This is a genomic window from Prosthecomicrobium sp. N25, from assembly GCF_037203705.1.
In the GTDB taxonomy this organism is placed as follows: domain Bacteria; phylum Pseudomonadota; class Alphaproteobacteria; order Rhizobiales; family Ancalomicrobiaceae; genus Prosthecodimorpha.
Window position 1 is genome coordinate 57,672 of record NZ_JBBCAT010000001.1, and the last position, 56,654, is coordinate 114,325.

Consider the following 56,654-nt stretch of genomic DNA (forward strand, 5'->3'; position numbering starts at 1 on the left):
AGTACAAGCAGACGATCCATTATCAGAACCACTCCGGCGTCCGCGCGACCTGCCCGGATTGCCATGTCCCGCGCGAATGGCAGCACAAGATCGTCCGCAAGATCCAGGCCTCGAAGGAGCTTTACGGCCACTTCATCACCGGCTCGATCTGGACCAAGGAGAAGTTCGAGGCGAACCGCATCCATCTGGCGCAGAGCGAGTGGCGGCGCATGAAGGCCGCCGACAGCCGCGAGTGCCGCAACTGCCACGCCTTCGAGTACATGGACTTCACCAAGCAGGAGACCCGGGCCGGGCGGCGGCACCAGGAGGCCGTGGACACCGGCAAGACCTGCATCGACTGCCACCAGGGCATCGCCCATCGCCTGCCCCAGGGCGGGCGGGACGCCTACGAGGAGGCGGTCAAGGACCTGCAGCAGGGGGCGGCGGTCCAGGGCCTCGAACGCTACGCCGCCGGGCTCGGCCGGTAGCCCGCCCGGGTTCGACCTCTCGCGGGATCTTCGTTTCTGCCGGGCCCGGGCTTGCCCCAAGCATCCGACCCCGGCAACCACGGACCGGATCGGGATCCGGTTCGACCCGCTGCTCTACTGCTCTACTCGGGCAGCGCTTGCAGCGTGAAGGCCGCGTCGAGGAGCGGGCTGAGGGGCACGCCGACCGGATCGAACCAGCGGGCATGCAACCGGCGGATCTCGCCGGACCGGCTGAGGTCCGCCAGCGTGCGGTTCACCACCAGCCGGAACGACGAATCGTTGCGGGGCAGCATGATCCCATACGGGTCGTAGGTCAGGAGGCGGCCGACCACCGCCAGCTCGCCCTTCGCCGGCGACCGCGACAGGAGCCCGAACAGGATGACGTCGTCGGTCGCCACGGCGTCGACGCGGCCGCCCTCCAGGGCAGCACCGGCTTCGGCATAGCCCGGGAACGCCACCAGCCGAAGGTCCTTCAGCGTGCCCGCATCGATCATGGCTTTCACGGCCTTCTCGTTGGTGGAGCCGCCGACGACGCCGATCGACTTGCCCTGAAGATCCTCGATCTCGCGCGCCCCGGCCGCCTTGCGGACGAGCAGTCGCGTGCCGGTCGTGAAGGTGATGGCCGAGAAGTCCACCTGCTCCTGGCGCGCGAGGGTGTTGGTGGTCGATCCGCATTCCATGTCGACCTTGCCCTCGGCAACCATCGAGAGGCGGTTCTGGGGGGTCACGAGCACATAGGCCACCTGCAGGTCGGGCCGCTTCAGCGCCGACCGGATCCGCTCGGCGACGGCATTGCAGAGATCGATCGCATAGCCCACCGGGCGCTTGCCTTCGTCGTAGAAGGAGAACGGAACGGACGCGTCCCGGTGGCCGATCGTGATGGTGCCGCGCTCGTTGATCCTTTTCAGCGTACCCGAAAGCTCGTCCCCCCGGACCTCGCCGAAGCCACCGATCAATGCGGCGATCACAGCAACAGGATACGCGATCGCAGGCATGGTTCTGGTCTTGCAAGCTTCGTGCATGGACCTCTCCCCCAGACGCTTCATGTGGACCACGAGCCTTGCGACGATTCTAAGGTCGCCTGCTGTCTATATTAGTCTTTGAGAATGAACCAATGCTGGAATTCCAACAAGTGCTCCAGCTGCGGTCCGCATTTGCACGTAACAAACCACGAGAACGGACTTGTACTTACATCCGTAGCACCAGGATCTATGAAGAGCAGGATGTTGCGGCTCCCCCGCCATCCGGGCCCGATCCTGGCGCAATCATCGCAGGCACGGCGTCCCCCGAACGCCCGGGATCGGGCGCCCGGCCGGAGGACCCGTCCGTGAGGGGGTCGGGCCCCCCGTGATCGCCGGGGCCTCAGTGGCCTTTGAACACCAGGGTCTGCACCGGCAGCATGATCGCCTGAATCCGCAGGATCAGGGCATGCACGAGCGCGACCGTGTCGACGAGGTGCAGGAAGACCCAGCGGCCGGTCGAGATGTTCGGGTCCTGCAGGGCCTCGTGGTTGCTCGTATAGGCGTTCGCCACGCAGGCGCTGCCGGGCGGCAGGTCGTCCGTCCCGCCGGCGAAGAGCGGCTCCATGAAGACCGTGATGGTGCCGCCTAAGCCACCGATCTTGGACGGGTCGACCAGGACGTCCGTCGGCCGGACCTGGCCGGAGGCGATCACATCCTGCACCTCGGTCACGACCATCGGGATGATGGCCATGGGCTTCGCCGCGCAGGTGATCTCCGCGATCATGCCGGGCTTCATCACCTGCGCCTCGATCTGGCCGAAGCCGGCGACCACGGCACGCCGTCCGCTCGTGGCCGGAATGAGGATGCCGGCCGGGCGCATGAACGGGTTGACGATGTCGCCGACCTTCAGGGTGAACTGCTCCAGGCGGCCGTCGACGCCGGCCTTCACGACCGTCTTGGCCAGTTCCACCTGCGCCTGGGCGAGCGCCGCCTCCGCGCTCGCCTTCTGGGACGGAAGCAGCGTGGAGAGCTGGACTTCCAACGATTGCTTGTTGACCCGGGCCGTCTGCACGGCGGCCTGACGGCCGTCGACCTGCACCTTCAGGCGCTCCACCTCGCGCACCGAGACCGTCGCCGCGTTTCGGCGGAGCAGCTCGGCGCGGGTGTCGTATTCGTTCTGCGCCTGCTCGAGCGCCGCCTCCGCTTCGGCGATCCTCGAATCCGCCGCCCCGAGTTCGACCTGGGCGACCTTCATGGCCGCCTCCGTCTCCTCGATCTTGCGCCGCGCCGTGTCGACTGCCGCCCTCTGCGTCGAATCGTCGAGGCGGAAGATCGGATCGCCCGCTTTCACCTCGCCGCGGATGTCACGATAGACCTCCGCGACGCGGCCGGACCCGTCCGGCAGGATCGGGATCGAACGGAACAGCGTCGCCACGTTGGTGCTCGCCGGGTGGAAATAGAAGATGACGGTAATCAGCATGACCGTGAGGAACAGGCATCCGGTGATGCCGTAGCGGAGTTCGTACCACACGGAATAGATCGTGATCTCTCTGCCGAAGCGCTTGCCCTGGACGAAGCGCCGATAGAGCCAGTCCGGCAGGAGCGTGAACATGGAACAGAGCATCAGCTCGAGCATGGATCAGGCCTTCTTTGCCAGGGCTTCGACGCGGTCGTGGGCGACGGGGTGCGCGTCCTTCGCGGCCGGGGTCTCGGGAGCCGGAGCAGCCTCCTGCTCGGGCGGCGGCCCGGAGTTGTGCGCGATGCGGCTGAGCGAGGACGCCATGCTGTTGATGGGCGTCATGAAGTCCGGAAGGTCGATGAAGGCGAGCAGCAGCCCTGCGATCCAGAAGAGGTGGTTGTGCGTGAAGAGCGAGATGAGCGCGAGCACGCCCACGATCTCCAGCTGTGCCTTCTGGCTTCCGTGCAGCATGTGCTCCGGAAGGGCGTGGAGCTTGAAGTAGAACACGCCGATCCCGATCAGGCTGAGCACGAGCACGACGACCATGATGCTGAGCAGGGTGTCGCTCTGCCCGGGCCCCGTGATGAAGAAGGGGAGGTGCCCCGTGGCGGCAGGGTTGATGGCTTCCGACGTCATGTTGGGTACTCCGGAACCGTTGTCTTGTGCTTGGCCTGATTCGTGCCCGGGGACTCGGATGCGCCGCCGGCGCGCCCGACGATGGGGAAGCCCTCGCCGCCGACGATGCTGGCTTTCACGGATGGGATCACGGGAAGCTCCCTTGGAGGCGCGACCCGGAAAGGACCGGCCGGCGCTCGCATCGGTCGGGCGGCGGGACCGGTGTCCCCGCGGCGAATCGGTTCAGCGCCAGGGCGCATCGTCCCGGGTGAGGGAGAGGCCGGCGTCGCCCTCCTCCCGCAGGTCGGCCACCCGGCCGGAAACGGTCTGATGCGGCACGGCCATGACCCGGTCTCCTTCGAGCACCAAGACATCGAGCGCCCGCGCCGGTTTCCGGGGCAGCCCGCCCGAAAAGATATTGTGAATGCTCAAGGAAATGCACCGAGATCTCCTTGCGGGAGCAAAAATATCAGTGGCATCCCGTAAGCGAAAGTCCGCAAATCGACTGATACCCCGGCATGCGGGCAACGCGTCCCGTGCCCATCGCCTCGCCGGTCGTCGCAGCCGGCCCGCCCACGCCGACACGCAAGCGCGGGCCGTTCAGTAGACCTGTTCGACGACCTTCACCACGTAGCGGGACGGCTCGTAGTCTCCCCGCTTCTGGCGCTTCGGCAGCTCGATCTTGTCGCGCTTGGGTCGCTTGTAGGGGATCAGCTTGAGGATGTGGTTGATGACGTTCAGGCGTGCCTTGCGCTTGCTGTCGGAGGGGACCACGTACCAGGGCGCCCAGGGACTGTCGGATTTCTCGAACATTTCGTCGCGTGCGCGGGAGTAGTCGTACCAACGCTTGTAGGATTCGAGGTCCATGGGCGAGAGCTTCCAGATCTTGCGCGGATCGTTGATGCGCTCCTCCATGCGGCGCGTCTGTTCCTCTTCGCCGACCTCCATCCAGAACTTGATCAGGATGACGCCGGACTCGACGATCGCCTTCTCGACGGCCGGAACGGCGTCCAGGAACTTGCGCGCCTGCTCCTCCGTGCAAAAGCCCATCACGCGCTCCACGCCGGCGCGGTTGTACCAGGACCGGTCGAAGATCACGACCTCGCCGGCCGCCGGCAGGTGCGGCAGGTAGCGCTGGAGGTACATCTGCGAGCGTTCGCGGTCGCTCGGCGCAGGCAGGGCCACCACGCGGAAGGTGCGGGGGCTGACCCGCTCCATGATCGCCTTGATGGTGCCGCCCTTGCCGGCTCCGTCGCGGCCCTCGAACAGGATGCAGACCTTGAGGCCCTCCTGCTTGACCCATTCCTGCAGGGCGACCAGCTCGCCGTGCAGGCGGGCGAGTTCCTTGTCGTAGTCCGCGCGCTTCAGCTTGCCGCTTGCCGGTTCGGGCGAAGGCTCGGTCGCCTCGGCGACGGCCCGGTCGTTCTTCTTGGCCATGCTCGTCCTCTCTCCGGAGGACTTCTCCCCCGCCGAATGGGGCATGCTGACATGCTTTTCCGGCCCTGCTTGATCGCGTGGGCCTGCGGGGGCTCCTGAGGGAGGGCGGGCACCGGGGATGGAACGGAACGGACCTCTGACGATCTCCCGCCTACCCGCACGAGGGTGCCCTCGGTCCGGTCCGGGCGCGCTCGTGTCGACCGGGGGAGGTCCGAAGGTCCCGTGCGTGCCCTCGTGGGTCTTGCGGCGGCGCCCGATGCAGTATCCAGCCGATCTGCCGGCACTGGCAAGCATCGTCCCGCAGGGATGAAAGGCCCCTTGTGAGACGATCTGCAACTCATCGTGGAGACGTTCCCCTGCGATGACGGAATATCTACAATAAACGCAACAATAATTTCTTCCTAATCCGCCAGAGTTACCAATTCTGGGACGCCGCCGCCTAAGAGAACTTCCGGATGTCCCAAACAATCAAGCACGTTATGGCCACGGCGCCACATTCGGTTTTCCGTGAGAAGTGCCGATAGGCATTTCTACCGAGATCGTCGCACGAATACTTTGCCGGAGGGGCGCCATGAACCACAAGCCAGCCGACGACCACCGCATCGACCACTTCTTCTCCATGCCCTCCGCGCGGGCCGACGGCTGGCGCGCGCTCGCCGACGTGGCGGGCGCCTGGGCCGACGGCAGGGCCGCTGTGGGCGCCGTCGCGGAGGCCTTCGCGACGGCGACCGGCATGGAGGACTTCCACGCCTTCCCGGGCGCCCGGCTCCTCGCGGCGCTGAAGGAGCGGCTCGCCGCCGGCGAGGCCAAGGGCTTCGCGGCCCTGGCGCGGCGCCTCTCCGCCGCCATCGTCACCCGCGACTACAAGTACGACCCGGCCGAATGGGAGACCGGCGACGAGACCGGCGACACGCCGGCCGACATCCTGCCCCCGACCCTCGGCCGGGGCGAGGCGCGCCGGCCCTATTTCGAGATGCTGCTGGTCACGCCCGGCGCTGCGGTCAAGGGCGCCGAGCAGTCGGCCGAGCTGCGGCGGATGCGCCGGCCCGAGGACCAGTTCGTCTATGAGGCGGTCCCGGTCGGAAGCTTCGAGGACGCGGTCTGCGCCGCCATCGTGAACCCCGACATCGCGGCCGTCACCATCTACGAGGGCTTCGCCTACGCCTCGCGCCATGACGCGCCGGTGCTTCGCCGCGTCCTCGCCTCGGTCGGCCTCGACAAGCTGGCGGGGGACAGCCGTGACATGACGCTGGCGCTCGCCCGCGGCCTGAAGCGGGTCCGGCCCGACCTCGACATCTACGTCCTGTCGGACCGCCACGTGGAGGAGCTGGCCGGCGACCCGCGCGCCGCGTCCATCAGGCGCGTCCTCTACTCGATCGAGGAGATGCTCGAGCTGCACCTGTCGGTGCTCGAGGGCATCCAGGCGCGCTACGAGACGCCCTTCTTCGATAACCTGAAGAAGTACGCCCGGCGGCCGATCAGCACCTTCCACGCGCTCCCGATCGCGCGCGGCAAGTCGGTCTTCAAGTCCGGCTGGATCCGCGACATGGGCGAGTTCTACGGCCTCAACCTGTTCCTGGCGGAGAGCTCGGCCACCACCGGCGGCCTCGACAGCCTGCTGGAGCCGACCGGCAACATCAAGAAGGCGCAGGACATGGCGGCCCGGGCCTTCGGCGCCGAGCACGTCTTCTTCGTCACCAACGGCACCTCGACCTCCAACAAGATGGTCCACCAGGCGCTGGTGGCGCCCGGCGACATCGTCATCCTCGACCGCAACTGCCACAAGTCGCACCACTACGGGCTCGTGCTCGCGGGCGGCCAGCCGCTCTACGTCGAAGCCTTCCCGATGACCGAGTACTCCATGTACGGGGCGGTGCCGCTGGTCTCCATCAAGAAGGCCCTGCTCGACCTGAAGGCCGAGGGCCGGCTCGACCGGGTGAAGATCGTCGACCTCACCAACTGCACCTTCGACGGCCACATCTACAACACCCGTCGGGTGATGGAGGAGTGCCTGGCGATCAAGCCGGACCTCGTCTTCCTCTGGGACGAGGCCTGGTTCGGCTTCGCCCGCTGGTCGCCGTTCCTGCGTCCCCGCACGGCGATGGGCGCCGCGGAGGCGATCGAGGACTGGATGCACGATCCGGCCTCCGTGGAGGCCTACGAGCTCCAGCAGCAGGACCTGGGCCCGAACCCGACGACGGAGGTGCTCCTCGCCACGCGGCTCGTCCCCGACCCGCGCAAGATCCGGCTGCGCGTCTACCAGACCAACTCCACCCACAAGTCCATGTCGGCGATCCGGCAGGGCTCCATGGTGCTGGTCAAGGACGTGGACTTCCACACGGTCGAATCCCAGTTCCACGAGGCGGTCTTCACGCATGCCTCGACGAGCCCCAACCAGCAGCTCATCGCAAGCCTGGACGTGGCGCGGCGGCAGATGGAGCTCGAGGGCTACGGGCTGGTGATGAACGCCATCGAGATCGCGCTGGCGATCCGGCGGCAGGTGAACACCCACCCGCTGATCTCGAAATACTTCCGCATCGTCGGCGCCGACGGCATGGTCCCTGCGGCGTACCGGGAAAGCGGCTTCGTCGACTACCTGGCCCCCGGCACCACCTGGGCGGAGGCCCTGGAGACCATGCGGAACGACGAGTTCTGCCTGGATCCGACCCGCATGACGCTCGTCTGCGGAACGGCGGGCTTCGACGGCACGCAGTTCAAGGCGCTGCTCGCCAACCAGTACGGCATCCAGCTGAACAAGACCTCGCGCAACTCGGTGCTGCTGCAGTCGAACATCAACAACACGCGCAGCGACGTCGCCCAGCTGCTGCGCGTTCTCATCGAGATCTGCACCGACATCGACAGGCGCCTCGCCCACGGTGGGGCCGACGAGCAGGCCGCCTTCGACGCGCGCGTCAAGTCGCTCATGACCGACGTGCCGGACCTGCCGAACTTCAGCCGGTTCCACGACGTGTTCCGGGGCGATGCCGGGGACCGCACCCCCGAGGGGGACATGCGCACGGCCTTCTACGCGGCCTATGACGCGCCGGGCTGCGAATACGTGAAGCTGAACGGGGCCGAATGCGACCGGCGGCTGCGCGAGGGTCCCGAGATGGTCTCGGCCAACTTCGTGATCCCCTACCCGCCCGGCTTCCCGATCATGGTGCCCGGGCAGGTCATCACGCAGGAGACCATCGACTTCATGCGCAAGCTCGACGTGAAGGAGATCCACGGCTACGAGGCCGCCAAGGGCCTCAAGCTGATCAGGCCGGACGCCGTCCTGGCCAAGACGAAGCGCTGAGGAGCCGCCCCATGCAAGCCTTCTTCGCCTATCTGGGGGCCAACCCCTTCATCCTGCTCTTCCTCACCGTCGGCCTGTCCGTCTGGATCGGCCGGCAGACCATCGCCGGCTACGGCCTCGGCATGGTGGCGGCCGCCATCGTGGTGGGCTGCGGCCTCTCCGTGGCGGCCTCCGCCTACGGCGTGAAGCTCGAGCTCAACGCCTTCACCAAGAGCCTCTTCTACTACCTGTTCATGTACGGGGTCGGCCTTCGGGTCGGGCCGTCCTTCGTCAACAGCCTCGGCGGCGACGGCCTGAAGTTCACCTTCCTGGCGGTGGTCAGCAGTCTGATCGGCCTCGGCCTCGTGGTCGGCGGCACGATCCTGACCGGGCTGCCCACCGGTGCCGCCGGCGGCATCCTGGCCGGCTCGCAGACCATGTCGGCGGCGATCGGCTCGGCCGAGCAGGCGATCACGGCCGGTGTCGTGAAGCTGCCGGAGGGCATGACCCAGGAGCAGGCGACCGCCATGATCGCCCTCTCGTACGGCATCACCTACATCTGGGGCACGGTCGGCATCATCCTGATCACCAAGTACCTGCCGAAGTGGTGGGGCATCGACGCGAAGGCGGCGGCGCAGGCCTACGAGAAGGAGCACGGCGTGGCAAGCGGCGACACGCCCGCCCTGTCCGGCTGGACGGCCGGCGGGCTGCGCGCCTACCGGCTCGAGAACCCGCAGTGGGTCGGCAAGACCGTCGGCGACATCCTGAAGGCCAATCCTGAATACCGCGCCGTCAACGTGGTGCGCGGCGGCGAGTCCCTCGGCCTGCCCTACGACCTGCCCCTCAAGCTCGGCGACGTCGTCGCGCTGGGCGGCCGGCGCGAGGCGCTCACCGAGAAGATGGGCCTGATCGGTCCGGAGGTCGCCGAGCGCGCCGCCCTCGACATCCCGCTCGACCGTGCCGAAATCCTGGTCACGAACGGCGAGATCCTGAAGAAGACCCGCGAGGAGTGGCGCGCCCTGCCCGGGGCCGACCAGATCCAGGTCACCGGTCTGGAGCGCGGCGGCGTGCCGATCCCGATCGGCAACGACACCAAGCTGCAGCGCATGGACATCGTGACGGTGGTGGGCCTCCGGGACGCCGTCGGCAGGGTCGGCGCCGCCTTCGGCCGCGTCATCCGGCCGTCCGCCGCGACCGACCTCCTCACGCTCTCGGTCGGCATGATCCTGGGCTTCCTGATCGGCGCCATCGACTTCCCCGCCTTCGGGTCGCGCGTCGGCCTCGGCAACGCGGGCGGCCTCCTGGTCGCCGGCGTGATCGTGTCCTCGCTCTCCTCGCGGCTCCGCTTCTTCGGCAACACGCCGTCGGCGGCCCGCAACGTGCTCGAGGACCTCGGCCTCATCGTGTTCGTCGCGATCGTTGGCATCAACGCCGGCAACTCGCTGCTCACCCAGCTGACCGGCATGATCGCCCTCAAGATCTTCATCGTCGGCTTCATCGCCTGCTCGATCCCGCCGATCCTGGTCTGGGCCATCGGGTACCACGTCATGAAGATCAACCCGGCCATCCTGATGGGCGGCGTCGCCGGCGCGCGCAGCCATAGCGGCCCCTGCCGCGAGGCGGCGGTCGAGATCCAGTCGAACGTGCCGTGGATCGGCTTCCCCGTCGGCTACGCCGTGTCGGGCGTGCTGCTCACGGTGTTCGGCTACTTCGCGATGCTGCTGGCGCACTGACGGGCCTGCCCGTTCTCCGGAGGACGGCGGGGGTCGCGAGGCCCCCGCCGCCCTCCGTTCCCCAGAAAGCTCAGGCCCCGAGGTCCGGATCATCGCCATGCTGCAGACGGTCATCGCCAAGGCACCGGAAGTCTTCCTCCTCCTCTCGATCGCGCTCGGCACCGTGCTGGGCAAGGTCCGCATCAAGGGCTTCGCGATCGGAGGCACCGCCTCGATCCTGCTGGTCTCGGTGATCCTCGGCCAGTTCGGCGAGTTCGTGATCCCGGGCATCCTGAAGTCGATCCTGTTCGGCATGTTCGTTTTCACGATCGGCTATAGGTCGGGCCCGGAATTCTTCGCCTCGCTCAACGTCCGCACCCTCGGACAGGTGGCGCTCGCCGTCGTGATCGGCGGCACCGGCCTCATCGCGGTGCTCGCCACCGCCTACCTCCTGAAGCTCGACGCCGGCACGGCCTCCGGCCTTGCGGCCGGAGCCCTGACCCAGTCCTCGGTCATCGGCACCGCCTCGGGCGCGCTCCAGGAGCTCGGCCTCGACGCGGCGGCGCTGAAGACCGCGCAAGGCAACGTCGCGGCGGGCTACGCGGTCACCTACATCACCGGCTACATCCTCGTGCTGGTCTTCGTGCCCTACCTGGCGCCCCGGCTGATGGGCGTCGACCTCAAGGCGGCCGCCGAGAAGCTCGAGGAGACGCTCGCCTCCGGCGGCGAGAAGCAGTCGGGCGCCAACCTCCTCTACCGCAAGTTCCAGGCCCGGTCCCACCAGGCCACGAAGGGCGCCGGGCAGACCGTCGCCGAGATCGAGGCCCGGATCGGGCGCCGGTCGGTGGTCGAGCGCATCCTGCGCAAGGGCGAGGACGTGGAACCGCTGCCGGACACCGTCCTGCAGCTTGACGACGAGGTCCTGGTCGCCGGCCCCACCGCCGCCATCCTGCACGCCGACACCATCGTGGGCCCCGAGACGGACGGCGAGGAGATCATGCGCAAGGTGCCGGGCGAGGCCAAAGAGGTCCTGGTCGAGAACCCGGACCTGCACGGCCTCACCCTGCAGCAGATCGTCGACCGCTTCGGCTCCGAGCTGCGCGGGATCTTCCTGAGGTCGCTGTCGCGCCGGGGTCTCGACGTGCCCATCACCCCCGAGACCCGGATCTACGTGGGCGACGTCATGACGGTCGTCGGCCATGGCCGGGACATGAGCCGCATCGTGCCCATGGTCGGCGAGGCGCTCGCCTCCGGCGACCGGGCGGACATCGCCTATCTGGCCGGCGGGCTCGCCGTCGGTCTGGCGGTCGGCCTTCTCTCGATCGCGGTCGGCTCGGTGCCGCTGACGCTCGGCGGCGGCGGCGGCGCGCTGGTGGCCGGCCTCGTCTGCGGCTGGCTCCGCTCCCGCAAGCCGATCATCGGCAACATCCCGCCGGCGGCCCAGCAGACCCTGATCGACATCGGCCTCGGCGGCTTCATCGCGGCGATCGGTCTCGCCAACGGCCCCGCGGCCGTGCAGGCCATCCAGGCGAACGGCGTCGCCCTGGTGTTCGCCGGCTTCTTCGTGACTCTCGTCCCCATGGTGATCGGCACGCTCTTCGCCCATCGCGTCCTCAAGATGAACCCGGTGGTGATCTGCGGGGCGCTGGCGGGCGCCATGACGGTCGACGCGGCCGTGACCGGGGCTTGCGAGGTGGCCGAGAGCCAGACGCCGGTGCTCGGCGTGGCGGTCCCCTACGCCGTCGCCAACGTGTTCCTCACCATGCTCGGCCCCATCATCGTCGCGACCCTCTCCTGACGGCCGGGCAGCCTTCGCGCCGCGCGGCCCCCGGGCCGCGCCGCCTCCCGATGCAAGGGACGTCCTCATGTCCATCGCCACGCTCGAGCAGGTCGCGAGTGACTTCCTGTTCGGCTTCGGAACCCTCTTCGGGATCATCAATCCCTACGGTCTCGCCTTCATTTTCCTGGCGCGCACGATCAATCTGAGCGACCGCGAGCGGGCCGGGGTCGCGCTGCGGGTCGCGCTCTATGCCTTCGCGATCCTGATCGTCTCGCTCTTCGCCGGCGCCGCCATCCTCGGCCTCTTCGGCATCTCCCTGCCGGCGCTCAGGATCGCCGGGGGGCTGGTGGTGGCCGCGTCCGGGTGGACGATGCTGCACGAGCCCGGCGAGGAACAGTCCGGCACCCGCTCCAGCCTCGACGCCGCGGCGGTCTCCGGCATGGCCTTCTTCCCCCTGACCGTGCCGCTGACCACCGGCCCCGGCACGATCGCGGCCGCCATCGCGCTCGGCGCCACCGGGCGGGGGAGCCTGGTCGAAGGGATCCGGTCCTCGATCGTCTCGCTGGCCATCGCGGCGGCGGCGGCACTGGTCGTCTACCACGCCTACAGCCAGGCGGCCGTCATGGCCCGGCTCCTGGGCGTGGAGGGGACGCGGGTCGTCACGCGCCTGTCGGCGTTCCTGCTCCTGTGCGTCGGGGTCCAGATCATCGTGACGGGCGTCACCGATGCGCTGCAGCCGCTCGGGGCGCAGGTCCGGGGCCCCTGACGCGGGGCGGGCGCCGTGACGGCCGCGGGGATCTCACCCGAGCGTGCCCGTGCGCCAGACCTGCAGGAGCGAGTAGGCGATGGCGATCAGCGTCGGACCGATGAAGAGGCCCAGGAAGCCGAACGACAGGAAGCCGCCGAACACGCCGATGACGACCAGGATGATCGGCATGTGGATATGGGCCCCGATCAGCGCCGGCTTGATGATGCCGTCGGCGAAGCTGACGAAGATGCCGAGCAGGATCACGAACCAGAACGCCAGCGAGGAGGCGCCCGCCCCGTGCAGCCACCAGGCGGAGCCGATCCAGACGAGGTTGATGAGCGGCGCGCCGATCTGCGACAGGGCCATCAGCATGGTGATGAAGCCGAGCGCCACCGCCGCCGGCACGCCGGCGACGAGGAGCCCCAGGCCCATGAGCAGGCCCTGGATGGCGGCGGTGCCGACGACGCCGTAGAACACGCCCCGCACGGCGTGTCCCGCGATCTCCGTCATGGCCGCCAGCGGCTCGCCGCCGAGGCGGACGAGGATGTCGCGCAGCACCGCCAGGATGACGAAGCCGCGCCCCCAGATCGTGGCCGCCACCACCATCGCGACGATGAGCTGGAACAGGCTCGCCGCCAGGCCGACCGCGGCGTCGCGCAGGAAGTCCCTGATCGGCTGCCAGTAGACGGCCATCAGCTTGTCGGATCCCTCGGCGCCGGCCATGAGGCTCCGCCAGCGTTCGGCCAGCCGCTCCCCGACGACGGGCACGTCCGAGATCCATTGCGGCAGATCCGGCGAGGTCCGGATCCACTCGTGCACGCGGTCCGACAGGGTGCGCATCTCGTCGGCGAGGCCGGGGGCGGCCAGGATCGCCGGGACCACGATGCCGACGATCAGGAGGACCAGCAGGAGCGAGGCCAGGTTGCTGCTCTTCAGCCCATGGCTGTCGAGCCAGGGGCGCGCCGGCCAGGCCGCGATCGCGATGATCGAGCCGAACAGGATGCCCACGATGAAGGGCTTCAGCACGTAATACACGCCGACCAGGAGGGCGACGAAGAGCAGGACGACGAAGAAGCGCTCGATCATCCGGACATTGCTCGGGTCGCCCGGTTCGAGGGATGGAGTCTTCAACATGGCCCCTTGAAACTCCTTGCGGTCGACTGTCCCTGCGGCTTGCTTCCGTTAGGGCAGCTAAATGCCGGTCGTCTGCTCATCGAAGTGTATTCCGTAGGTCTTCCGAAGACAACATAGGGGAAAGCCGTGAGGAGTCGACTTGATCGATTGGGACACCTGAAATGTTACCAAACGGCAACAGATCTCCGTTAGTTGTGCCAAGACCACCCCACGGTCTTCTGCCTTCGCGAGGAGGGGGCTAGTCTGCTGAACGATAAAGGGCGGCTCGTGGATTCGGCGTGGCCCGGCCGACGATTGGAATTCAGGGGGAAACGAGATGGACGACGTGCGGGAGAGCTTTGTTGGTCCGGAAGGCCGCGCGGCCGGAGCCGTGCCGCGGGCGGTCGTCGCCCTGGCGGCCGTCGTCCTGGCGACCGGCATCGGGGCGACGGGCGCGCTGGCGGCCGATCTCGGCCGGCCTGCTCCGGCGGCGGTCGACTACGTGAAGGTCTGCGACGCCTACGGCACCGGCTTCTTCTACATTCCCGGCAGCGAAACCTGCCTCAGGATCGGCGGCTACGTCCGGGCCGAGTATCGCACCGGGGATTCGAACCCGACCTACCGTTTCCAGGGCTCGAAGACGAACTACTCGGGCCCCTACAGCTGGAGCAACGACCGCAACCGCAACGCCGTCTACACCCGCGGCCGCGCCCTGCTCGACATCGATGCCCGGACCAACACCGAGTTCGGCCTGCTGCGCTCGATGATCGAGGTCTACTGGACGGTCAACACGGGGTCGTCGTCGTCCGCCGTCAACACCGCTGTGGACTACGCCTACGTCCAATGGGGCGGGTTGACCGCCGGCCGCACCCAGACGGTGTTCGACTTCTTCACCGGCTTCGCCTACGGCGCGGTGTTCGGCTACGACACCTCCGCCCGGCGGGTGAACCTGCTCAGCTACACCTACAGCTTCGGCAACGGCATCGGCCTGACCGTGGCGCTGGAGGACAGCTCGACCAGCTCGAGCCGCCGCGAGAACGGCGCCTTCGAGGGCGCGGCGGCCGATTCGCCGCTCAACGGCGTCCAGTACGGCGGCAACCGGTACCCCGACGTGGTCGCGGCCCTCAAGATCCAGCAGGACTGGGGCTCGGCCCAGGTCATGGGGCAGGCGCACCATGTCCGTGGCCAGGCCGTCCCCGGCGTGACGCGCGGCAAGGACGAATGGGGCTACGCGGTCGGCGCGGGCGTCATCGTGAACCTGCCCATGATCGCTCCGGGCGACCAGGTCGCCCTCCAGGCCGCCTGGGGCTCGGGCGCGCCCGGCACCGTCTTCTCCCCGAGCGTGCTCTTCCAGGGCGAGAACGTGTCGGGGACGCTCCGCAACGGGACCGCGGTCTCCGGCTCCCTCGCCAATCTCGGCGCCGATGCGGTCTACAGCAACCGCGGAACCATGCACCTGACCGAGGCCTGGTCGGTCTACGGCGGCTACAAGCACAACTTCTCGCCCACCTGGCAGCACGACCTGAACATCGGCTACGCCGACGTCGACGGCTTCGGAGCCCGCGACTACCGCCAGTTCGAGGTGGTCGGCGACATCCGCTGGAAGATCGTGAGCGGGCTGACCCTCGGTGCCGAGCTCGAATACCGCACGGTCGACTTCTCGTCGAAGACGATCTCCTTCTATTCCGGCCAGGGCCGCAAGCTCCGCGATGATGATGCCTGGGTCGGCATGTTGCGCGTGCAGCGGGACTTCTGAGCCCCGCGCCGGCCGCGGCAAAGAGAGCGAAGCGGAGGCGCCGGGGAGATCGGCGCCCTCCGCAGTCGCCCGTAGGCGCCGCACGGGCCCGTCCCTGGTCCGACCACATGCGTGATCCGAAGGCTCGGCCCTGCAGCCGAGCCTTCGTCGTTCATCGCGCCACGAAGGACCCCGTCCGCGGCACCCCGCAATCCCACCCTTCGGACCCCGGCGCGGAGACGCACGGGAACGCGAATGTCGGGCTCCTGAGCCCCGGCGCGACCGGGCGCGCCTGCCTTTCTCCAGGCGACCGCGACCGGGCGTGCCAGCCTTCCTCTAGGCGACCGCGACCGGGCGTGCCCGCCTTCCTCTAGGCGACCGTAGTCATCCATAGTTGCGGAAGCTAAAATTTCAACATATCACTTATCTTCCATATACATGGGTTACGCGGGGTTCGCCCATGCATCCAGTATCGGAATCTGCCTTGAAGCAGGCCGGCGTCCGTGCGGTGCGCCCCGGCTACATGCACCTGGGTGTCGTCCGCGGCCTGATGGCCGTCGTCGAGAGCCTCGGGGCGAACCCCGCCGAGATGCTCGTCGCGGCAGGGCTCGATCCCGCCTCCTTGGCCTCCCCGACCGGCACCATCTCCCTGAAGGCCCTCGGCGAACTCCTCGAGGTCTGCCGCAGTCGCCTGCACTGTCCCCACATCGGCCTCCTGATCGGCGCCCGTGCCGGCGTCGCCTCGATGGGCATCGTGGGCGAGTACATGCGGTGCTGCGACACGATCGGCGAGGCCCTGCAGGGCATTGAGGACCATCTCTGGGTTCAGAACCGCGGTGCCATCTGCACCATCCAGCGGTCGAAGGACATCGCCCTTTTGAGCTTCACACCCTACGACCCGACCATGTCCGGGGTCGAGATGGTGGCCGAGGGCGGCCTGGCGGTGGCGGTCGGCGCGATCCGTGAGCTGATCGACCCGAACTGGTCACCCCTCGAGGTCCTGCTGCCCCGCCGCCCGCCCCGGGATCCGGCCCCCTACCTCGACGTCTTCCGCGCTCCGGTGCGCTACAACCAGGAGATCGCCGCCATCGTGTTTCCGGCGAGCATGATGACCCTTCCCTTGCGCAGCGCCGACCCGGCCGCGAAGGAGGAGGTCCTGCACAGGCTCGCCTGCCTGGCGCTCCACGGGCGGGAGATCATGCTGGACGACGTCCGCCGGATCATGCGCGCCCGGCTGCTCGACGGCGGCTGCGACGTCAACGCGGTCGCCCGGCGGTTCGGCATCAACCGCCGCACGCTCAACCGGCACCTCAACGGCACGGGCACCTGCTTCCGCGAGGTCTACGACGCCATCCGCTTCCAGGCCGCCCGTCATCTGGTCGGCGACACCGACATGCCCCTCGCGCAGATCTCCGACATCCTGCACTTCTCCGAGCCTCCGGCCTTCACGCGCGCCTTCCAGCGCTGGTCGGGCGGCATCTCGCCGCGCCACTGGCGCAGCACCATGCACTCGGACGCGGCCGAGTAGCCGCGGACGCCATCCGACGGCCCCGGCTGCCGGGGGCCCCGTCGGGCTTCCGCAAAGCGCCCGCCATGGCTCAGCCGATCAAGCGCAAGCGCGACCGGCCGCTATCCTGCATCCGCCGCGCTAGAGGCGACAGCAGCCCCGGGAGCCCGCCGTGACCCTGCAGACGACCGGACGGTCGCCCGTCGCACCGATCACCCAGTGGATGCGCGGCTACGATCGCAGCATGCTGGCCCGCGACGGCGTGGCGGGCCTGACCGCCGCCGCCGTCGTGATCCCCAAGGCCCTCGCCTATGCGACCATCGCGGGCCTGCCGATCCAGGTCGGCCTCTACACGGCCTCGCTCCCGATGGCGATCTACGGGGTGCTCGGCAGCTCGGCCGTCCTCAGCGTCAGCACCACCACCACCCTGGCGATCCTCGGCGCCGCCGCCCTCGACACCGCCCGGACCGCCGATCCCTCGGTCAGTCTCGCCGCGGCCTGCGCGACCCTGACCGTGCTGGTGGGCGCCATGCTCGTGCTGGCGCGCGTGCTGCGGCTGGGCTTCATCGCCAACTTCATCTCCGAGCCCGTGCTCACGGGCTTCAGGACCGGGGTGGGCATCGTCATCCTGGTCGACCAGGTGCCCAAGCTGCTCGGCATCCACATCGCCAAGCACGGCACGCTCCGGGACGCCTGGTCGATCGTCGGCGCGCTTCCCGAGACCTCGGTCGTCACCCTCCTCGTCGCGCTCGCCACCTTCGCGGTGATCCTCCTCATCGAAAGCCGCGCGGCGTGGCTCCCGGCCCCCCTCGTCGGCGTGGGCGGGGGCATTCTCGCCTCGGTCCTGCTCGGCCTGCCCTCCCACGGCGTCTCCGTGGTCGGCTCCGTGCCGGGCGGCTTCGCGCCCCTCACGCTGCCGGCCGTATCGCTCGTCGCGGTCCTGTGGCCGGCGGCCCTCGGCATCGCGGTGATGAGCTTCACCGAAACCATCGCGGCGGCCCGGTCCTTCACCAGGAAGACCGACCGCCGCCCGGACGCGGACCAGGAGCTCCTCGCCACCGGTGCCGCCAACTTGGTCGGCGGCCTGTTCGGCGCCATGCCGGGGGGCGGCGGCACGTCCCAGACCGCCGTGAACCGGGGCGCAGGAGCCGTCACCCAGCTCGCCGGCCTCGTGACGGCCGCGACTGCCCTCGCCGCCATGCTGTTCCTGGCGCCCCTCCTGGCGCCGATGCCTCAAGCCTCGCTCGCCGCCGTGGTGCTCTTCTATTCGGCCGGTCTCGTCAGCCCGGCCGACTTCGCCGCGATCCGGCGGGTGCGCTCGCGGGAGTTCCGGTGGGCGGTGGCCGCCGCCGCCGGAGTCGTGCTGCTCGGCACGCTGCAGGGCATCCTGGTGGCGGTCGTGCTCTCGATGGTGACGCTGCTCGTCCTCGCCAATCGCCCGCCGGTCTACGAACTCGGCCGCAAGCCCGGCACCGGCGTCTTCCGGCCGCGCACGGCCGAGCACCCGGAGGACGAGACCCTTCCGGGCCTGCTGATCCTGCGCACGGAAGGCCGCGTCTACTTCGCCAACGCGGCCGCCATCGGCGAGAAGATCCGCGCCGCGGTGGCGGAGCGGGCGCCGAGCGTCCTGCTGATCGACTGCTCGGCCATCCCGGACATCGAGTACACGGCCGCGAAGATGCTGGCCGAGGCCGAAGCCGAGTTCGGCGCGGCCGGCGTCGAACTCTGGCTGGCGGCGCTCAACCCGGAAGCCCTCGAGCTCCTGCGCAGCATCGGTCTCGCCGACAAGCTCGGCCGGTCACGCATGTTCTTCAACGTCGAGATGGCCGTGGCCGCCTACGCCGAGCGGTTCCGGCCCGCCGCATGACGGAGTCCGCCGGAAGACGCCCGAAGATCAAGGGGCGGCTCGGGCGGACGCGAGGGCGGCACGGAACGCGGCGCGCGCGTTGATGTTCCTCTGCGCGACCAGGGTCGCCACCGCCGGAGGGGCCCGATCCGGATGCCCCGTGTCGAAGGGCGGACTGGGGTCGTACTCCAGGCCGAGCTGAATCGCCTGTGCGACCGCCGCGCCGGCGATCTCGCTCACCATGTGCAGCCCGAAATCGATGCCCGACGTGACGCCGCCGGCCGTGGTGACGTTCCCGTCCTTGACCACGCGCGCCTTCTCGTGGGTCGCGCCGACGAGCGGCAGGAGGTCGGTGAAGGCCCAGTGCGTGGTGGCGCGCCGTCCCTCGAGGAGGCCTGCGACCCCGAGAATGAACGCCCCGGTACAGACGGACGTCACGTATCGGGCACCGGCGGCCTGTCCGCGAACAAACGCGACCAGGTCCGCGTCGTTCAGCGCCTGTACCACGCCGGAGCCGCCGCCCGGCACGCAGAGCAGATCGAGCTGCGGACAGGTCTGGAACGTGTGGGTCGGCACCAGGCCGAGGCCGCTGTCGCTGGGCACCGGCGAGGCCGACTTCGCCACGATGTGCATGGCCGAGTTCGGCAACCGGGCCAGCACCTGCTGGGGGCCGGTGAAATCGAGTTGCGTCAGATCGGGGAAGATGACGAAGCCGACGTTGATCTTGAGCATCCGAGATCTCCCTGTCCCGAAAAACTCTAGGGGGTCGCGTCGTGCGGAAGCGTCGGGCCATGCTGGCGCGACGGACCTGTTCGACAATGCGCGGTTGAGGCCCTGTCCCGGGCGGATCTGCGGTCCGGCTTCTCCCTGTCGCCGGACCCGCCCATCGTCCCGGCGCAGGATCCCCGCCGGCATGGCCTTGGATCGAGACTAGCACGACCGGAAGCTCGGCGGCGGGTCGAGCGATCGTCGACCGTCTTCGTCCGCCCCGTGCCGCGATCCCGGGCCGCTTTGCCGCCACCCGGACGAGGCGGGCTGGACTTCGGGCGTCTGGGCCGGGACGTGCCCCTTTCGACCCCCGGGCAGCGAGTTCGGCATCACCGCCCTGTGATGGAAGCATCCCGCGCGACCTCCGTTCGGAGGCGGTGGCCGCCACGGGCGCTCCGACCATCCCCCCGACGGATCGGCGAAGTCGCACCGGAAAGGCGTACGATGAAATGACGCTAGAAGCGGCCTCGACGGCATGAGACGCACAAAACCGGCCCAGAACGAACTCATTGGATAGTGCTGAGAATGTCTTATGGGCCGTCGCTGGACTGGTTGAACTTCCTTCTGGCCGATGTTCGCGGTGGGCTGGGACCGTATGTGAGCGTCTATCTGCTCACGGAGGCGAACTGGGACCAGGCCACGATCGGGGCCGTGCTGACCGCGAGCGGTCTCGTCGGCATCACCCTGCATACCCCGATGGGGATGATCATCGATGCCACCCGCTCGAAACGGGCGCTGATCGTGGCCGGCGTCGCGGCCCTTTCGGTTTGCGCCCTGGCGATTGCCTGGAGGCCCAGCGTCCCGGTCGTGCTTGCGGCCGACATCGTCATGGCCGCGCTGGGCGGCCTGTTCGCGCCGACGGTGGCGGCGATCACCCTCGGCCTTTCCGGCCCGGGAGAGCTGGCCGCGAGGATCGGGCGCAACGTCGCCTTCGATCGGCTCGGAAACCTGGCGGTCGCCGCCCTCGCGGCCGCGGTCGGGACGGCGGTCTCGCTGACGGCCGTGTTCTACCTCGTGCCCTTCTTCGCTGTCCTGACGACCGTCGCCATCCTGTCCATCCCCGCCTCCGCGATCGATCACGAAAGGGCGCGCGGGCTCGACTCCAAGGCGGCGGCGGAGCGGCCCGGGCCGCCGGCGGGCTGGTTCAAGCTTCTGACCTACAGGCCCTTCCTGCTCCTGGCCGCCGTCACGATCCTCTTTCACTTCGCGAACGCGCCCATGCTCGCCCTGGCCAGCCAGAAGCTCGCGCTGAGCCACCCCGGGCGGGAGGCGGCCCTGACCTCGAGTGCCATCATCGTGGCCCAGCTGGCGACCATTCCGATGGCCCTGCTGGTCGGGCAGGCGGATATCCTCGGGCGCAAGCCGCTCCTCGTCCTCGCCTTCCTGGCGCTGCCTGCGCGCGGGCTGCTGTTCAGCTATGCCGACGGCGCCGCCTGGATCATCGCCGGCCAGGTCCTGGACGGCATCGGAAGTGGGCTGTTCGACACGCTTCTTCCGCTCGTCCTCTCCGACATCATGCGCGGATCGGGCCGCTACAACGCGAGCCGCGGCATCATCGGCACCATCCAGGGCGTCGGGGGCTCCTCCAGCCATGTGTTCGCCGGGGCCATGGTGGTCGGGGTAGGATACGGCTGGGCCTTCATGGCCCTCGCCGGCATCGCTGCCTGCGCCCTCGTGCTGGTCGTTCTGGCCATGCCGGAGACGAAGCCGAAGGACGCCTGATCTCGGCGCGCCGGATGATCCGGGCCGCCGTCCGTCCGGCACCTCGGCCACTATCCCGGACGCCAGAGATCGGGAAAGCATAAGCGCGCGGTAAGGACCGCGGCTCCGGACCCGGGCTAAGCCTCTGGGGCACGCTCGTTGGGCCTGCCGCCGGCGGGTTCCCGGGCATCCAGAGGAGAAACGCGACATGCAACTCTACGTTATCCGGCGCCCGAGCGCCTGGGCGTCCATGCCCGAACTCGAGAAGGCCGGTGCCAAGTCCGCCCGCATCGGGAACGAGGAGATGCCGGACCGCGTCCGGTGGATCCGCAGCTACGTGGTGCGGGAACCGGACGGCCGCGTCGGCACCTTCTGCCTCTACGAAGCGGTGGACGGCGAGGCGATCCGCGAGCACGCGCGCCGCGTCGGCATGCCGGGCGAGGAGTTCTATCCGGTCGAGGCGACCGTCGTCGTCCGGCCCGACCCCGCGACCGCGAAAGCCGCCTGATCACGCCCGCCGGCGGGAGCGCGACGCTTCCGCCGGCGACCCAGACACCCCGGGCGCTCGACGGGAGGGTGCCGTTCGGGCGCGTCAACAGGCCGGAAGGGACTTGCGGGCGGCGTCCGGAGCCAGGCGGAGCGCGAGGAGCCTCGCGCGCTCGTGCAGCCGGAGCGCGCCGATCCGTTGCGCGCCGCGCGCGGCGAGATCCGCCTCCACGAGGGCGCCCGCCCCTTGGCCGGAGGCGGACAAGACCTCGGCCAGTTCGAGACGGACCCGGGCCACCTGATAGTCCGCGCCCATGCTCGTCCAGAGCTGCCGGGCCAGGACCAGGAGGCGGGTCGGCGAACGGTCGTCCTCGCAGGCGATCCGCGCCTGCGCCTCCAGGGTCATCGCCCGGATGGCCTGGCTGGGCCACGAATCGTAGCTGTCGGAAAGCTCCCGCACGCAGTCCCGCGCGGTGTCCAACCGACCCGCCAGGGCGGCGATCCGAGCCTTGTTGGCGACGATCCAGCCGCGCCTCTGCAGGCTGAACCAACCCGCCCCGGCCAGGACGCCGTCCAGCGCGGAAAGCGCCCCCTCCGTGTCGCCGGCCTCGAACAGCAGGATGGCGTGTCCGGGCTCGGCGTCCCAGCCGCGCTCGTACGCCACCCTATAGTCGCTCATCGCCGCGGCCGCGTCGCCTCGCATGGCCTGGATGTCTCCGCGGACCCGATACGCGTCGCCCAGCGCCCAGGGCTCTGTTGCCGCGAGCGCCTCGATGGCCCGGTCGATGCCCGCGAGGGCGTCGCCGAGGACGCCCCGGGCGCCCAGGATCTCGGCCCGGTGCAATTGGCACGCGCCGCTCAGTCGCGCGAAGTTCGCGTGGCACCACGTCTCGAATCCGCCGCTCCACTGGCTGCCGCGCGACCAGTCGGCGAAGCTCCGGCAGGACCACAGAATGTTGCAGTAGATCAGGCTCCCCATGATCGGGTCCACCTGCCCCGACAAGGCCATCGCGGCCGCGTGGTCCTGCTGCTCGAGTCCTTCCGCGGCGCGCCCGAGCGAGATGTTGAAGAAGCCGAGATAGGCCAGCGTCAGGGCCCGCACGCCGACCGGCGCCGCCCGGCCGGCGATCGCCTGCGCCTCGGCGGCGAGGTCGCGCGCCTCTTCCGGGCGGCCCTCGAAGGCGGCGAAGCGAGCCCGCATCCAGACCAGCAGCGCGTGCGCGTCGGTCTCCGGACCGTGGTCCAGGAAGCTCTGGGCCCGGACGAGCCATCCACGCGCCACCGCCGTTTCGGCCCGCTCAAGATGGAGCCGCGCGAGGTTGATGGCCGACCGCGCCGCCTCCACGGGACGCCCCGCGGCGGCATGTCGGGTGACGGCGTCGACGAGCAGCGGCAGGCCGTCCGACGGCCGTGCGAGGCACTCGAGGGTGACGGCCCAGAGATCCAGGTCCTCCGGCCCGAGAGGGTCCGTCGCGGCCGCCTGCGCGAAGGCGTCCGCGGCGGCCGCCCATCTTCGAGTCCGGCAGGCCTCGCGCGCCGAAGCCGTGCGTTCGTCCGGCTCGGCACCCGACGGAAGCAGTCCCGCCAGGTCGGGACGGTCCACGGCGAAGCGATAGCCCAGCCGGACATGGCTGCGGATCGCATCCCCCAGGCCGCCCCGGGCCAGAGCCGAACGGGCCAGACTGACGGCGCGCTGAAGGGATGCCTCGGTGACGTGGAGGCTCGGCCAGATCGCGTCCATCAGTTCGCTCTTGGGAACCACCCGGCCCGCGTTGCGCACCAGATAGGCGAGGACGTCGAAGACCTTGGGCTGGATGTCCAGGTGCAGGCCGTCGAAGGTCAGGACCCGTGCCTTTTCGTCAAGGATGAAGCGCCCGAAGCTGAACCTCCCATCCAACTCCAGTCCTCCCTCGGTCCCTCGGTTCGGCCGCAGGCCCCTGCGGGACGGCTGGTCCGTTCGGGTCCGGCGCCGCCCTGTCTCGCCGTCCATCTTCTCCGATTGCCGCCGCCTCACCTCTCAACAGTGAGTGAAGGCCCGTGAACGCCCATGAGGGCGGCGCCGCACGGCGCGACGGGGCTGGGGCGCGGGCGAGACTGGGCCAATGTCGACCGGAGGCTTCGCATTCTTGCCGACTCTCGGCCTTCCTCGGTTCGCGGTAGAACCCAACTGTCATTCCAGTCGGGAGGGTCGGTTTTGCGCAGCGTGCTTCTTGGTCTAGCCCTTTTCGTCGCCATGATCGGCGGGACCGCCGCGAAGGACCGATCCGAAACCATCGCGTTCAAGCCGGGCGCCACTTCGACCACCGTCAAGGGTCGGATCAAGGGCGACGCCGGCGTCGCCTACGCGCTCGCCACCGGGCAGGGCCAGACGCTCCAGACCCTGTTCGAACCCTCCAACCGGTCCTGCTACTACAACGTGACCGCCCCTTCGGCCACCACGGCGGACCACATCGGATCGACATCGGGCAACGAGTTCGGGGTCTCGCGGACGGTCGCGGGGACCTACACGATCCAGGTCTATCTGATGCGGAGCGCCGCCCGGCGCGGCGAGAGCTGCCGCTACAGCCTCTCGATCGAACTGACGGGGGCCCCGGGCGGCGTCAGCCCCGGGGTGTCGGACGCCATGATGGCCGACGTCTGTCGGGGCAAGGCCGCGACCATGTACGGCGTCGAGCCGCGCAGGATCTCGCCCGCCGCCATCGCCCCGGACGGCAAGGGATTCAAGATCGAGGCGACCGCCGACAAGGGCCCCGAGGGCATCAAGAAGCTCCGCTGCATCTTCAAGCCGGACCGTACGCTCGACCGGATCATGGCGCTGACCCCCGACGGCGAGTGACGGGCAGGGGCTCCCCGGAGGTCCGGACCGACCCCGGTCTGTGCCTGGGCTGATCAGCCCCGGGATGATGCGTAGGCCGTCGAGGGTCGCCGCCGCCCATGCGGCGGCTCGCCTGGGCGCCAATGGGCGGGCGCCAGGCCTCCGCCGCTCGCCAAGGCGGCCGGCAATTCTGCGCCCCCCCTGCATCGATCTCGTCGCCTCCTGCCCGCGGAAAATTTTTTATTTTCGATCTTGAAGCGAGGGTCGGTCGGGGTAAGCTCGCCGCATGATCCTCGTCAACAAGGCCACCCTCGCCGACCAGGCCTACCGGGAGCTCCGGGCGCGGATCCTGTCGGGGCAGATCCCCGGCGGCAGCCGGCTGCTCCCGGAGGAACTCGCGGTCGCGCTGGCGATCAGCCCGACGCCCATCAAGGAGGCGCTGGTCCGGCTGGAAGCGGACGGGCTGGTGGACTCCCGGCTGCGCCGGGGCGCCTTCGTGCGACGCTTCACGGAGCGGATCGTCGAGGAGCTCTGCGAGGCGCGCGTGATGGTCGAGGTGACCTCCCTGGCCAACGCCTTCGACCGCGGGCGCATCACGCCGGGCCTCGTCTCCGACCTCCGGCGCAACGTGGCGCTGCACGAAATCCACGCGCGCGGCGAGACGCTCGACGACCTGCAGATGGCGCTCTCCTTCGACCGCGAATTCCACCAGCAGCTGGTCCAGGCCGCCGGCAATGCGACGGTCGCCGAGTGGCACCTGCGGCTGCTCTGCCAGACCCACACTGTGCTCGCCTGCCGGGCCGACAGCTACCTGACCGCCGTCCACGACCACCAGGCCCTGCTGGCGGCCCTGGCGGACGGCTCCAAGGAGGCCGCGCTCGCCACGCTCCGGGAACACCTGCGGCACAGCCGCGACAACACGCTGAGGTCCGTGAAGATCTACGAGGGCCGCGTCGCCGAAGGCGCCTGAGCGCCGCAACGACGACGGCCGCAACAAGAACGCGGGCCGCAAGAGCCCGCCATCGGGAGGAAGACATGAGGAGATACGGGATTCCTGCCGCGGCCCTGCGGCTGGCGACGGCGGCCTTCGGACTGGTGCTGGCGGCCGGCGCCGCGACGGCGGTCGAATGGAAGCTCGGCCACATCCTGCCGCCGGACCATCCGAGCAACCGAGCGCTGGAGGCCGCCGCCAAGGAGATCGCGGAGCGGACCCAGGGCCGCATCGAGATCAAGGTCTTCCCGGCCGGCCAGATCGGGAACGCCAAGGAGAACCTGACCGCCATCACGCTCGGCTCCTCGCAGATGGCCTTCGACGGCTTCGGCATCCTGAGCCAGTGGAACAAGCGGCTCTCGGTCGTCGAGGCGCCCTATCTGGTCAAGGACTTCGAGCACCTGAAGCGCATCGTCGCGAGTCCCGAGGGCCAGAAGCTGGTCGACGAGCTGCGCCAGAAGTCCAAGATCCGCATCCTCGACGTCTGGTATTACGGCTCGCGCCACGTGACCAACAACAAGCGGGCCATCAACGCCGTCGAGGACATGGCCGGCATCAAGCTGCGCGTGCCGGAGATCCAACTGAGCCTGGAGTGGGCGAAGGCGATGGGCATGACGCCCGCCCCGATGGCCTTCCCGGAGCTCTACCTCGGCCTGCAGACCGGGGTCGTCGATGGCCAGGAGAACCCGCTGCCGACCATCAACGCGGCCAAGTTCTACGAGGTGCAGAAGCACCTCGCGCTGACCGCCCATCTGGTGCAGAGCGTCTCCCCGCTCGTTTCCGAGGACGTCTGGCAGGCCGCCTCCGAGGCCGACCGCGCCGTCGTGCTCGAGGTCATGCGCAAGGCCGGCGAGACCTCCAACGCCGAGATCGTCCGGCTCGAGCAGGACCTGGTGAAAACCCTGGAGGCCAAGGGCATGCAGGTCACCCGGCCGGATCCCGCGCCGATGCGCGCCCGCATGGTGCCGGTCGCCGCCAAGTTCGAGGAGACCTGGGGCAAGGGCGTCTACGCGGCCCTCGCGGCGGTGCCGTGACGGCCGTGTCGGAGCCGCGCCGGGCGGGGGCGGGGGCCCGCGCCCTCGCGCTCGCCGAGCGCTTCGAGGAGGCGCTGCTGGTCGGCACGTTGGCGGCGACCTTCGCGGCCCTGCTGCTGCAGGTCGGCAGCCGCTACCTCTTCGACCTGCCGCTCGCCTGGACCGAGGAGGCCGCCCGCTACCTCTTCATCTGGTCGGTCTTCATCGGCGCCTCGCAGGCGATGCGTCGCCGCGAGCACATCGCCATCGGCTTCTTCGTCGAGCGGCTGCCCCACCGCCTGCAACAGGCGATCGCGCTCGTCATGCATGCGCTCTCGGCCGCGTTCCTCCTGGTCGTGATCGTCAAGGGCGCCCAGATCGCCGACAAGGTCGCGGACCTGCCCGCGACCGCCACCGAGGTCTCCATGGCGCTCGTCTACCTGCCGTTGCCGCTCGCCGGAACCGTCATGCTGCTGCGCACCCTCGCCGAGGCGGTCGCGGTGGCCCGCCGGGGTCCGGTGGCGGTCGAACACCGCTCGCTCTGAACCCCCGAAGGCGCGGCTCGCCGCCGCGCGTCCGTCCGGCGCCCCCCGCGCGCCCAAGAGGACCCGACCGATGGCCTTCCTGTTCACCGCCTGGGCGGCGCTCGTCGTCCTGGCCATGCCGGTGGCGCTGACCCTCGGGGTCGCGACCCTCCTCTACATGGTCTGGTCCGGGCTGCCGCTGGTGGTCATTCCCCAGCGGATGATCGGCGGGCTCGACAGCTTCCCCCTGCTGGCCGTGCCCTTCTTCATCCTCGCCGGCAACCTGATGAACACGGCCGGGATCACCGACCGGATCTTCCACTTCTCCCATGCCCTGATCGGCCACGTCCGCGGCGGGCTCGCCCACGTCAACGTCATCGCCAGCGTGATCTTCTCCGGCATGTCGGGATCGGCGGTCGCCGATGCCGGCGGGCTCGGCGCCATGGAGATCAAGGCCATGCACGAGGCCGGCTACACCAAGGCCTTCGCGGGCGCGGTGACGGTCGCATCCTGCATCATCGGGCCCCTGATCCCGCCGTCGATCCCGATGGTCTTCTACGGCGTGCTCGCCGACACCTCCATCGGCCGGCTCTTCCTCGGCGGCGTGGTCCCGGGGCTGATGACGGCCGCCGCCCTGATGATCATGATCCACGTGATGGCCGGTCGCCGGAATTTTCCGGTAGGCCACCGGATGACCTGGGCCGAGACCGCGACGGTCACCAAGGCCGCGTTCCTGCCGCTGCTGACGCCCTTCATCATCATCGGCGGCATCACGGGCGGCGTCTTCTCGCCGACCGAGGCGGCCGTCATCGCCTCCCTGTACGCGCTCGTCCTCGGCACGGTCGTCTATCGCGAGCTCGATGCCGCCCGGCTCTGGGACGTCTTCCTGCGCACGGGGCGCACGACGGCCAGCATCTGCTTCATCATCGCCTGCGCGAGCGCCTTCGCGTGGCTGCTCGCCACCCTGCAGATCCCCCAGAAGGCGGCCGCGGTCCTCGTCGGCATCACGCGCGACCCGCTCGGTCTGCTCCTCATCGTCAACGCGGCGGTCTTCGTGGCGGGCTTCTTCCTCGAGGGGCTGGTCATCATGATCCTGGTGGTGCCCGTCATGATGCCCACCATGGCGGCGGTCGGCATCGATCCGGTCCATTTCGGCGTCGTGCTGGTCTTCAACCTGATGATCGGCCTGATGACGCCGCCGATGGGCGTCGGCCTGTTCGTGGTCTCTGGCGTCTCGGGCGTGAAGGTCGAGGCGCTGGTCAAGGAGGTCTTTCCCTTCCTGCTGCCGCTTCTCGTCGTGCTGGTGCTGCTCATCGTCTTCCCGGTCCTGGTGACCGGCCTGCCGGACCTCGTGCTGGGGGTGGAGCGATGAGCGCGACCGATCCCCGGCTGATCCTGCTCTCCCCCGACGACAACGTGCTGGTCCTGCGCGCGCGTCTGCGGGCCGGCGAGGCGGTGGCGATCGAGGGACGCCAGGTCGTCCTCGGCGCCGACCTCGGCCTCGGCCACAAGCTCGCCCGGCGGGCCATCGGGGCAGGCGAGAAGATTTTGAAATACGGCGCTCCGATCGGCCGGGCGACGACGGCCATCGCGCCGGGCGAGCACGTCCACGTCCACAACGTCGCGAGCGACTACACCCCGACCCACACGCTCGACGCGGCCCGACGCCGCCACGGGGAGGATCCGTCATGACCGAACCGGCGCCGATGCGCGGCTTTCCCCGTTCCGACGGGCGCAAGGGAATCCGCAACGTGGTCGCGGTCGCCTATCTGGTCGAGTGCGCCCACCACGTCGCCCGGGAGATCGCCCGCCCCTACGAGGACCGGGACGTCCACGTCATCGGCTTCCCCGGATGCTACCCCAACGACTACGCGGCCCGCATGATGGCGGCGCTCTGCACGCATCCGAACGTGGGCGCCGTGCTGCTCGTCTCGCTCGGCTGCGAGAGTTTCGACAAGTACTCTCTCGCCCATGCGGTCCGGGAGACCGGCCGGCCGGTGGAGACCGTCGTCATCCAGGCGGCCGGCGGCACCCGGGCCTCGGTGGCGGCGGGGCGCGCCTTCGTGGACCGGGTCCTGCCGCAGCTCGAGGCCGCCCCGACGGTCCCGATGGCGGTCTCCGAGCTCGTCGTCGGCACGGTCTGCGGCGGCTCGGACGGCACCTCGGGCATCACCGGCAATCCCGCCGCCGGCCGCGCCTTCGACCGCCTCATCCGCGAGGGCGCCGCCTGCATCTTCGAGGAGACCGGCGAACTCATCGGCTGCGAGCACATCATGGCGGCGCGGGCCCTGACGCCCGCGCTCGGACGCGAGATCGAGGCGGCCGTCGCCAAGGCGGCGGCCTACTACGCCACGCTCGGCTACGGCTCCTTCGCGGCCGGCAACGCCGACGGCGGCCTGACCACCATCGAGGAGAAGTCGATGGGCGCCTACGCGAAGAGCGGGGCGGCGCCGATCGCGGGCCTCCTGAAGCCCGGCGACCGGCCCCCGCGGGGCGGGCTCTACCTCCTCGACGTGGTTCCGGACGGCGAGGTCCGCTTCGGCTTCCCCAACATCAACGACAATGCGGAGATCGCCGAGCTGATCGCCTGCGGCGCCCACGCGGTGCTGTTCGTCACCGGCCGCGGCTCGGTCGTCGGCTCGGCCGTGTCCCCGGTCGTGAAGATCTGCGCCAACCCGGAGACATGGCGCCGGATGGCGGACGACATGGACGTCGACGCCGGGCGCATCCTGGAGGGCGCCGCCACGCTCGACGCGGTCGGGGACGAGATCCGCGACCTCGTCGTCTCGCTCGGCCGCGGCCGGCGCACCCGCTCGGAGGCGCTCGGCCACCGCGAGTTCATCCTCACCTACAAGTCCTTCGATCCCATCGGCCCGGCCTGCCTGCCGGCCGCCTGACCGCCCGCCCGCGAGGAACCCATGTCCGATCCGATCACCCCCCGGCTGGAGAAGTGCTATTCCGGCGTCGTCCACGACGTCATGCGGGCCATGGGCCTGCGCGACTTCACGCTCCCGCCCGAGATCCGCCCGATCTTCCCCGAGCGGACGCTCGCCGGCCCCGCCTTCACGATCGACGGCAAGGTCGACCCGAAGGCCGATCCGCACGAGACGCTGCTCGCCTGGACGGGCCTCCTCTCCAAGGCGAAGCCCGGCCACATCTGGGTCAGCCAGCCGAACGATCGCGTCGTCGCCCATATGGGCGAGCTCTCGGCCGAGACGCTGAAGAACAAGGGCGTGCGCGGCTGCGTCGCCGACGGCTTCGTGCGCGACACCAACTTCCTGATCGCCATGGAATTCCAGACCTGGTCGCGCGGCTTCACGCCCCGCGACATCGTCGGCTACTGGCTGCCCCGCGCCTTCGACGTGGACATCCGCATCGGCGACGTGGTGATCGCCCCGGGCGACTACATGATCGGCGACCGGGACGGCATGATCCGCGTCCCCGCCGCGATCGTCGAGGAGGTCGTCGGCAAGGCCGAGACCGCGATCGCCACAGAGAACAAGGTGCGCAGCGCCATCCTGCAGGGCGTCGACCCGCAGGAGGCCTACCTGCGCCACGGCAAGTTCTGAGCGGGGCCGCCATGAGGATCACCGACGTCGAGTTGCGCGCCTGCCGCCGCAAGCCCCGCGGCTTCGACGAGGCCGCCTTCCGGACCGGCGACTTCGGGACCTTCGAGTTCCTGGTCGTCACGCTGAAGACCGACGAGGGCCTGTCGGCCACCACCTTCGGCTTCGCCGGCCGCTCCGCCGAGGGCGCCGGCAAGCTGATCGCCGACACCCTCCGGCCCTTCATGATCGGCCGCGACCCGCTTGAGCGCGAGAAGGCCTGGCACGACTTCCGCACCGCCGACCGCTGGTGGGGGCACCTGCCGATCTACGCCTACGGCCCCTTCGACACGGCACTCTGGCTCCTTTCCGCCGAGGCCGCGGGCCAGCCGCTCTGGCAGTACCTGGGCGGCTACCGCGACGAGGTGCCGACCTATGCCTCGTCGATGATCCTCTCCGCCCCGGAGGCCTATGCCGAGGAGGCGCTGCGGGCGCGCCGGGAGGGGTTGAAGGGCTACAAGCTGCACACCGCCGGCCGGGACTTCGCGGCCGACCTGGAGGCGCACCGGCTCGTGCGCGAGGCCGTGGGGCCGGACTTCACGCTGATGTCCGATCCGGTCTCGGTCTACAACCTCGAACAGGCGATCCGCTTCGGCCGGGCCCTGGAGCGGCTCGACTACCATTGGTACGAGGAACCCATCTACGACGAGGACGTCCACGCCCTGCGGGAGCTGAGCCGCACCCTGGAGATCCCGGTCGTCGGCACCGAGGTCCTCGCCAAGCACCCTTATTCGGTCGCCGAATGCATCGCCACCCGGGTCGTCGACCGGGTCCGCGCCGACGTCTCCTGGACGGGAGGCGTCACCGGCGTGATGAAGACGGCGCGGCTCGCCGAGGCCTTCGGGGTCAACTGCGAGGTCCACACCTCGATCTTCCACCCCATGGAGGTCGTCAACCTGCACTGCTGCGCGGCGATCCGGAATTGCGAGTTCTTCGAGCTTCTCTATCCGATCGAGAACTTCGCCTTCGGCCTCAAGGACCCGCTCCCGCTCGCGGACGGAATTGCCCGGCCGCCGTCCCGTCCCGGCCTCGGCGTCGACCTCGACTGGGACGACATCGACGCATGCACGGTCAGGATCTGCTGAGCATGGCGACCGAAGACCTAGTCCGCGCCTTCTGGCTCGCCGGCCACCACGCGCTCGTCACGGGCGGCGGCAGCGGCCTCGGCCTCGCCATCGCGCGCTGCTTCGTGGCGGCGGGCGCGCGGGTGACCATCGCGGGCACGCGGCAGGCGAAGCTCGACGCGGCGCTGGACGGGCTCGGGCCCGGGGCCGGCGCCATGGCGTTCGACGTTACCCGGACGGACCGTGCCGAAGCCTTCGCGGCCGCGGTCGCCGAGCGGCGCGGGCCGGTCTCCGTCCTCGTCAACAATGCCGGCAACACGGTCAAGAAGCCGCTCGCCGACATGGAGGTCGACGATTTCCGGGCCGTGATGGACGTGCACGTGACCGGCGCCTATGCGCTGACCCGGGCCTTCCTGCCGCAGATCCTGGCCGCGGAGGCCGGCTCGATCCTGTTTACCGCCTCCATGGCGTCCTACCTGGCCCTGCCGAACATAGCCGGCTACACGACGGCTAAGACCGCCATCCTGGGGCTCGTCCGAGCCTTCTCGGCGGAGGTCGCCGGGCGCGGCGTGCGGGTCAACGGCGTGGCGCCGGGCTGGATCGACACCGACCTCTTCCGGCAGGCGACCGCCACCGACCCGGCGCGCCGCGAGCGCATCCTGGCGCGGATCCCGGCCGGGCGGCTCGGCACCCCCGAGGAGGTCGGCTGGGCGATGGCGTACCTCGCCTCCCCGGCCGCCGCCTATGTGAACGCCCAGGTCCTGGCCGTGGACGGCGGGGCCCTCTCGGCCTTCTGACGCGACGAGCCGGCCGTCAGGCGCCCGCCCGGGCCGTCGCGGCGTCGCGGTATTTGACCGTCTGCAGGTGCTCGGCGTAGAGCACCAGCTCGCCCTCGTTCTTGAAGATCTCGTAGGAGCAGACCACGAGCCCCATCTCCGGATACTTCGGCTCCTTCCGCAGCCAGGTCCGGATCCCGTAGATCGTGTCGCCGATGAAGACCGGCTTGACGAACCTGAGCTTGTCGTAGCCGTACGAGAAGCTCTGCGTGTTGTTGTGGGCGAAGAGGCCGAGGCCGTAGGAGAAGACCTGCGCGCCGGAGACGAGGCGGCGGCCGAAGACGCCCTCGGTCTTGGCGAAGATCTCGTCGCCCACATAGGGGTGCATGTCGAGGACCAGGCTGTTGAACAGCATGGCCTCGCCCTCCGAGATGGTCCGCCGGATCGAGCGCGCCCGGAGTCCGACCTCCAGGTCCTCCCACAGCCAGGTCTCCTGGTTCCAGACCGGGATGGCGCCGTGCTGGGCGGGATCGGGATTGGGATTGCGGCTCATCGGGCGGTCTCCGTGGCGGGCGCGAGTGCGTAGGCTCGGTCGATCTCGGCCGTGTGCTCGCCGATCCGTGGCGCGCCCCGGCCGGACTTCAGGCGGTCGCCGTCGACCGTGATCGGGCAGCGCGTGGTCCTCAGCGAAACGCCGGTGCCGCGCCGGACCTCCTGCACGAAGTCGAGCCGCCGAAAGGCCTCGTGCTCGAGGAGCTCCGGCCAGTCCATCACGGGGGCGCACCAGTAGTCGGCCGGCTCCAGCCGGTCGAGCCAGTGCCGGGTCGTCCCACCACGCAGGTGGTCGGCCAGGATCGCCTTGATGCGGTCGCGCTCGGCGAACCAGGCCTTGGGATCCGGGAACCCGGCGAGCGCCGGGCAGTCGAGCAGGGCCGCGAGCCGGGTGACCGAGCCCATGGCGAGCGCCAGGTACCCGTCCGCGGTGGCGTAGATCCCGTAGGGCGCCGCCAGGTAGGCATGCGCGTTGTTGACGGCGCTGCGCCGCGGCGTCAGGCCGCCGTCGTTCAGGTGCGTGCTCAGCACCTCGAACTGGAAGTCGAGGATGGACTCCAGGAGGCTCACCTCCACGTGGCCGCCCCGTCCCGTCACCCCCCGGCGCACCAGGCAGGCGAGCAGCCCCTGCACCAGGTGCGCCCCGCTCATCATGTCGGCGACCGCGAGGCCGCAGGGGACCGGGCCGTCCCCGGCGCTGCCGTTCAGCCAGACGAAGCCGGAGCGGCTCTGCGCCAGCAGGTCCTGCCCCGGCAGGTCGACCCAGGGTCCCTCCGTCCCGTAGCCCGTGACGCTGCCGTAGACGATGCGCGGATTGATCCGGGACACCGCCTCGTAGCCGAGCCCGATGCGCTCGATGATGCCCGGCCGGAAATTCTGGATCATCACGTCGGCCCGCTCGACCAGGCGCATCACCTTGGCGAGGTCGTCCGGGTTCTTGAGATCCGCCGCGTAGCTCAGCTTGTTGCGGTTGATCGTGTGGAAGAGCGTGGAATCGCCGTCGAGCTCCAGGTTCGAGATGTAGAGCTGCCGGCACAGGTCGCCCGTGCCGGGTCGCTCGATCTTGATGACCTCGGCACCGAGGTCGGCGAGCCGCAGCGCCGCGCTCGGACCGGACAGGAACTGGCTGAAGTCGAGGACGAGAAGGCCTTCCAGGGGTCGCATGCCGAGATCCATGGTCAGCCTCCGAGCCCGGCCGCGGCCCGGGCGGCGTCGAAGCCCCGGTTCAGCCTGTCGAGCAGGACCTCGTCGGCGGTCTCCCCGTCCAGGCAGGCGGTGATCTCCTCGCCGGCCTTCTCGAAGAAGGGAATCCAGCCGTCGAAGCGGGGCCTCACGTGGGCGCTGCGCAGGGTGGCCAGCGTCCCGGAGAAGAAGCCGCCGCACAGGCGGTCGTTCTCGGGCGATGTCCAGGCGGCGAGCGAGCCGGGCTGGCCGCCGAGCGCGACGTAGTCGGTCGACTGGTGCTCGCGGCCGGCGAGCCACTTGGCATACGCGATCGCGGCCTCGCGGTTGCGGGAGAGGGCGCTGACCGCGATCCCGGTGCCGCCGAGTTGCGTGCCGGCGCAGCCGTTCCCGCCGTGCGCGGGGGCGTCGTGGAAGGCGAGGCGCGGCCGCCCGCCCGCGCGGGCGTAGTTGGTGTAGCCGTACGCGTAGGCGCAATAGACCACGTCGTCGCCCGTCACCATCGTCTCGTAGGCCTGGATCGGGTTCATCCGGGTGGCGCGCGGATGCGAGACGTCGACCAGCGCGTGGAAGCGGCGCAGGATCTCCCGGCCGAGCGCGGCGGGGAGGAACACCTCGGTCTCGTCCACGATGGGGTGGCCGAGGTTGGCGGCGATCGAGATCACGGTGCTGATCGCGTCGGTCGGGAACGCCGTGGTGGTGATGAACCGGTCGTGCCGGCGCGCCCGGCGGCCCAGCGCCAGCACCTCGTCGAAGGTTCGCGGCGGTTCCGCCCCGAGCGCCGCCATGAGGTCGGGACGCGAGGAGGAGACCTGCGTGGCGGCATCGAGCGGCAAGGCCCAGATCCCGCCCCGATACGCGTAGGACGGCCAGGAGGCGCCGACGCTGTCGGCCGCGAAGGCCTCCTTCTCGGCGTCCGACAGGATCGGGTTCCAGTCCACCAGGTAGGGATGGGCGGCCGCGAAGCCGACGAAGGGGTGGTCGATCACGATCAGGTCGTAGGTCGCCGCGTAGTCCTCCAGCGGCGCCTCGCCGAATTCGCGCAGCGACCGCTTCGCCCATTCGATCCGGACCCCCGGCACGGCGCGCCCGTAGAGGGCGGCGCCCTCGGCGAGCGGCGCGTAGCCGCGCGGGTGGTCCCAGGTCATGCCCTTCAGCACGATGTCGGCCATCGGTGCGGTGCCTTTCAGTTGTAGAGGACGTTCGGAAGCCAGACCGTGATCGACGGGAAGGCGCTCAGCAGCGCGAGCAGCCCGCACATCATCGCGAGATACGGAAAGACCTCGATCGAGTAGTCGCGCATGGAGACGCGCAAGACGCGGGAGGCCGTGTACATCATGCCGCCCACCGGCGGCGTGACCCCCGCGATGGTGAGGTTCGTCACCATCACGATGCCGAAGTGGACCGGGTCGATCCCCGCCTTCTGGACCACGGGCATCAGCATCGGGGTGAGCACGATCAGGGCCGAGGACCCCTCGATCGCGGTGCCGATGATGATGAGCAGGACGTTGATGGTCAGGAGCAGGCCGAGCGGGCTCCAGTCGTAGCCGGCGAGGCCGGAGGCCATCTTCTGGGGGACCTGCTCCCAGGCGAGGTAGAAGCCGAAGGCCGACGCCGCGCAGATCATGATCATGACCGCGCTGGTGTCGAGCACCGCCTCCTGGATGATCGCCGGGAGCTCCCGGATGCCGAAGGCGCGGTACACCACCATGCCGATGAGGAGCACGTAGACGACCACCACGGCGCCGCTCTCGGTCGTCGTGAAGATGCCGTAGCGGGTGCCGAACAGGATCACGAACGGGATCGACAGCGCCCACAGCCCGTCCAGCACCGCCTGCCCGACCTCCGCCCCGCTCGCCTTGCTGTCGCGCTGGGGCTGGTAGCCGCGCCGGCGGGCGACCACGTGGGTGGTGAGCATCAGCCCGGCGGCGAGCAGGAGGCCCGGGACGATGCCGCCGGCGAACAGCCGCCCGACCGAGGTCTCGGTCAGGTAGCCGTAGATGATCAGTCCGATGGACGGCGGGATCAGGGCCGTGATGATTGACGAACAGGACGTGATCACCGCCGCGAAGGCCGGCGAATAGTTCCGCTTCGTCATCTGCAGGCCGATGGTCTTCGACATGATGGCCGCGTCGGCGTTGGACGAGGCGGTCAGCCCGCCGAGCAGCGTGGCGAGCACGATGCACATCTGCGCCAGCGCCCCGGTCATGTGGCCGACCAGGATCTCGGCGACGTTGAGGAGCCGCCGCGTGATCCCGGCGGCGTTCATGATGGCGCCGGCGAGCACGAAGAAGGGGAGGGCCAGGAGCGAGATCGACTGGGTGCCCTCGGTCATCTCCTGGGCGAAGGTGGAGAGCGGGACGTCGTTGCGGTTGATCACGAAGAAGACGAGGGCCGGGATGGCCATGGCCCAGGTGATCGGCGTGCGCAGGGCGAACAGCACGAACATCAGCAGGGCCGGGAACCAGGGCGCGAAGGCGGTCATGTTATGTTCGCCTCGTGGGCGTTGGCGGGGAACCGCGCCGGGTCGAGGAAGACCTGCACGTGGCGGAGCAGCATGAACGCGGAGGCGAGCGCCAGCGGCGCGTAGAGCACGGACCGGGGAAGGTTCAGCGCGATGGTCAGCGACTGGTGGGCATGCACGCTGTGGATCGCGAAGAAGACGGTGAGCGACAGGAACAGGACGAAGAGGAGGACGAAGTTGAAGATCGCGACCGCGCGCTGGAGCGCCGGCGGGAAGAGCAGGACCAGCACGTCGATGTCGGAGTGCAGCCGGTAGCGCACCCCGGCCGCCGCGCCGAAGAAGACGAGCCACGCGAAGCCGATCGTGGCGACCTCGTAGCTCCAGGCCGCCGGCTGCGGGAAGACGTAGCGGGTGAGCACGCCCCACAGCACGGACCCGATGACGACCACCATCGCGAGGCCCGCCACGACCTCCTCGGTGCGCCAGAGGAGGAGGCGCGGCCAGTCGATCCGGCTCTCGCCGGTCAGGGATGCATCCGACATGGGGGGCTCCGCTGGTGGAGGGCCCGGCCCTCGCGGGGAAGGCCGGGCCGGGTGTCAGTTCGCCATCGCGGCGCGGGCGCGGTCGACGAAGCCGGGCGTCAGGTTGGGGAGCGTCTGGTAGACGCCGGCGCTCGCCTTCTGGAAGGCCGGCACGTCGACGTCGGAGACGACCGTCACGCCCGCCTTCTGGAGCTGGGCCGCGAACTGCTCGTCCTGCTCCAGCGTCGCCTTGGTGAGGTTGGCGGCCGCGGCCTTGCCCTCCTCGATCAGGATCGCCTGGAGGTCGGCCGGCAGCCCGTCGTAGAAGTTCTTGGACGTGACCCAGGTGGTGAACATCAGCTGGTGGTTCGTCTTGGAAACGACCTTGCGGACCTCCTGGAGCTTGGAGCCCCAGATGGCGCCGAAGGGCGCCTCGGCGCCGTTGGCCACGTTGGTGGAGAGCGCGTTGTAGACCTCGCTCCACGGGATCTCGGTCGGCCGCGCCCCGAAGGCCTTGAAGGTCTCCACCATGATGGGCGACGGCGGCACGCGCATGGTCATTCCCTTCAGGTCGTCCGGCTTGCGGATCGGCTTGTCGGCCAGCATGTGCCGGGCGCCGAAAAGGCCGTTCGCCATGATGACCTTGATGCCCTTCTGCTCCAGCCGGTCGGTGACCTCCTTGAAGACCGGCGAACCGAAGAGCTTGTCCGCCTGCTTCATGTCGCCGAAGATGTAGGGACCGGCGAGCACGCCGGCATCGGGCACGAACTGGCCCATCTGACCGTAGTCGGTCATGTTCATCACGTTGGCCCCCGAGCTGATCATCTCGTTGACCTTCTTCTGCGCGCCGAGCTGCTCGGCCGGGAAGAGCTGCAGCTCGATGCGCCCCTTGGAGCGTTCCTTCACGCGGGCCGCGAAGGCCTCCATCTCCTTGTAGGACGCCTCCTGGGTATTGGCGACCGAGGTGGCGAAGCGCAGGCGATACTCCTGCGCGCCGGCGGCGTGGACCGCGGCGAACGTGGCCGCAGCGGCGGCGAACATGACGGCGAAGCGCATCCGGAACCTCCTCCTTGTTGGCGCAGACCCGAAAATCTGCGATGGCCCGCCATGGGAGAGGCGAGCGGCGTTTCCTGCGACCAGACTTTTCGCTGGTGAATTTTATTTTCGCATGCCAAAACTAGGGGGCGATGATGAAGTCTGTCAAGAGCGCCGGAGCCACCCGCCGGGCCGCCGTCGCCCCGGCGGATCCGGACACCGGCGAATCCACCACCTATGCGGTCCCGGCGCTCGAGAAGGGACTCGACGTGGTCGAGTTCCTGTCCGCGCAGGAGCGCCCCCTGACGCTGACCGGGATCGCCCAGGCGCTCGACCGGTCGCCGGGCGAGCTCTTCCGGATCGTCACGGTGCTCGCCCGGCGGGGCTGGATCGCGAGGCTCGCGGACGACAGCTACCAGCTGACCGCCAAGCTCTTCGAGCTCGCGCACGGCTATCCGCCCAACAAGCGCCTGGTCGATGTCGCCTTGCCGGTGATGCGCGCGATCTCCAACGATCTCGGCCAGTCCTGCCACCTGTCGGTCGCCGATTCGGGCGACCAGCTCGTCATCCTGGCGATCGAGTCGAACGGCGCGGCCGGCGTCTTCGTGCGAACCGGCACCCGCTATCCCCTCGGCACGACCGCATCGGGCCGCGTCATGCTCGCCTTCGGGTCGGAGGAGGTCCTGGCGGGGGCGCAGGAGCACAGCGCCGTCGAACGGATCACCGAGCGTCCGCTGCCGTCCGACCTCCCCGAGCGGCTCGCCCGCATCCGCGCGCGCGGCTTCGAGGAGGTCGTCGGCGAGTGGCTGGACGCGGTGGTCGACATCTGCTGGCCGATCTTCAACGCCCGCGCCGAGGTCACCGCGGTGCTCGCCATGCCGTTCCTGGCCATCGCCCGGCGCCGCGTGGACGTCGGCGCTGCCCGGCAACGGGCGCGCGAGGGCGCCGAGCAGATCTCGAGGGCGCTCGGCGCCGGGGATTACGAGGCATGCCTCGCGGCCGCCCGTGGCCGCAAGGCCGCCGCGAGCGGGGAGGACCCATGACCACGCAGTATTTCGAGGACTATGTCGTCGGCGCCGAGCGGAAGACCCACGGCCGGACCATCACCGAGACCGACTTCGTGGTCCATGCCGGCCATTCGGGGGACTTCTTCCCCCATCACCTCGACGCCGAGTTCGCCAAGACCACGCCCTTCGGCCAGCGCATCGCCCACGGCACGATGGTGTTCACGATCGGGGTGGGCCTGACCGCCGGCGTGATCAATCCGGTCGCCTTCACGTACGGGTACGACCGGCTCCGCTTCATCAAGCCCGTCTTCATCGGCGACACCCTCCACACCGTGCTGACGATCGCCGACAAGGCCGAGGACCCCAAGCGGCCCGGCTTCGGCCGCGTCAACGAGCGTGGTGTGGTGATCAATCAGCGCGGCGAGACCGTCCTGGCCTTCGACCACCTGCTGCTGGTCGAACTGAGGCCGACCCACGGCACCGCGGGGTCGTGAACTCCCCCTTCGGGATCGGCGAGGACCGCCGGCCCTCCGCGGGGCGGCCCCGCTGTCGCTCCTTCACTCGGCGGCGGCCACTGCATCCCGCCCGCGCCGGCGGCCCATGAGCGCCAGCGTGGTGGCGAGCGCCGCCAGGCCGAGCCCCGCCTGCGCTGCCACGGCCTCCCAGGTCCCGTTGAAGCCGGCCTCGAGGAACCAGCCCGGAACCGGCGCGTCGTCGACCGGCAAGAGGGCCTGTTCCTGCAGTTCCTGGATCGCCGCACCGACGAAGCGCAGGCCCATGAGGAAGAGGAACGCGGAAGTCACGAGGAACACCGGACGGAGGGGAAGCCGCACGGCGAGCCATTGCATCGCGCCGAACAGGGCCGCGAGCAGGACGATCGCGCCCGCGAGGCCGGCCAGGATGCCGAGCGTCCAGCCGCCCGCCTCGCGCGCCATCGCGTGCAGGAACAGGATGGTCTCTCCCCCCTCGCGGAAGACCGCCAGGAAGGCGAGTGCCCCGAGGGTCGCGGTGGTGCCCGCCGCCAGCGCGCCGTCGGCCGCCCGGCGGAGTTCCTCGGTCCAGCGGCGCGGATCCTGCCGGAGAAACAGCCAGCCGCTCGTGTAGAGGAGCAGCCCGGCGGCCAGCACCAGCACCGCCGCTTCGAGCCGGTCGTCATGCGCCCCGTTGAGGAACACCTCGAAGACCGCCGCCGATCCAACGCTCGCGACGAGCGCCAGGGCGGCACCGGCGTAGAGCACCCCGACACGGTCCTGCGCACCGCTCCGCCGGAGCCAGGCCGAAAGCGATGCGATCACCAGGGTGGCTTCCAGGCCTTCCCTCAGTAGAATTGTTCCAGACTGAAGCGCGAAGGAAAGATCGTTCATGGTTGTTGCCCGATCGTTTTCGTTGGGCGGACAATAGGTCTGCCGCTCGCTCAGCGTCAATCAGGAAATCGGTTCGGAGATTCGATTGGAATACTTCCAATTCCAGTGAAAGCCTGTCGTCATGCGATTAATTTTGCAGAGACTGCATATCCTGATCGGAGATCGGAGCCCGCGTCGCGGCGATCAGGCCCGGGCCGCGATGATCCGGACGTCCGCCCCGCCCGCCATCATCGCCGGAGGGGCGGCCGGGTCGGCGAGGCAGAGGCCGGTCGAGAGCGCGTCCGCCAGGGCGGCCGAGGCCGCGACCACGCTGACCCGCCGCCACGCCGGGCGGACGATGCCGAGCCGGGGATGCAGGATGTGGCCGACCGCGCCCGCCGGGTCGAGCACCGTACCCAGCGGCATGGAGGTGGCGAGCGCCCGGTCGCGCAGCTCGACCACCTCGGCCACGGCACCGCCCTGCGGCCCCTCCGCGATGCCGGCCCGCCAGGCCCGGCCCTCGGGCGAGCGGCCGAGAGCCCGGGTCTCGCCGATGTCGACGAGCACGTCCCGGCAGCCGCGTGCCTCCAACAGGGCGGCGATCCGGTCGGTCGCGTAGCCCTGGGCGATGCCGTTCAGGGTCAGCGCCATGCCGGGGTCGGCGAACGCGACCCTCTCATCGTCGAAGGTGACGCGATCGAAGCCGACCAGCGCGCCGGCCCGCTCCAGCCGGCGCGCGAGCCCGGGATCGCCGGCCTCCCCGCCGGCCGCGAAATGCTCCGCGAGCGTCGCGAAGACCGGCTGCACAGTCGGGTCGAAGAGCCCCTCGGTCAGCCGGTGGACCACCGCCGCCTGGGCGAGGCAGGCGAGGAGATCGGCGTCCGGCCCCGGCAGGCGGCCGTCGCGATTGAGCCGAACGAGCGCGCTGTCGGTCCGGTACAGGCTGAAGATCGCCTCGAGCCGGGCCAATTCCGCCTCGACCGCCGCGAAGACCGGCGCGGCCTCCGCCGGGCCGAGCCCTGCCAGCGTGATCGACGCTCCGGCCCCGAGCGCGAAGCCGTGCCAGCGGGCGACGGGCGTGCCCGCCGCCGCCGGCCCGATGCACCCGGCGGCCGCGCCGAAGGCGGCGGACAGGGTGAGAAAACGGCGGCGCGTGAGCCCGCCGGCGCGGCTTGCCATGTCAGTGCTCCGTCGGCTCGACGGCGTGCGTCCCGTCCGCCGAGGCCACCTTCGGGCCTGCGAATCCCTCGGGGATTTCGCCGATCGCCACGATGCGTCCGCCGTTCGCCGTCACGAAGGCCTCGGCGGCGGCACGATCGCCGAACGGGATTGCTTCCGGATCCCCGGCGCCGCCGACCTGGCGGCTCTCGATCACGAACAGCGCCTTGTCGGCGTCGATCCAGTTGCGGGTGCCGGGCTCCTCCCAGCTCTCGGCCCGGCCCATGTCGCTGACGTAGAGGGCCACGATCTCGCCGTCACGCTCCTGCGAGCGCAGATACGAGAAGGCCTCGCGCACCTGCTCGAACCACAAGGGGTGGGGGTTGCCGGCGAGATGCACCTGCGCCTTCGGGCCTTCGTGCTCCATCACGGCCATCTGGCAGTAGTAGCCGATCGCGTCGCGGGTCATCTCGACGGCCGCCGGCTTCACGCGGGCGACATTCTCCTGGCACCCCGCCAGCAGGGCGGCGGCCAGCACGAGGGGGGCGAACAGGCGTTTCATGGCGTGGTCCTCCGGAAGGCGAGGTGGGCGCCCGCGATGCCGCCCGCGAGCCAGAGCCCGAGGACGGCGAGCGCGGTCGCCGGCGGGAAGGGAAGGGTGCGCGCCGCGCCGTCGAGGCCGCCCGTGGGCGCGCCGTCGCCGATGGCGGCGAGGTTGTAGAGCCGGAACGCATCCCCGGAATTGGCGACGAGCAGCCAGGGGAAGGCCGTCCTGGTGAAGCTGCCGCCGTCGTCCGCCAGCAGGGCGCCGAGGAGGCCGAGGTCGTAGAGCACGACCACGACCAGCCAGGCCCCGACCGCGATGGCCGCCGCCGTTCCGGTCTGCCGGACGAGCGCGCTGACCAGCATGCCGAGCGCCACGAAGGCCGCCCCGAGCAGGACCGCGGTGCCGATCAGCCGTGCGAAGTGGACCGCGCCGCCCGGGTCCCAGCCGTCCGCCCGGATCACCGCCAGGGCCGCGACGCCGTAGCCCGCCACGATGGCGAGCGTGATCACCGCCACGTGCCCGACGAACTTGGCGAGAAGCACCTCCGTGCGCGCCGCCGGCGTCGCCAGCACGAGCGCCAGCGTGCCGCGCTCGATCTCTCCGGCGAGCGTGTCGTAGGAGAGGAGCAGCGCGATCAGCGGGACGAGGTAGACCGACAGGGTGGCGAGGCTCGCCGTCGTCAGCGTCAGTCGGTCGACGCGCGTCGCCGTGCTGGCGCCGCCGCCGAGGAACGCCAGGGCGAGCGCGAAGAGGGCGAGGATCAGCACCGACAGGACGACCCAGCGGTTGCGGACGCCCAGTCTGAGTTCGGAGGCCGCCAGGGCGGCGATGCGCGCGAACATGGGTCAGGCCCTCCCCCGGCCGTCGCTGCTCCAGTGGCGATAGACGTCGTCGAGGCTCGGCAGCGCGACCTCCACGTCCTCGACCAGCGCCCCGAGCTCCGCCACCTGACCGAGCAGGCCGAGCTTCTCGTCATGGGCGCAGACGAGCTCGACGCCCCGACCGTTGACCCGGCGCCCCTCCAGCCGCAGCGCCACCTCGTCGGCGGTCCCGGCCTGCGCCTCGATGCGGATGCGGATGGGCAGGCCGGCCGCGCGGCGCAGGTTCGCCAGCGTGTCGTCCGCCACCAGCCGGCCGCGCGACAGGATCGCCACCCGGTCGGTGCGCGCCTCCACCTCGGAGAGGGAGTGGGAGGAGAGCAGCACCGCGGTCCCGGCCTCCGCGACCGCCTCGATCAGCTCGTAGAACTCCCGGCGCGAGACGGGATCGAGCCCGGACGTCGGCTCGTCGAGCAGGAGGATCTTCGGCCGGCCGATCAGGGCCTGGGCCAGTCCCAGCCGCTGCCGCATCCCCTTCGAATAGGTGCCGACCGCCCGGTCGGCCGCGTGCAGGATGCCGACGCGCTCGAGCAGCGGCTCGGCCGCGGCGCGCGGCTCGCCCTTGAGCGTGGCGAACAGGCGCAGCACCTCGCGTCCCGTCAGGGCCTTCTGGAACACCACGTTCTCGGGCAGGTATGAGACCGCCCGCCGCGCCGCCACCGAGCCCGGCGCGGCGCCGGCCACCCGGATCGTGCCGCCGTCGGGCCTGAGGAAGCCGAGCACGCATTTGAAGAGCGTGGACTTGCCCGCCCCGTTGTGTCCCAGCAGGGCGACGCGCTCGCCCGGGCGCAGGGCGAGGGACACGGCGGCGAGCGCCTCAACGCCGGCGAAGCGCTTGGCGAGGCCGGAGACCTCGAGGACGGGTTCGGCCGTGGCGTCGGTCATGTCAGCTGCCCTCCTTCGGGCCCTTGGCCGGGTCCGGCGCGATCTCGACGGGCTTCATCAGCGGATGGCTGTCGATCACGCCCCCGGGCAGCAGGCCGGGGAAGCGCGACTGGGACCAGCGGATGAGCTGCACCGCCGGCGAGCCGATCAGCAGTCGCGCGGAGGGCTGGGACCAGAGGATCTGGTCGACGACGTCGTTCGGCCGGTAGGGGCTGTCGGCGAGGCCGTCGCCGTCCAGGTCGAAGGCGGCGTTGTCGGACCAGTAGTTGCCGCGGCCCTTGTCGGACCATTCGTGCCACTTGGTGCCGACGTATTTCACCTGGGTCCGGTTGCCCACGAAGGCGTTGCCGGCGATGACGTTGCGGTCCGAGCCGGCGGTGAAGTGGATGCCGATCGCGCAGCCCTCGAAGCGGTTGCCGAGCACCCGGTTCTTGTTGGCGTTGTACATGAACAGGCACTTGTCGCGCCCGTCGAGCACCAGGTTGCCGGTGACCGTGGAGTCGTTGGCGTAGTTGAGCAGGATGCCGTGGCTGCGGTCGCGGATCGAGCGGTTGTCCTTGAGGACCAGCCGCTTGGAATACATCAGCGCATACCCGAGGTCGTTGCCGACCGAGACGTTGCCGCTGACCTCGATGTCGTCGGCGTTCATGGAGTGGACCGCGAAGCGCAGCTCCTCGAAGCGGTTGTTGCGGTAGACGGCCTTCGAGGAGGTGTTGATGAAGAGCCCGTCTCGCCCGGAGCGGATCAAGTTTTCCTCCACGGTGAGGCCCGGTGCCTGCCAGACGTAGACGCCCGGGCCGCGCTCGCTCTGCCGGAGGTCCCGCCGGCCCACGATGGCGTTGCCGCTGATCGTCACGTCGCGCCCGCCGTGCACGTCGACGCCCACCAGGTTGTTGACGATGCGGTTCCCCTCGACGCGCGTGCGGAGCGCGCCCTTCAGGACGGAGATGCCCGCGTCGATCGTCTTCAGGGACGGGCCGGACCCGGTCACGTAGAGCCCGCGCAGCACCACGTCCGGGCCGGTCACCCGGATCACCGAGCCGGTGCCGGTGCCCCTGACGGTGGCGGCGCCGCCGCCGTCCAGGGTCAGCGGCTTGTCGATCTCGACAGGTCCGCCGTGAAGGCCCGGCGCGAGCCGGAGGATGTCCCCCGGCTCGGCCGTCTCGATCGCGTGGACCAGCGCGCCCGGCTCGGCCGGCACCGTGCGCTCGCCCGCCGACGTCGAGGTCGGGAGGCACGCGGCGGCGAGGAGCCCGAGGAGCGGGACGGGACAGGCGCGCATGGCGGTCACGCGGTGCGACGCTTCACCAGCATCCGGCCCTGCATCTCCATGTGGAGCGCATGGCAGAACCACTGGCAGTAGTAGTGGTACACGCCCGGCTTGTCGGCCTTGAAGGTGACCGAGGCGGTCGCCTGCGGGGCGAGCTCCATGGCGACCCCGTAGTTGGCCAGGGTGAAGCCGTGCGCGAGGTCGTCGACGTCGTCGAGGTTGGTGATCGTGATGGTCACCTCGTCACCCTCGTTGACCTCGAACTTCTCGATGCTGAAGGCCGGCGCGGTGGTGGTCATGTAGACCCGCACCTTGGTGCCGTCCCGGATCACGTGCTCGGCCTTCTCGAGGTCGACGCCATCCTTCTTGGCGAGCTGGCGCGCGTCCTCCCAGAACGGGTCGTCGCGGTCCCAGACGGTCTTCGGATTGATCTTCGACCGGTGGACGATGACGCAGTCGTGCGGCTCGGCGTAGGTCGGGCTGTCGTGCACGATCTTCATCCGGTCGCCCGAGATGTCGATCAGCTGCTCGTTCTCCGGCTTGATCGGGCCGACGTTCAGGTAGCGGTCCTTGGAGAACTTGTTGAGGGCGACCACCCACTTGCCGTCGGCCTCGGCGGTCTCGCCCATGGTCGCCTGCACGTGGCCCGGCTGGTAGTGGACGTCCACCTTGTCGACGATCGGGTCGACCTTCTCGCCCCTGTAGGCGCGGCTCGCCTTGTCGAGGTTCCACTTCACCACCTGGCTGTCCAGGAACAGCGTGGTGAAGCAGTTGCCCTTGCCGTCGAAGGTGGTGTGCAGCGGGCCGAGGCCGAGCTTCGGCTCCGCCACCACGGCCGAGCGGGGGTCGGCGCCCTTCTCGAAGATCGCGTCGACCAGGGTCACGTCGAGCACGGTCGCGGTCGGGGACAGCTTCCCGTTGATGACCACGTGGCGCTTGTCGGGAGCCGTGTTGCAGCCGTGCGGGCTGTTGGCGACGGGGATGTAGGCCGTGTAGGGCGAGCCCTTGCGGCCGTCGAGAACCGGCACGCCGTTCATGACCTGCGCCTTGCCGGCCTTCACGGCCTCCTCGATGCGCTTGATGTTGAAGACCGTGACCCAGTCCATCTCGTTGGCGGTCATTTCGGCCGTGTCGACGCCCTCTTCCGAGTTGTAGCAGGTCGAGAAGGCGTATTTGCCCTGGTAGTCCGCGTCGCAGTTGTCCAGGTTGCCCGAGACGATCACCTGCCAGGCGACCTTCATGGTGTCGCCGTCGATCGCGGTGAAGATCGACACGTACTTCTTGGGCTCGTCGAGCACGGTGCCGTCGTTCGGCAGCGGCACCCGGTGCTCCCCGTTGGCGAAGACGTAGCCGGTGCGCGGATACTTCTGGTTCCTGAGGCCGTGCAGGTCGGAGGCGTTCGGCACCTCCACGATCTTGTCGACCTTCATGACGTCGCAGCGGATGCGGGCGACGCGGGTGTTCGCCTTGTCGTTCACGAAGATGTAGCGGCCGTCGTAGCTGCCGTCCGTGTAGGACATGCGCGGGTGATGGGCGTCGCCGTTGAGGAAGGTCTTCTGGCCCTGCTTGGCGAGGAACGCCTTGGTGACCGGCAGGAGATCCTGGGTGGCGACCTTGAGGCTCTCGTTCGTCTGCAGCCAGCCCGAGGCGGAGCAGCGGTTGAACACCGGGATGCGCATCAGCTCGCGCATGGACGGGACCCCGACGATGCGGATCTCGCCCGACTGCCCGGACGACCAGATGCCGTAGTATTCGTCGAGCTCGCCGGGCTCCAGCACGTGCTTCGCCCCGGCTCCGGCCGCCTGGGCGGCGTTGCCGGAGACGAGGGTGGCGCCGGTTCCCGCGGCGGCCGCGGCGACGCCCGCGACGAGCGCGGTCTTGGCTGTGCCGCCGAGCAGGGCTCTGCGGGAAAGTTCGGTATCGGCCTTGTCGGACATGATGGTCTCCTTCGATCCGACGGTCATTCCGCGGGCGCCGGCGCCTTCGCCGGAACCTTGGAAGGGGTGGGGGAGGGGGGCTTGAGGCCCGTCTGCTCCTCGAAGCGCTGGCGCTTCTTCATGCGCTGCACGACGACCGGGCACTTGGCCGTGTGCTGGTAGAGGACTTGGCAGTTGAGGCAGGAGATGCACTCGTTGGGATTGATCTCGCCGGTCGGGTGGATCGCCTCGACGGGGCAGTCCTTGGCGCAGACCTGGCAGGGCGAGCCGCATTCCCGGTAGCGCTTCAGCCAGCGGAACATGTGCAGCCGGGCCGGGATCGCGAGCGCGGCGCCGAGCGGGCAGAGGTAGCGGCAGTAGAAGCGCTCGATGAACAGGCCGGCGACGAGGAGCAGCACCGCGAAGAGCACGAAGGGCCAGGCGCGGACGAACTTCAGGATGATCGCCGTCTTGAACGGCTCCACCTCGGCGTAGTGCTCGGCGACGTCGAGGCTGTACAGCGACAGGCCGAAGAGGCCGAGGAAGATCATGTACTTCAACGGCCACAGGCGCTCGTGCAGGCCCCACGGCAGCTTCACCTGCGGGACGCCCAGCCGGCGTGCGAGCTTGTTGGTCAGTTCCTGGAGGGCGCCGAACGGGCAGAGCCAGCCGCAATAGGCGCCGCGCCCCCAGAAGAGCAGCGCCGCGGCGACCGAGAACCACAGGGTGAAGACCAGCGGGTCCATCAGGAACGTGTCCCATCGGAAACCCGAGGTGGCGGCGTTGACGAAGGCGAGCACGTTGACGACCGAGAGCTGAGCGTTGGCCCAGAAGCCGATGAAGACCAGCGTGTAGAGCAGGAATCCGGTCCTCAGGGCGTTGAACAGCCGCTCGTTGCGGGTCGCCTGCGCCTGGAAGAAGAAGATGCCGGTGAGGAGCAGGATGCCGCCCGCCAGGATCGAGACCTCGGTCTTCTTGTCGGCCCAGATGCGGGCCCACAGGTGCTCGACCGTGTCGCCCTCGGGGCGGTTCGTCGCGGCGGCCGGCTGGCTCGCGGCCGGCGCGGCCGGCGGCAGGGCCAGCCACCGGGCCGGCAGTTGGTAGCCGAGGTCGTAGGTGAGGAAGATCTTGTCGACCGGGCCGACCGCGCGCTGGACGAGCAGTTGCAGCCGGAACGGAGCGCCCGGTTCGAAGCCCGCCTCCCGGGGGATGATGAAGAGGTCGGCCTCCGGGAAGGCCGGGGCGCCCGCCGCCGCGACCTCGCCGACGCGCCGTTGCTGCTTGTCGCGGAAGCGGACGGAGCGGTCGCCCTGGACGAGCGTGATGCGGTCGAAGATGCCGCCGCGGACGTAGCCGGAGCCCTTGTAGGAATAGCGGCCGCGTCCGGCGACGAAGAGGGCGTGCTCTCCGTCCTTCAGCCGCGCCTTGAGGTTCGCCCACTCCGCCTCGCCGAGCAGGCTGCGGCCGATCGAGGGCACGTCGGCGAGCCCGACATAGAGGTCGACATAGGCGTCCTCGGCGGGGCCAGGCTCGACGTGGGCCTCGTTGCGTGGGTCGCCGATCCTGGCGAAGGCCTCGTTGATCTGGCCGACGTCGACCGTCAGCCGCTTGAGCGAGCCGTCGCCCACCAGGGCCTCGAAGTCGCGGATCTCCAGCCGGCCGGCGTCGATGGCCGGCTTCGGCCCGGTGTCCGCCCGCCCGTCGCTCAGGCCGCCGAGCTTCAGCGCGCGGGCGACCTTGAGGCCGGCGCGCACGATCGAATCGTCGATGACCATGATGGTGACGGTCGCGCCCGAGACGATGTCGAGTTCGTGCGCGAGGCCCGTGCCCCGCGCCTCCTTGCGCAGGTCGAGCCCGGCATACTTAGCCGTCACCTCGCGGATCCGCGCGTCCGGGATGCCGATCAGGACGATCGGCTCGGAATGCTTGACCAGCTTCACGCCGCGCACGACGGCGTCCTTGTCGACCGCCGCGACCACGTGGATCGGCTTGCCGGAATACCCGGTGGTGGGCACGAAGTCGGAGGTCAGGAAGGCCCACGCGACGGTCTCTCCCCCCTTGAGGACGGGGGTGACGCGCAGATCCTGGCGCTGCGTTCCGAAGCCCTCCGCCCCGGGCACGAGCTCGGACGCCTCCAGGGCGGCGAGGAAGTCCGCCAGCCGGGCCTCGGCGAGGGCAGGGCCTGCGCCCGCGACGCCGATCAGGAGCGCCAGCAGGGCGAGCAGGAGGACGATCGGACGGGGAAGCGGCATGATGCTCTGGCCTCGGGCTCCCGGTCGGAGCCGGCGGCCTCTTCTAGTTCGAGAGCCGCCGGCCCGATCTTGACGACCGTCAAGCGGGCCACCTCGCACGAGTTGAGATCGGTGAAGACACTGACCTCGACCTCCTCCGGCCCGGCCGCCGGCGTGCGGGGCACCTGGGCAAAGTCCTGTTCGAGGCCTATGGCATCCCGAAGCCGGCGCCGAACGCGTCCGCGCCGGGTGCTGCGCCGAGCTGAGGCCGGCCGCCCTCGAAGGGTGGTTAGAGCGGGGAGGACCCGCGTGATCGCCCCGCGATCCCCTGGGCCGGCGAGACGGATCGACCCATCCACCCGACGGCAAAACAATCGCATCGCCCGCCTTGAATTGAACTCGGCCTCGCCTCGTGCAGAATGACATTCTGTCGGCCGGAAGCGCTGGCTGTGTTCCGGCACGACCGGCGGGGTGAATGGTGCTGAAATCTTGGCGTATCTGACACCCGTTAGCCCGTGCCACGCATGAGCGTCGCACGTTGGGCGGAGCGAATGGTCGGGCCCTGCGGCCGATTCGGAAAACGGATCGGGGCTCGGCCCCTGCCGGGGGCCGGCCTCGTCCCGGGCGGCGGGGCTCGGGTCTGTACGAGCCTGGCCCGGCTCGCACGCCGGCATCGGCCCAAGGCCTATGGTGCCGGCCCGGAGCGCATGCGGGCCCCGGTCGGCGGGTGAGGACCGGAGCGTCACGATGGACCTCGTCTACGTCTACGGTCTCGAGCTTCCCAACACAGCCGCCAATTCCGGCGCCGTGCTCGGCCTGTGCGACGCGCTGGCGGATCTCGGGCATCGGGTCACGCTCGCCCATGCGGGGGAGGCGGCCGCGGAAGCCGATATCCGCCGGGACTACGACCTCGATCCGGCCGTGCGGCTCCGTACGGTCCGGATCCGGGCGGGCTTCCGCCACTATCCCGGGATGGCGCTCGAGGCGCTCCGCGAGGCTCCCGGGGCCGTCCTCATCACCCGCATGCCGATCGTCGCCGCGGTGGCCGCCATGGCGGGGCGGCCGGCGATCCTGGAGATGCATCAGCGCTTCGAGACGGCCCGCCGCTGGCCCTTCTGGCGCTGGGGGCTGGTGACGGTGCCCAGGCGCCGCCTGGCCGTCGCCGCGCTGACGCCCGCGCTCGTCGAGGACGCGAGGCGGGACCCCTTCGCGCGCCGGTTCCCCATGGAGGTCATCCCCAGCGGGGCGCCCGACTACGGGGGGCCGCAGGCGCGCCCGCAGCCGGATGTCGACGTGGGTTATCTCGGCAGCTTCAAGCCCGGCAAGGGCATCGAACTCGTCGCGGCCCTCGCCGCGGCGCGACCGTCGGTCCGCTTCGTCGTCTTCGGCGACCCCTCGGCCAATCCCGACGCCGCCGCCGAACTCGCCGCCCTCGGCAACGTGGAACTCGCCGGCCACGTGCCACGCGCCGGGGTGGCGGCCGCGCTCGCCCGCTTCCGCATCGGACTGGCGCCCTACGGCCGGGCCGGCTTCGGCGGTGCGCCCGGCACGCCCTTCGTCAGCTCCGACAGCCTGTCGTCGCTGAAGCTCGTCGAATACATGTCCTCCGGCCGGGCGATCATCTCCTCGGCCATCCCGTCGGTCGCCGCGATGGTCGAGGACGGCGCCTCGGCCCTGCTCTGCGACCCGGAGCGTCTGCCGGACTGGCTGGCCGCGCTCGATCGCCTGCTCGCCGACCCCGGCCTGGTGGACCGCATGGCGGCCGCGGGTCGCGCGAGGTTCCTCGCCGACTACACGTTCCGCATCCGCGCGGAGCGCTTCGCAACCCTGGCCGCCTCGCTGCGGCCCTGAGCCGCCGCCGCTCCTGTGAGGCTACGGGTATTTGCGGGGCTCTCCAGGCCTGATGACAAGTCGAACCCAAGTCCTTAATGAATTCTGAAGCGGAGCACCGGATCGCGACCTTGGATTGGAAAGCAAATCGTGAATTCGGACAAATCTTAGGAGTGAATCTAGGTTCAGATTAAAAGAGGGTGCCGTAGGATCACCGTTGACCAGTACAGGCTGACTGAAACCTGTCGGTAAACGGACCTTAAGAAGAGGCACCTGGTATGTTTAACGTGAAACGTGGCGTTCTGGCCGGAGCGTTCGCACTTGCATCCACGGCGGCCATGGCGCAGAGCGCCTTCGTCGACCCGCAGAACGGAGCGGTTCCCCCTGGCCACCCGCGCGCCTTCCCGAGCGCGCAGGGCTTCGGCAAGATCGCGGCCGTCAGGTCTTCCGACCGGGTCGTCTACCGCGTCGACACGCTCGACGACGTCGTCAGCGCGACCGACGGCAAGATCTCGCTGCGCGAGTGCCTGCTCGCCTCGCCGATCACCACTCCCTACGTCATCCCGGGCGGCAAGCCGCGCGTCTGCGTCTTCGACGTGGCCGGCCAGATCGTCGTGAACTCCGCGTTCCGCATCACGGTCCCGGGCCTCTACATCGCCGGCCAGACTGCGCCGGCGCCGGGCATCGAGATCAAGCTCGGCCCGCTGATGACCACGGTGGACACGCCGTTCCACGTGTTCCGTGGCTCCACGGACGTGATCGTCCGCCACATGCGCTTCCGCCTCGGCTCGCATAACGACGGCCGGCCGAAGAGCCAGAACGGCGATCCCTTCCGCCTCTCGATGGTCAAGCGGGTCATCTTCGATCACGTGACCAGCATGTACGGGACGGACGAGTCCTGGGACATGAACTCGGTCGAGGACGTCACCGCGCAGTGGTCGATCATCGGCCCGAACATCTGCCGCGAGGCCGGCCACGTCTCGACCATCCACTGCAAGTCGCTGTTCATCAAGCCGGGCCAGCGCGCGACCGTCTTCGCCAACCTGTCGCAGCACGGCGTCCACCGGGGCATGAACATCGCGCCGGGCGTCGCGGTCCGCAAGTCCGACGGCACCTGGCTCGCCGAGACCCCCGGGCAGATCGACGTGGTCAACAACCTGATCTTCGACTACACGGTCGAGTCCGGCCTGATCTCCAACGAGTTCGGCCACGCCTACGTCAACTACGTCGGCAACACCGTGTTCCGGTCAGGATATCTGGCCCCCAACAACTTCCCGATCGGCCTCTACAACGTCAATGCCGCGAGCCCGAACGGCTTCAAGATCTACGCGTCCGGGAACTCCACGTTCCGGACCCGCATCGCCGGCGAATTCGGCCAGACAACCAGCGACGACCAGCGCCTCGCCGCCGGCCTGATCCCCGGGACCCTCGCCGCGAACGTCTGTGGCATCGGCACGAACGGCAAGAAGGACTGCTCGAAGACCGGCACCCAGGTGGTCAGCACCACCGAACTCGCCCTCGTTCCCGGCGTGTCGGGCCTGTCTGTGGACCGCGACGCCATGGGTACCTCCGAGCAGGCCACCCGCGCCATCGCGGCCTTCGCCGGCGCCAACATGTGCCGGGGCGAGTGGTGCCGCGACAAGACGGACGACTACTTCATCGACGACTTCCGCACCTGCCACCAGCTCCCGCGCTTCCGTGAGGGCGGCGTGCTCCAGATCGGCGAGGTCGGCTATCCGGGCTACATGGGCGGGTCGGCGTACCTGCCGCTCAAGGACACCGACCACGACGGTATGCCGGACGATTGGGAGACGGCTCATGGCCTGAACCCGAGCGTCGCCGACGGCAACCTCGACGCGGACCGGGACGGCTACACCAACCTCGAGGAATATTTGTCCGAGATGGCCAAGGACGACGAGATGACCACCGGCGTGATGGCCAAGGCCACGGGTGCGCTGCCGGCCTACAACTGCGGCTTCGCCCCGGTCCTGCCCTGAGGGCCGCCGGCCCGGGCGGGCCGATCCAAAGACGCGTGAACGCGGGGACCGCCGATGGGCGGTCCCCGTTTTCGTTCGGACCCGGAGGCGGTCCCGTCGACACTCGATCCTAACTGGTGTAATGACATCACGTGTCATCACCCGGAGGTCGGATGCGCGGCGCCCTGATCGGTTGCGGCTTCTTCGCCCGGAACCACCTCGCCGCCTGGCGCGGGCTGGGCGTCGACATGGTCCTGTGCGACCGGGTGCGCGAGCGAGCAGAGGCGCTCGGGGCCGAGTTCGGCGCCGCCGCCCTGTGGACCGACGCGGCCGCGATGCTGGCCGGCGAGAGGCTCGACTTCGTGGACATCGCCACCACGGTGGAGAGTCATCGGGCCCTGGTCGAGCAGGCCGCCGCCCGCGGCCTGCCGACGATCTGCCAGAAACCCTTCGCGCTCGACCTCGACGAGGGCCGCGCCATGGTGGCCGCGGCGGCCCGCGCCGGCGTGCCGCTTCTCGTCCACGAGAACTTCCGCTGGCAGACCCCGATGCTGGCGGTCGCCGACGCGCTGACCGCCGGAGCGGTCGGCCGGCCCCACTTCGGGCGGATCTCGTTCCGCCACGGCTTCGACATCTATGCCAACCAGCCCTACCTCGCGACCGAGCCTCGGCTCGCCCTGGTCGACGTCGGCGTCCACGTCCTCGACCTCGCCCGCTTCTTCCTCGGAGACGTGACGCGCCTCTATGCCCGCACGCAGCGGCTCAACCCGAAGGTCGCCGGCGAGGACGCCGCGACTCTCGTCCTCGACCATGCCGGCGGCGCGGTCTCGACCGTCGAGATCTCCTTCTTCTCCCGGCTCGACCCCGATCCCTTCCCGCAGACCCTGGTCCGCATCGAGGGGGACCGCGGCACCGTGGAGCTCGGCCAAGACTACCGCCTCTCCGTCACCTCCGCGGGCCGCACCGCCGTCCGCAGCGTCGAGCCGGCGGTGCCGCCCTGGGGCGCCCGGCCCTGGCATGCGATCCAGGACAGCGTCGTCAACATCGAGCGTCACTTCCTCGATTGCCTGCGGACCGGGGCTGAGCCCCGTCCCTCCGGCGCCGACAACCTGAAGACCCTGGAACTCGTCTTTGCCGCCTACGACAGCGCCGCCCGCGGCGAGGCCGTGGCCTTCCCCCGGGAGGCGGGCCGGTGAGCGACAGGATCGCCGCGACCTACATCCTGGAGACCGCCGACGATCCCGCGCGCGCCGCCGCGGTCATCGCGGGCGAACAGTCGAGCGGCACCTTCGTGGCCCTCCGCCGCGAGACGGCGGGCCTCCTGGAGCGCTCCGGCGCCGAGGTCGAGGCGCTCGAGATCCTCGGCGAGGTCCCCGGCCCGTCTCTGCCGGGATCCAGGCCGGGTCCCGTCCACCGCCGCTGCCGGCTGCGCCTCTCCTGGCCGCTCGGCAACCTCGGCCCGTCCCTTCCCAACCTCGTCGCCACCGTCGCCGGCAATCTCTTCGAATTGAAATGCGTCGCCGGGCTCCGCCTCGTCGGCCTCGACCTGCCGGAGGCCTTCGCGGCCCGCTACCCGGGGCCCCGCCACGGCATCGCGGGCACCCGCACCCTCGCGGGCGTCCCGCAGGGTCCCCTGATCGGCACGATCGTCAAGCCGAGCGTCGGCCTCTCGCCGGAGGAGACCGCCGAGGAGGTCGCCGCGCTGGTCGCCGGCGGCATCGACTTCGTCAAGGACGACGAGCTCCAGGCCGACGGCCCGAACTGCCCCTTCGAGGCCCGCGTCAAGGCGGTCATGCGCGTCGTGCGCGCGGGCGCCGAGCGGACCGGCCGCAAGGCCATGGTGGCCTTCAACCTGACGGGCGACCTCGACGAGATGCGGCGGCGCCACGATCTCGTGCTCGCCGAGGGCGGGACCTGTGTGATGGCGAGCCTGCACTCGGTCGGCTTCGTCGGCATCCTGGAACTCGCGCGCCACAGCGTCCTGCCGATCCACGGCCATCGCAACGGCTGGGGATACCTCTCCCGCCACCCGGCCCTCGGCTTCGACTACGCTCCCTGGCAGATGCTCTGGCGTCTGGCCGGCGTCGACCACCTGCACGTCAACGGCCTCGCCAACAAGTTCTGCGAGCCGGACGACAGTGTCGTGGCCTCCGCGCGGGCCGTGCTCGCGCCCGTGTTCCCGTCGCGCCCGATGGCCGCCATGCCGGTCTTCAGCTCAGGGCAGACCGTCCGCCAGGCCGCTCCCACCTTCGCGGCCGTCGGCACCACGGACCTGATCTTCGCCGCCGGCGGCGGCATCTTCGGCCATCCCGCCGGCGTGAAGGCGGGCGTCGAGGCCCTCCGGGCGGCCTGGGACGCGGCGGTCGCGGGCGAGCCCCTGGAGGCGGTCGCCCGGCGGGACCCCGGCGTCGCCGCCGCGATGGAGATCGGGCGATGAGCGCCCCGCCCGCCCTGCCGGACGGCCTGCTCCTCGCCTACTACGGCGACGACTTCACCGGTTCCACCGACACCATGGAGGTGCTGACCTTCGCGGGCCTCGAGACGGTCCTGTTCCTGGAGGACCCCACGCCGGCGCGGCTCACCCGCTTCCCCGGCGCCCGTGCGGTCGGCATCGCCGGAGTCTCCCGCAGCCGCGACCCGGACTGGATGCGCGAGCACCTGCCCGGTCGCTTCGCCGCCCTCGCCCGGCTCGGCGCGCCGATCCTGCAGTACAAGGTCTGCTCCACCTTCGATTCCGCACCCCATGTCGGCTCGATCGGGGCGGCGATCGATCTCGGCGTCGCCTTCGCGCCCGGGTCGCGCTTCACCCCGGTGGTGGTCGGCGCGCCGCGGCTCCGGCGCTACCAGGCCTTCGGCAACCTCTTCGCCGCGATCGACGGGGTCGGTTACCGCCTCGACCGGCACCCGACCATGGCGCACCACCCGGTCACCCCCATGGCCGAGGCCGACCTGCGCCTGCATCTCGCCCGACAGACCGGCCGGCGTCTCGGGCTCGTCGACCTCGTCGCCCTGAAGCAGGGCCGCGGCACCGCCGCGCTCGCCGGCCTTCAGGCAGACGATTGCCCAGCGGTCTTCATCGACCTGTTCGACGACGAGACAAGCGCCGAAGCCGGACGCCTCGTCTGGGACCACCGGGGCGATGGCCTCTTCACCGCCTCCTCGTCGGGATTGCAATACGCGCTCGTCGCCCACTGGCGCGCCGCCGGCCTCCTCGGGCCGGAGACGCCCCCGCGGCCGGCCGCGCCGGTCGACCGGATCGCGGTCGTGAGCGGCAGCGCCTCCCCGGCGACGGCTGGCCAGATCGCCTGGGCGGAGGCCAACGGCTTCGAGCCGATCCGCCTCGACGCCGCGAGGGTCGCCGCGGAGTCTCGCGAGGTCGAGCGCGAGGGCGGCCGGCTGGCCGGCGCCGCCCTCGAGGCTCTCGGCCGCGGCCGCGACCCGCTCGTCTTCAGTGCCCA

The 56,654-nt window shown here is 70.0% G+C and carries 48 protein-coding genes (2 of these 48 cut by a window edge); 27 read left to right on the plus strand and 21 right to left on the minus strand.

Annotation, left to right across the window (positions count from 1 at the left end):
* On the plus strand, window positions 1–467 hold the 3' portion of the coding sequence (locus tag WBG79_RS00260; RefSeq protein WP_337355104.1) for a NapC/NirT family cytochrome c. The gene continues 226 nt to the left of window position 1, outside the view; the window shows 467 of its 693 coding nt (coding positions 227–693); its start codon lies beyond the left edge, outside the window; the stop codon is at window positions 465–467.
* Window positions 468–589: 122 nt separating this feature from the next.
* Here the strand turns inward: WBG79_RS00260 and WBG79_RS00265 are convergent, their stop codons facing one another.
* The 4 genes from WBG79_RS00265 to ppk2 form a co-directional block, all read right to left on the minus strand.
* Window positions 590–1,462 carry an amino acid ABC transporter substrate-binding protein gene (locus WBG79_RS00265; RefSeq protein WP_337355105.1) on the minus strand — a complete coding sequence of 291 codons (873 nt, stop codon included), beginning with the start codon at window positions 1,460–1,462 and terminating at the stop codon, window positions 590–592.
* A gap of 367 nt (window positions 1,463–1,829) precedes the next feature.
* Window positions 1,830–3,065, minus strand: a complete 1,236-nt coding sequence (locus tag WBG79_RS00270) for an HlyD family secretion protein (protein WP_337355106.1) — start codon at window positions 3,063–3,065, stop codon at window positions 1,830–1,832.
* A gap of 3 nt (window positions 3,066–3,068) precedes the next feature.
* The gene (locus tag WBG79_RS00275) at window positions 3,069–3,524 is read right to left on the minus strand and encodes a hypothetical protein (protein WP_337355107.1); all 456 of its coding nucleotides are present in this window, start codon (window positions 3,522–3,524) and stop codon (window positions 3,069–3,071) included.
* Between the two features lie 579 nt (window positions 3,525–4,103).
* The gene (gene ppk2 / locus WBG79_RS00280; protein WP_337355108.1) at window positions 4,104–4,940 is read right to left on the minus strand and encodes a polyphosphate kinase 2; all 837 of its coding nucleotides are present in this window, start codon (window positions 4,938–4,940) and stop codon (window positions 4,104–4,106) included.
* 571 nt (window positions 4,941–5,511) lie between these two features.
* Here ppk2 and WBG79_RS00285 point away from each other — a divergent pair.
* The 4 genes from WBG79_RS00285 (at window position 5,512) to WBG79_RS00300 (ending at window position 12,475) form a co-directional block, all read left to right on the plus strand.
* Window positions 5,512–8,238, plus strand: a complete 2,727-nt coding sequence (locus tag WBG79_RS00285; RefSeq protein ID WP_337355109.1) for a decarboxylase — start codon at window positions 5,512–5,514, stop codon at window positions 8,236–8,238.
* 11 nt (window positions 8,239–8,249) lie between these two features.
* On the plus strand, window positions 8,250–9,950 hold the full coding sequence (locus WBG79_RS00290) for an aspartate:alanine exchanger family transporter (RefSeq protein WP_337355110.1): 1,701 nt from the start codon (window positions 8,250–8,252) through the stop codon (window positions 9,948–9,950).
* 91 nt (window positions 9,951–10,041) lie between these two features.
* Window positions 10,042–11,727: an aspartate:alanine exchanger family transporter gene (locus tag WBG79_RS00295; protein ID WP_337357855.1), complete on the plus strand. Its 1,686-nt coding sequence runs from the start codon at window positions 10,042–10,044 to the stop codon at window positions 11,725–11,727.
* A gap of 67 nt (window positions 11,728–11,794) precedes the next feature.
* The gene (locus tag WBG79_RS00300) at window positions 11,795–12,475 is read left to right on the plus strand and encodes a MarC family protein (protein ID WP_337355111.1); all 681 of its coding nucleotides are present in this window, start codon (window positions 11,795–11,797) and stop codon (window positions 12,473–12,475) included.
* Between the two features lie 33 nt (window positions 12,476–12,508).
* Here WBG79_RS00300 and WBG79_RS00305 read toward each other — a convergent pair whose 3' ends face one another.
* The gene (locus WBG79_RS00305; RefSeq protein ID WP_337355112.1) at window positions 12,509–13,591 is read right to left on the minus strand and encodes an AI-2E family transporter; all 1,083 of its coding nucleotides are present in this window, start codon (window positions 13,589–13,591) and stop codon (window positions 12,509–12,511) included.
* A 316-nt stretch (window positions 13,592–13,907) separates the two neighbouring features.
* On the opposite strand from WBG79_RS00305, the gene WBG79_RS00310 reads away from it, so the two are divergent.
* The 3 genes from WBG79_RS00310 to WBG79_RS00320 all read left to right on the plus strand — a co-directional run bounded on the left by WBG79_RS00310 (window position 13,908) and on the right by WBG79_RS00320 (window position 18,679).
* Window positions 13,908–15,326 carry a porin gene (locus WBG79_RS00310; RefSeq protein ID WP_337355113.1) on the plus strand — a complete coding sequence of 473 codons (1,419 nt, stop codon included), beginning with the start codon at window positions 13,908–13,910 and terminating at the stop codon, window positions 15,324–15,326.
* A 463-nt stretch (window positions 15,327–15,789) separates the two neighbouring features.
* A complete protein-coding gene (locus WBG79_RS00315) occupies window positions 15,790–16,833 on the plus strand; it encodes an AraC family transcriptional regulator (RefSeq protein WP_337355114.1) in 1,044 nt (347 codons plus the stop codon).
* A gap of 151 nt (window positions 16,834–16,984) precedes the next feature.
* On the plus strand, window positions 16,985–18,679 hold the full coding sequence (locus tag WBG79_RS00320; RefSeq protein ID WP_337355115.1) for a SulP family inorganic anion transporter: 1,695 nt from the start codon (window positions 16,985–16,987) through the stop codon (window positions 18,677–18,679).
* Window positions 18,680–18,706: 27 nt separating this feature from the next.
* On the opposite strand, the gene WBG79_RS00325 is transcribed toward WBG79_RS00320, so the two are convergent.
* Window positions 18,707–19,390, minus strand: coding sequence for a DJ-1/PfpI family protein (locus tag WBG79_RS00325; RefSeq protein ID WP_337355116.1), 684 nt, complete (start codon window positions 19,388–19,390; stop codon window positions 18,707–18,709).
* Window positions 19,391–19,951: 561 nt separating this feature from the next.
* Between WBG79_RS00325 and WBG79_RS00330 the strand changes: the two genes are divergently transcribed.
* Window positions 19,952–21,148, plus strand: coding sequence for an MFS transporter (locus WBG79_RS00330; RefSeq protein ID WP_337355117.1), 1,197 nt, complete (start codon window positions 19,952–19,954; stop codon window positions 21,146–21,148).
* Window positions 21,149–21,335: 187 nt separating this feature from the next.
* On the plus strand, window positions 21,336–21,635 hold the full coding sequence (locus WBG79_RS00335; protein WP_337355118.1) for a DUF4242 domain-containing protein: 300 nt from the start codon (window positions 21,336–21,338) through the stop codon (window positions 21,633–21,635).
* An 84-nt stretch (window positions 21,636–21,719) separates the two neighbouring features.
* On the opposite strand, the gene WBG79_RS00340 is transcribed toward WBG79_RS00335, so the two are convergent.
* Window positions 21,720–23,510: a winged helix-turn-helix domain-containing protein gene (locus tag WBG79_RS00340; RefSeq protein WP_337355119.1), complete on the minus strand. Its 1,791-nt coding sequence runs from the start codon at window positions 23,508–23,510 to the stop codon at window positions 21,720–21,722.
* A 297-nt stretch (window positions 23,511–23,807) separates the two neighbouring features.
* On the opposite strand from WBG79_RS00340, the gene WBG79_RS00345 reads away from it, so the two are divergent.
* The 10 genes from WBG79_RS00345 to WBG79_RS00390 all read left to right on the plus strand — a co-directional run bounded on the left by WBG79_RS00345 (window position 23,808) and on the right by WBG79_RS00390 (window position 32,422).
* Window positions 23,808–24,449 (plus strand): hypothetical protein, encoded by a 642-nt coding sequence (locus WBG79_RS00345; protein ID WP_337355120.1) that lies wholly within the window; start codon window positions 23,808–23,810, stop codon window positions 24,447–24,449.
* 265 nt (window positions 24,450–24,714) lie between these two features.
* Window positions 24,715–25,398, plus strand: coding sequence for a GntR family transcriptional regulator (locus tag WBG79_RS00350; RefSeq protein ID WP_337355121.1), 684 nt, complete (start codon window positions 24,715–24,717; stop codon window positions 25,396–25,398).
* Between the two features lie 65 nt (window positions 25,399–25,463).
* A complete protein-coding gene (locus WBG79_RS00355) occupies window positions 25,464–26,453 on the plus strand; it encodes a sialic acid TRAP transporter substrate-binding protein SiaP (protein ID WP_337355122.1) in 990 nt (329 codons plus the stop codon).
* The gene (locus tag WBG79_RS00360) at window positions 26,450–26,977 is read left to right on the plus strand and encodes a TRAP transporter small permease (protein ID WP_337355123.1); all 528 of its coding nucleotides are present in this window, start codon (window positions 26,450–26,452) and stop codon (window positions 26,975–26,977) included. Before WBG79_RS00355 ends, WBG79_RS00360 begins: the two co-directional genes overlap by 4 nt.
* A 70-nt stretch (window positions 26,978–27,047) precedes the next feature.
* Window positions 27,048–28,328: a TRAP transporter large permease gene (locus WBG79_RS00365; RefSeq protein WP_337355124.1), complete on the plus strand. Its 1,281-nt coding sequence runs from the start codon at window positions 27,048–27,050 to the stop codon at window positions 28,326–28,328.
* Window positions 28,325–28,648, plus strand: coding sequence for a UxaA family hydrolase (locus WBG79_RS00370; RefSeq protein WP_337355125.1), 324 nt, complete (start codon window positions 28,325–28,327; stop codon window positions 28,646–28,648). Before WBG79_RS00365 ends, WBG79_RS00370 begins: the two co-directional genes overlap by 4 nt.
* The gene (locus WBG79_RS00375) at window positions 28,645–29,853 is read left to right on the plus strand and encodes a UxaA family hydrolase (protein WP_337355126.1); all 1,209 of its coding nucleotides are present in this window, start codon (window positions 28,645–28,647) and stop codon (window positions 29,851–29,853) included. The genes WBG79_RS00370 and WBG79_RS00375 overlap by 4 nt, the downstream gene beginning before the upstream one ends.
* 21 nt (window positions 29,854–29,874) lie before the next feature.
* Entirely contained in the window at window positions 29,875–30,525 is a 651-nt protein-coding gene (locus WBG79_RS00380) for an RraA family protein (protein ID WP_337355127.1), read from the plus strand.
* Window positions 30,526–30,536: 11 nt separating this feature from the next.
* Window positions 30,537–31,646: an enolase C-terminal domain-like protein gene (locus WBG79_RS00385; protein ID WP_337355128.1), complete on the plus strand. Its 1,110-nt coding sequence runs from the start codon at window positions 30,537–30,539 to the stop codon at window positions 31,644–31,646.
* Window positions 31,647–31,648: 2 nt separating this feature from the next.
* Window positions 31,649–32,422 carry an SDR family NAD(P)-dependent oxidoreductase gene (locus tag WBG79_RS00390; RefSeq protein WP_337355129.1) on the plus strand — a complete coding sequence of 258 codons (774 nt, stop codon included), beginning with the start codon at window positions 31,649–31,651 and terminating at the stop codon, window positions 32,420–32,422.
* A gap of 16 nt (window positions 32,423–32,438) precedes the next feature.
* Here WBG79_RS00390 and WBG79_RS00395 read toward each other — a convergent pair whose 3' ends face one another.
* From WBG79_RS00395 to WBG79_RS00420, 6 genes are read right to left on the minus strand one after another with little or no spacing between them, the layout of a single operon-like run.
* A complete protein-coding gene (locus tag WBG79_RS00395) occupies window positions 32,439–32,954 on the minus strand; it encodes a MaoC family dehydratase (protein ID WP_337355130.1) in 516 nt (171 codons plus the stop codon).
* Window positions 32,951–34,129: a CaiB/BaiF CoA transferase family protein gene (locus WBG79_RS00400; protein WP_443147384.1), complete on the minus strand. Its 1,179-nt coding sequence runs from the start codon at window positions 34,127–34,129 to the stop codon at window positions 32,951–32,953. Before WBG79_RS00400 ends, WBG79_RS00395 begins: the two co-directional genes overlap by 4 nt.
* Window positions 34,130–34,131: 2 nt before the next feature.
* Entirely contained in the window at window positions 34,132–35,307 is a 1,176-nt protein-coding gene (locus tag WBG79_RS00405) for an ABC transporter substrate-binding protein (RefSeq protein ID WP_337355131.1), read from the minus strand.
* A 14-nt stretch (window positions 35,308–35,321) separates the two neighbouring features.
* Window positions 35,322–36,620 carry a TRAP transporter large permease gene (locus WBG79_RS00410; RefSeq protein WP_337355132.1) on the minus strand — a complete coding sequence of 433 codons (1,299 nt, stop codon included), beginning with the start codon at window positions 36,618–36,620 and terminating at the stop codon, window positions 35,322–35,324.
* The gene (locus WBG79_RS00415; RefSeq protein WP_337355133.1) at window positions 36,617–37,141 is read right to left on the minus strand and encodes a TRAP transporter small permease; all 525 of its coding nucleotides are present in this window, start codon (window positions 37,139–37,141) and stop codon (window positions 36,617–36,619) included. Before WBG79_RS00415 ends, WBG79_RS00410 begins: the two co-directional genes overlap by 4 nt.
* Window positions 37,142–37,195: 54 nt before the next feature.
* Window positions 37,196–38,176, minus strand: coding sequence for a C4-dicarboxylate TRAP transporter substrate-binding protein (locus WBG79_RS00420; protein ID WP_337355134.1), 981 nt, complete (start codon window positions 38,174–38,176; stop codon window positions 37,196–37,198).
* Between the two features lie 134 nt (window positions 38,177–38,310).
* Here WBG79_RS00420 and WBG79_RS00425 point away from each other — a divergent pair, with 134 nt between their 5' ends.
* Together WBG79_RS00425 and WBG79_RS00430 are read left to right on the plus strand one after the other, a co-directional pair.
* Complete coding sequence (locus tag WBG79_RS00425; RefSeq protein ID WP_337355135.1) at window positions 38,311–39,198, plus strand: IclR family transcriptional regulator; 888 nt, start codon at window positions 38,311–38,313, stop codon at window positions 39,196–39,198.
* On the plus strand, window positions 39,195–39,656 hold the full coding sequence (locus WBG79_RS00430) for a MaoC/PaaZ C-terminal domain-containing protein (protein WP_337355136.1): 462 nt from the start codon (window positions 39,195–39,197) through the stop codon (window positions 39,654–39,656). Before WBG79_RS00425 ends, WBG79_RS00430 begins: the two co-directional genes overlap by 4 nt.
* A gap of 63 nt (window positions 39,657–39,719) precedes the next feature.
* Here WBG79_RS00430 and WBG79_RS00435 read toward each other — a convergent pair whose 3' ends face one another.
* From WBG79_RS00435 to WBG79_RS00470, 8 genes are all read right to left on the minus strand, one after another.
* Window positions 39,720–40,457, minus strand: a complete 738-nt coding sequence (locus WBG79_RS00435) for an FTR1 family iron permease (protein WP_443147385.1) — start codon at window positions 40,455–40,457, stop codon at window positions 39,720–39,722.
* Window positions 40,458–40,709: 252 nt separating this feature from the next.
* Entirely contained in the window at window positions 40,710–41,684 is a 975-nt protein-coding gene (locus tag WBG79_RS00440) for an FAD:protein FMN transferase (RefSeq protein ID WP_337355138.1), read from the minus strand.
* Between the two features lies 1 nt (window position 41,685).
* Window positions 41,686–42,225 carry a nitrous oxide reductase accessory protein NosL gene (locus WBG79_RS00445; protein WP_337355139.1) on the minus strand — a complete coding sequence of 180 codons (540 nt, stop codon included), beginning with the start codon at window positions 42,223–42,225 and terminating at the stop codon, window positions 41,686–41,688.
* The gene (locus WBG79_RS00450; protein WP_337355140.1) at window positions 42,222–43,052 is read right to left on the minus strand and encodes an ABC transporter permease; all 831 of its coding nucleotides are present in this window, start codon (window positions 43,050–43,052) and stop codon (window positions 42,222–42,224) included. The genes WBG79_RS00445 and WBG79_RS00450 overlap by 4 nt, the downstream gene beginning before the upstream one ends.
* Window positions 43,053–43,055: 3 nt before the next feature.
* On the minus strand, window positions 43,056–43,973 hold the full coding sequence (locus tag WBG79_RS00455) for an ABC transporter ATP-binding protein (RefSeq protein WP_337355141.1): 918 nt from the start codon (window positions 43,971–43,973) through the stop codon (window positions 43,056–43,058).
* 1 nt (window position 43,974) lies between these two features.
* A complete protein-coding gene (locus tag WBG79_RS00460) occupies window positions 43,975–45,255 on the minus strand; it encodes a nitrous oxide reductase family maturation protein NosD (protein WP_337357857.1) in 1,281 nt (426 codons plus the stop codon).
* 5 nt (window positions 45,256–45,260) lie between these two features.
* Complete coding sequence (gene nosZ / locus WBG79_RS00465; RefSeq protein WP_337355142.1) at window positions 45,261–47,180, minus strand: TAT-dependent nitrous-oxide reductase; 1,920 nt, start codon at window positions 47,178–47,180, stop codon at window positions 45,261–45,263.
* A 23-nt stretch (window positions 47,181–47,203) separates the two neighbouring features.
* Entirely contained in the window at window positions 47,204–49,411 is a 2,208-nt protein-coding gene (locus WBG79_RS00470) for a 4Fe-4S binding protein (protein WP_337355143.1), read from the minus strand.
* A 726-nt stretch (window positions 49,412–50,137) separates the two neighbouring features.
* Here WBG79_RS00470 and WBG79_RS00475 point away from each other — a divergent pair.
* From WBG79_RS00475 to WBG79_RS00495, 5 genes are all read left to right on the plus strand, one after another.
* Entirely contained in the window at window positions 50,138–51,241 is a 1,104-nt protein-coding gene (locus WBG79_RS00475; protein WP_337355144.1) for a glycosyltransferase family 4 protein, read from the plus strand.
* A gap of 317 nt (window positions 51,242–51,558) precedes the next feature.
* Window positions 51,559–53,217, plus strand: a complete 1,659-nt coding sequence (locus WBG79_RS00480; RefSeq protein ID WP_337355145.1) for a hypothetical protein — start codon at window positions 51,559–51,561, stop codon at window positions 53,215–53,217.
* A gap of 152 nt (window positions 53,218–53,369) precedes the next feature.
* The gene (locus tag WBG79_RS00485; protein WP_337355146.1) at window positions 53,370–54,392 is read left to right on the plus strand and encodes a Gfo/Idh/MocA family protein; all 1,023 of its coding nucleotides are present in this window, start codon (window positions 53,370–53,372) and stop codon (window positions 54,390–54,392) included.
* Complete coding sequence (locus WBG79_RS00490) at window positions 54,389–55,633, plus strand: ribulose-bisphosphate carboxylase large subunit family protein (protein ID WP_337355147.1); 1,245 nt, start codon at window positions 54,389–54,391, stop codon at window positions 55,631–55,633. The genes WBG79_RS00485 and WBG79_RS00490 overlap by 4 nt, the downstream gene beginning before the upstream one ends.
* Window positions 55,630–56,654: the 5' portion of a four-carbon acid sugar kinase family protein gene (locus WBG79_RS00495; RefSeq protein ID WP_337355148.1), read on the plus strand. 358 nt of this gene lie beyond the right edge of the window; 1,025 of the gene's 1,383 nt are visible here — the first part of the coding sequence; its start codon is at window positions 55,630–55,632; its stop codon lies off the right edge, out of view. Before WBG79_RS00490 ends, WBG79_RS00495 begins: the two co-directional genes overlap by 4 nt.

Bases quoted from the DNA above. Each gene is read 5' to 3' on its own strand.
- WBG79_RS00355 (WP_337355122.1), top strand. From the start codon at position 25,464: ATGAGGAGATACGGGATTCCTGCCGCGGCCCTGCGGCTGGCGACGGCG.
- WBG79_RS00455 (WP_337355141.1), bottom strand. From the start codon at position 43,973: ATGACCGACGCCACGGCCGAACCCGTCCTCGAGGTCTCCGGCCTCGCC.
- WBG79_RS00445 (WP_337355139.1), bottom strand. From the start codon at position 42,225: ATGAAACGCCTGTTCGCCCCCCTCGTGCTGGCCGCCGCCCTGCTGGCG.
- WBG79_RS00470 (WP_337355143.1), bottom strand. From the start codon at position 49,411: ATGCCGCTTCCCCGTCCGATCGTCCTCCTGCTCGCCCTGCTGGCGCTC.
- WBG79_RS00335 (WP_337355118.1), top strand. From the start codon at position 21,336: ATGCAACTCTACGTTATCCGGCGCCCGAGCGCCTGGGCGTCCATGCCC.
- WBG79_RS00275 (WP_337355107.1), bottom strand. From the start codon at position 3,524: ATGACGTCGGAAGCCATCAACCCTGCCGCCACGGGGCACCTCCCCTTC.
- WBG79_RS00325 (WP_337355116.1), bottom strand. From the start codon at position 19,390: ATGCTCAAGATCAACGTCGGCTTCGTCATCTTCCCCGATCTGACGCAA.
- WBG79_RS00375 (WP_337355126.1), top strand. From the start codon at position 28,645: ATGACCGAACCGGCGCCGATGCGCGGCTTTCCCCGTTCCGACGGGCGC.
- WBG79_RS00390 (WP_337355129.1), top strand. From the start codon at position 31,649: ATGGCGACCGAAGACCTAGTCCGCGCCTTCTGGCTCGCCGGCCACCAC.
- WBG79_RS00430 (WP_337355136.1), top strand. From the start codon at position 39,195: ATGACCACGCAGTATTTCGAGGACTATGTCGTCGGCGCCGAGCGGAAG.
- WBG79_RS00400 (WP_443147384.1), bottom strand. From the start codon at position 34,129: ATGGATCTCGGCATGCGACCCCTGGAAGGCCTTCTCGTCCTCGACTTC.
- WBG79_RS00425 (WP_337355135.1), top strand. From the start codon at position 38,311: ATGAAGTCTGTCAAGAGCGCCGGAGCCACCCGCCGGGCCGCCGTCGCC.
- WBG79_RS00450 (WP_337355140.1), bottom strand. From the start codon at position 43,052: ATGTTCGCGCGCATCGCCGCCCTGGCGGCCTCCGAACTCAGACTGGGC.
- WBG79_RS00385 (WP_337355128.1), top strand. From the start codon at position 30,537: ATGAGGATCACCGACGTCGAGTTGCGCGCCTGCCGCCGCAAGCCCCGC.
- WBG79_RS00415 (WP_337355133.1), bottom strand. From the start codon at position 37,141: ATGTCGGATGCATCCCTGACCGGCGAGAGCCGGATCGACTGGCCGCGC.
- WBG79_RS00485 (WP_337355146.1), top strand. From the start codon at position 53,370: ATGCGCGGCGCCCTGATCGGTTGCGGCTTCTTCGCCCGGAACCACCTC.
- WBG79_RS00460 (WP_337357857.1), bottom strand. From the start codon at position 45,255: ATGCGCGCCTGTCCCGTCCCGCTCCTCGGGCTCCTCGCCGCCGCGTGC.
- WBG79_RS00270 (WP_337355106.1), bottom strand. From the start codon at position 3,065: ATGCTCGAGCTGATGCTCTGTTCCATGTTCACGCTCCTGCCGGACTGG.
- WBG79_RS00305 (WP_337355112.1), bottom strand. From the start codon at position 13,591: ATGTTGAAGACTCCATCCCTCGAACCGGGCGACCCGAGCAATGTCCGG.
- WBG79_RS00405 (WP_337355131.1), bottom strand. From the start codon at position 35,307: ATGGCCGACATCGTGCTGAAGGGCATGACCTGGGACCACCCGCGCGGC.
- WBG79_RS00290 (WP_337355110.1), top strand. From the start codon at position 8,250: ATGCAAGCCTTCTTCGCCTATCTGGGGGCCAACCCCTTCATCCTGCTC.
- WBG79_RS00370 (WP_337355125.1), top strand. From the start codon at position 28,325: ATGAGCGCGACCGATCCCCGGCTGATCCTGCTCTCCCCCGACGACAAC.
- WBG79_RS00300 (WP_337355111.1), top strand. From the start codon at position 11,795: ATGTCCATCGCCACGCTCGAGCAGGTCGCGAGTGACTTCCTGTTCGGC.
- nosZ (WP_337355142.1), bottom strand. From the start codon at position 47,180: ATGTCCGACAAGGCCGATACCGAACTTTCCCGCAGAGCCCTGCTCGGC.
- WBG79_RS00440 (WP_337355138.1), bottom strand. From the start codon at position 41,684: ATGGCAAGCCGCGCCGGCGGGCTCACGCGCCGCCGTTTTCTCACCCTG.
- WBG79_RS00285 (WP_337355109.1), top strand. From the start codon at position 5,512: ATGAACCACAAGCCAGCCGACGACCACCGCATCGACCACTTCTTCTCC.
- ppk2 (WP_337355108.1), bottom strand. From the start codon at position 4,940: ATGGCCAAGAAGAACGACCGGGCCGTCGCCGAGGCGACCGAGCCTTCG.
- WBG79_RS00380 (WP_337355127.1), top strand. From the start codon at position 29,875: ATGTCCGATCCGATCACCCCCCGGCTGGAGAAGTGCTATTCCGGCGTC.
- WBG79_RS00265 (WP_337355105.1), bottom strand. From the start codon at position 1,462: ATGCCTGCGATCGCGTATCCTGTTGCTGTGATCGCCGCATTGATCGGT.
- WBG79_RS00310 (WP_337355113.1), top strand. From the start codon at position 13,908: ATGGACGACGTGCGGGAGAGCTTTGTTGGTCCGGAAGGCCGCGCGGCC.
- WBG79_RS00350 (WP_337355121.1), top strand. From the start codon at position 24,715: ATGATCCTCGTCAACAAGGCCACCCTCGCCGACCAGGCCTACCGGGAG.
- WBG79_RS00480 (WP_337355145.1), top strand. From the start codon at position 51,559: ATGGCGCAGAGCGCCTTCGTCGACCCGCAGAACGGAGCGGTTCCCCCT.
- WBG79_RS00395 (WP_337355130.1), bottom strand. From the start codon at position 32,954: ATGAGCCGCAATCCCAATCCCGATCCCGCCCAGCACGGCGCCATCCCG.
- WBG79_RS00365 (WP_337355124.1), top strand. From the start codon at position 27,048: ATGGCCTTCCTGTTCACCGCCTGGGCGGCGCTCGTCGTCCTGGCCATG.
- WBG79_RS00420 (WP_337355134.1), bottom strand. From the start codon at position 38,176: ATGCGCTTCGCCGTCATGTTCGCCGCCGCTGCGGCCACGTTCGCCGCG.
- WBG79_RS00475 (WP_337355144.1), top strand. From the start codon at position 50,138: ATGGACCTCGTCTACGTCTACGGTCTCGAGCTTCCCAACACAGCCGCC.
- WBG79_RS00410 (WP_337355132.1), bottom strand. From the start codon at position 36,620: ATGACCGCCTTCGCGCCCTGGTTCCCGGCCCTGCTGATGTTCGTGCTG.
- WBG79_RS00330 (WP_337355117.1), top strand. From the start codon at position 19,952: ATGTCTTATGGGCCGTCGCTGGACTGGTTGAACTTCCTTCTGGCCGAT.